The organism is Protofrankia sp. BMG5.30 (assembly GCF_001983005.1).
Classification (GTDB): Bacteria; Actinomycetota; Actinomycetes; order Frankiales; family Frankiaceae; genus Protofrankia; species Protofrankia coriariae.
Map to the genome: position 1 here is coordinate 288,358 of NZ_MOME01000005.1, position 48,675 is coordinate 337,032.

Here is a 48,675-nt window from a genome sequence, read left to right on the forward strand (position 1 = left end):
CCGCTGGCCGCTGACCAGGCCACCGGCCGGACGGCCGGCTGATCCCGCTGCCGGTGTGGCGGGATTCCGCTCACTCCGACTCCCGTCCGGCGCGGCGGCGTATCCCGGCGGCGATAGTGCCAAGAAAAATCCGCGCGACAAGGCCGATCACGACGAGATTWCCGATCATCTGGATCATGGTGATGATACGGGCGGTCTGGGTCACGGGGGCAATATCGCCGAAACCGACGGTGGTGAACACGGTGAGTGTGAAATACAGGGCGTCCGTGCGCGTCATCGCCTGGGTGAATGCGCAGGCCTGTTCGCGGCCGAGCACGAAGTAGGTTCCCGCAAAGATCAGTAGAAACAGTGGGAGGGACACGGCGAAGGCCTCCGCGGCGCGCAGCCCGGGGTAGGCGGACCGAGCGATCCGCCGGATCTGGACGCCGACGATGCCGGCGAACGCCAGCAGGGCGACGGCCAGCGCGATCCCCAGACCCGCGTGCACGCCGTCCCTGTAGGGCCGGTCGAAGGGAAGCAGATAGTACAGGAGCAGCAGGGCGACGAGGCTCAGGGCCGAGCGCGCCATGGCGCGTGCGATGAGTACGCGCTGACCGGGCGGCGGCCGGGTGGCCTCGCGCCGGTGTTTCGGCGGGGCCTCGCGCGCGTTTTTCGTGATCATGGACTGTCCTGGACGAGGGCGGCGCGGCCGGCCGCCATGGCAGGGCCTGGCAGGCAGTCGGTCACAGGCTCCTCCGCGCCCTGGGGATCACGGTCGGTGCTCAGGCCGTCGACCGGCCGCGAACCGCGGGCAGGGCTGGGTCCCCGCCGACGGTGACCCGACATCGCTCGCGGGGTTGATCGGAATCCGAGCCCCGTCGGTGGCTGGGGCCGCGGCAGGTGCGTCTGCCGCGGCCCCAGCCACCAGCCATGAGCATACGGTCACTAAAAGATCGCATCCGGTGACTGTGAGTCAATGTGAGGTGGGTACGTCAGGCGGTGAAGGTGAGGGAACAACCGCGATCGGACGTGCTGGCCTGGTCAGGAGAGCGGAACACCGCGGGGGAGGGGTCCTGGCGGGGGCGCCCCGTCAGGCCAGCCCCCCGGACGAGAGGGAGAGYACCGGCGACGACAGCCAGTATCTGCAGGACCGGGGAGCGGATGACGGACGTCCAGTGGATGCCCAGGTGGATGTCGTGATGGCCGTCGCGCCACCTGGCGGCACCGGTCAGCCAGTCCGTCAGCGTCCGCGGCAGCCATCCATCGCTGCGAGTGGTGGGCGTCCGCACCCAGGTCGAGTGATCGGCGTCCCCGCCGTTGGAGATCCCGCCGATGGGCATGAGCGGTGGGTGGATGACAGCCGCCCGCGTTGCCGGGCCCTGTCGCACCGGGCCCCGTAGGGCGGAGCTGCTGGTGCCGGCGGCACCGCCCGCGGTGACGCTCGCGTTCGCCGTCCCCTGCCCGGTCGTGGCCGCTGCTCGCCCGGTCGGGCCGGTCGTTCCGGTCGGCTTCGAGGGCGCGCGCTGGCCGCGGCTCGCCGACGATCGAGGCCGCGCCGTGGGCTGTGGCCTGGAGGTCTGCGCCACCGTCTGGGTGGAGGAAGTCCGCGGCGGTGTCACCGCGGCCGAGGCCGCGACGGACGGCGAGCCGGCCGGCGCCGTGGTGGGCGGCCTGGACGGCGAAGCCGGTGGCTTCGTCGGGGCGCTGGTGGGCGGTTGGGCTGTTCCGCTGGGGGCGGGCGCAGGCGAGGTCGCTGCCGGCTTCGTCGGTGYCGGTTTCGTCGGGACGGCGGTGGCGGGCGGCTGGGTCGCTCCGCTGGGGGCCGGCTGCGGGGTCGCCGGCACCCTCGGCGACGGCTGCGCCCCGTTCCCGGCGTCGGGAACGGGCTGACCAGGCTGGCCTGGTTGGGGGGATGGCGGTGGGGCACCCGCCGACTGTTCCGCCGACGTCCACGCCACGGTGTCCGGCGGCCGGGTGAGCGCGAGCCCGGTCGCGGTGGGCGGGGCGGACGTCCACGGCCTGCCCGCGGCCGGGGGCGTTGCGCCGTTGCCCGGGGCAGGCGCCCCGGAGGGGGTCGCCATCGCGCCGGGTGGGTTCGTGCTGCCGCTGGGGGTGACCCGCATGGCGACGGCCATGACCAGACCGGTGGTCACACCGAGCGCGATGCCGGCGACCACAGTGATCAGCGCGAGCTGCCAGCGGCGCAGGGCGGTGGTATATCCGGCGCCAGGGCTCCCGCCCCCGTAACGTCCGCTGCCGGGCCGTCCGGGCGGGGCTCCGCCCGCGCGGCCGGCGGGCCCACCCGGACGCTTCGCCACGCGCGGGGGCCGCACACGATCGGCCGCGGGAGCGGCCGCCGCCGATGGCGGCGGCGGTGGCTGGGGGGCGACCATGACCCGCCGGGTGACCTCGTCCGCCAGGTCGGCGCTGTCCGGATAGTTCCGGACGATGCCGGTGACGAGCTCGACAGCGGTGGGCCGTCTGGCCGGGTTCCGGTCGAGAGCGCGCCGCAGCAGCACCGTGAGGCCTTCCGGTATGCCGCGCAGGTCCGGCTCCTCCCGCAGCATGCGCAGGGCGGACGTGGTGGGTGTGTCCGCCGCGAACAGGTGGCGGCCGGTCGCGGCGAACGCCACACACATGGCCCAGGAGAAGATGTCGGCCGCGGGGCCAGCCCGTTCGCCGCGCAGTTGCTCCGGGGCCATCCAGGCGACCGTTCCGATGATGTGGCCGGTCTGGGTGTGCTCGGTCGTGTCGATGGCGTGGGCGACGCCGAAGTCGATGACCTTCGGCCCGTCCCAGGCGAGCAGGATGTTGGACGGTTTGAGGTCGCGGTGCACCAGTCCGGCGGCGTGGATGGCGGCGAGGGCGTCGGCGAGGCTCGCGGCGAGGTCGACGAGCATGGACCCGCTCAGCCGCCCCCGCTCGCTGACGGCCGCCGAGAGGCTCACGCCGTCGACGTACTCGGTGGCCATCCACGGGCGTTCCGCGTCGACGTCGGCGTCGCGGACCTCCGCGACGAACCTGCCACGGACGCGGCGCGCGGCCGCGACCTCCCGGCGGAACCGTTCCCGGAAGTCCGCGTCACCAATCAGCTCCGGCCGGATGACCTTCACCGCCATGGGGTGGCCATCCTCGTCGAAACCAAGGTAAACAGCGCCCATCCCGCCGGCACCCAGTCGTCCCTGGAGCCAGTATCTCCCGACTTTTCGGGGATCAGCGTCGGTCAGCGGCGCCAGCACGCCCGCTCCTCTCCTGCGACTTCCCCACCCTGGGGATCACGCTACCGAGTTGACGGGCATTGTGGCTGTGAGCGCATCAACTTTCCCGAGTGGGAACAAAACCGGTCACCGCGTTCAAACGTACGATTGATCACATCCTCTTGTCACTGCCGGACCGGCGTGTAAAGGTCGTGTACAGATAAAGGATTCGCAGGTGGTCGGGCCGGTTCCCTGATATCAGGAATCAGCTGGCCCGGTAGGGCCGGGGGCGTCGTGCCACCGACAGGTCGTGGACGGCGTGGTCATGTTTTTCCGGTGCGTTTGCCCCCGGTCGGACGCGGCTGCCGCGGAAGCCGCTCGGGGAGGTCCGGAAGGCCCAGCTTCCCGGGGTGTGCGGTAGCGTGCGGCGCGTCGGTGTCCGGGTCCGCCCGGGGCTTCCAGGGCCGTCCGGGTAAATACGTTCCGTTTCGTATCCGGAAGCCCACGGGACTGCCCATGGTGTCGTTTCCCACTGTCCGTCCCCGTGCTGCGGCGTCGTCCGGTGACGGTGTTTCCGGTCACCTGTCCCGCTGTGATGAAACCGGTTTGTGGCATATGCCGCACCCAGGCCGCCGCCGGCGTCCGCGGCTGAGTGGACAAGCAACGCCCGCTGCCCGATCCCGAACTCCATGGCGACGTCCAGCCAGCCCCGCAGGCCGCGTGGCCAGGCTGGTCGCCGGTGCCGGCCACCCCGCCACGGTGGGCCGACGGCGGCGCGTAGCGCACGGATCTCCTGGCTACACCTCGTGGCCACGCTCCGGATAGGACGGACCCGTACGTTGATGGAGAAAAGCATTCCTCCATACTGTTTGACTGAACCCGAAGACGGACGAACAAGTCGACGTAAGGGATGTCGGTCACGTGATGCTTTGGGCGTACCGGCCGTTGTCCTCCGGTGGGCCGGCCAGCCGGTCGTTCGCCGGCGCGGACCAGCCGTCCGCGCCGAGATGGCGACGYGGCGGAGGAACAGGGTGGGGTACGGCGGCGAAGCCGCTTTGCGTCACGCATAGTGGCCGTCGCGGCTTCCCGGTGGATCAAAGAGAGCGTGATTGTACCGCTTTCGCTCGGGTGGTCCGGAAGTCGGTCCGGCAGGCCCGGTGGTCCGGCTTCCCGACGGGACCAAGGTTCTGTGATCATGATTCTGTTGGCCATGGGTCCGCGGTCCGGAAGGCTCGCAAGCCGCTTCGGCGGACCCGGCATCCCAGGCTGCCGGGAGATCTCGGCCGGCTGGCGCCGGTCGTCACCAGAGTTGTCCGGGAAAGCTGGCCGAACCGGTTGCCGGACTTCGTTGCCAAGTAATTTGGAAGGCTTTGCCCATCGGAGTACTATTTTTGTATCGTATCGTCGGTATGAGATTTTCCACGCCGCCGGACAGGTCCGGGCATCTCGTCATGAAGGCCGTTTCCAGGATGACACGAACCCTGACATTTCACCGAGCCGTCCGGGCGGGCGGGTTTCGCGGTCGGCCGCCCTGCCGCCGGGGGGCGACCTGATGGGGCGGGGACGGGCGGATTCCGACCAGGCCGTGGGTCGGCCGTGGCTGCTCTATCTGACGGCCGGCACCGTTCTCGTGATCGGATACTGGCTGACACCCGTCGGTGATACGGGGCGGGCGGCACTCTACTGCCTGATCGGCGTGTCGTCGGTGGTGGCGGTCCTCATCGGTGTTGTCCGGTTCAGGCCCACRCCGCGGCTGCCCTGGCTGTTGCTGGGAGCCGGCCAGGTTGTGTACGTGATCGCCGGCATGACCTGCTGTCTGCTGTACGACGTACCCGACACCATGGATTTCCGGACCGTCTCCGACGCCTTCGTCCTGCTCCGCTACCCCTTCGTGGTTACGGGCCTGGTGCTGCTCGCCCGGTACCGCACCCCCGGGCGTGACCTGCCTGGTCTGCTGGACACCGGAACGTTCGCGGCCGCCGTGACCATGTTGGCGTGGGTCTATCTCATCGGGCCCCGCGTCCGCGGCGGCCCCGGCCGGCTGGGTGAGGCCGTCCCGTTGCTCGGGCACCCGGCCATGGATCTCGTCCTGTTCGCGGTCGGAGTCAAACTACTCCTGGGATCCGGCCGCCAACCGTTGGCTCTCTTCCTGCTCATGGGAAATCTTGTGGCAGTCATGACGGCGGACACCCTGTACGGCCTGCAACGGTTGAACGGTACCTACCAGCCGGGAAACATCCTGGACGTGATCTGGCTCGCCGGTTCTCTCGCACTGGGCGCGGCGGCGCTGCATCCGACAATGGCCCGTATTGCCGACCAGGCTCCGGCCGGCGACGTCGGCCTCGGCCGATGTCGCCTTGCCGTTCTGTTCGGTGCCGCCCTGGTCGCACCTGTCACAATGCTGGTGCAGTATGCCCGCGGGATCACCCACGACATTCCGGTGATCGCCGTGGCGTACACCCTGATGTTCCTGTTGACGATCGCCCGGATGACGGTCCTGCTCTCCGACCAGCGTCGGCTGGCAATCACCGACGCATTGACCGGCCTGTACACCCGTCGTTTTCTTGAGGCGGAACTGCCGATAGAGCTCGCCCGGGTACGCCGTACCGGCGGCCTACTGGCTCTCTTCATCATAGATGTCGACCATTTCAAGGCGATCAACGATCATTACGGTCATCCAGCGGGTGACCGGGTGCTTGCCGAGATTAGCGTCCGGCTGCGCGGGACCACCCGCCCGGGCGACGTGCTCGCCCGTTATGGCGGTGAGGAGTTCGCGTTGCTGGCCCCCAACGTCCATCTGGACGAGCTCAGCGTGGTCGCYGAACGGATGCGGACCAGAGTGGCCGCCAACCCGATCACGGTGAATGCCGACATCTCGCTTTTCGCCACCGTGTCGGTGGGCGCCTGTGCCTTTCCCGTGCATGTCTCGGACCAGGTGGAGCTGGTCGGTATGGCGGACCGGGCCCTGTACAGGGCCAAAGCGCTGGGACGGGACCGCACCGTGGTATGGGACGACGTCGCATCAGCCACAGCCGTGCCCGGGGACGGGCCCGGCAGCGCCGCCGACAGCCGAGAGGCCCGAGAAACCCGGGAGACCCGGGAGACCCGGAACGCGCATGACATCCGCACCACAACCGCGTGAGGCCGTTGGCGTCGGGACCGGGAATCCGGGAATACGAAAATACGGCGAACCTGGCGGACACGGATATACACGGGGAGACGCGGGAAAGCTCGACCGGGCCCGGCAGCCGTTGCTGCATCCGCGGTCCGCTGACCGAAGCGGACATGCGACCAGCTGACCGTACGCGGTCAGCTGACCGGCCGTTTCATGCCCGGTTACGCGGCGGCCGAGGTGGACTTACATCCAGGCGAACTTATTCGTACCAGTTCCGATGGCGGCGCCGCCGCACGACGGTGAGGACGGCCGCGCCGGTCACCGCCGTACCGGCCACACCGGCCGCCACGGCCCGGGTGGCGCCGGGATTGTCCGCGGCCCGGCTGCGCGTCGTCCGTATCACCTGGCCCGTGGATTCCCGGATTTTTCTGGTGCCCGCGGCAATCTGCGGATTCTGGCCGGCCCGGTGCACCAGTTCGTCCGCGGCCTGTCTGGCCCGATACGCGCCGGCCGAGGCCCTGTGTGCCGTTACCGACGCTTTGGGCCCGAGCTCACCCGCATATCCGGCGAGTCGGATGCGGGCGCCGGCCGTGCCGCTGACCACCCGTTCCCGGGCGTGGGTCACGGCGCTGCGGGCGTCCTCGGCGGTCCGTCCAGCGACCCGGCCCGGACTTACCCGCTCCGACAGCAGGCCGAGTTCTTCGCTGAGCCGGGACCTGGTCAGCTCGATGTCCGTTCTGATCTTGTCCGGATTCTCGCCCATGAGCGTGCTCCCGTTCTCCTCGATACTCGCGACCGTGCGACAGCGCGGCAGCTCCCGCTCGGACCGGAATCCGCTCGGGCGGGAGCCACGTGGCGGCGTGGCCGTGTCGGCGGTCGGGCATCACAAGCCCGATCTTGGAAATACCCGGGGACGGCAGAATTAATCGACAATACGGCCGTTGGCCCGCGGGCCGTGGCCCGGCCAGCGGGCCCGGTCAGTAGGCCCGGTCAGTAGGCGCGGGCGACGATGCAGACCAGGTCGGGCTCGTCCCCGCTGTCCGGGAGCGTTCCGTCCGGCCGCTGGATGCAGCGGACGGTCAACGACTCCTCGGCGAGCTTGGCCTCGCCGCCGTCACCGACGGCGGCCCACGGCAGGCGGGCGAAGCCCACCGACGCCGCCTCGACCGCCTCGGCGAGGTCCGACACGTCGCGGGTGCGGGCGTCACGGGCGGCCAGGGCCGCGTCGTACATGTTCTGCTGGACGTCGTCCAGCAGCGCGGGCACCCGGGCCAGCACGTCGTCGAGCGGTATGGTGATCTTCTCCGAGGTGTCGCGGCGGGCCAGGGTGACGCTGCCGGCGGCAAGGTCGCGCGGGCCGATCTCGACACGTACCGGGATGCCCTTGAGCTCGGCGTCGGTGACCCGCCGGCCGAACGACAGGCCGGGCCGGGCGTCGAGCTGGACGCGTACCCCGGCGRCCCGCAGCCCCTCGGTGATCTGGGAGACCCGCTCGAGGAGCGCCGCGTCGTCCCGGACGGGCAGCACGATCACCTGGACGGGTGCCAGCCGCGGGGGTATCCGCAGCCCGTTGTCGTCACCGTGCGCCATGATCAGACCGCCGATCATGCGGGTCGACGAGCCCCACGACGTCGTCCATGCCAGGTGCCGCTGGYCGTCGGCGCCCAGGAAGTCGATGTCGAAGGCGCGCGCGAAGTTCTGCCCGAGCTCGTGGCTGGTCGCCATCTGCAGCGCCTTGCCGTCGCCCATCATCGCCTCGAGGGTGAGGGTGTTGATGGCGCCGGCGAACCGCTCCTTCGCCGTCTTGCGGCCGACGAGGACGGGCAGTGCGAGCACCGAGGTCATGAACTCCCGGTAGACCTCGAGGTGGATGCGGCGGGCGTAGGCGGCGGCGTCCGCCTGGTCGACGTGTGCGGTGTGCCCCTCCTGCCAGAGGAACTCGCTGGTGCGCAGGAACAGCCGGGGGCGCAGTTCCCAGCGCACCACGTTCGCCCACTGGTTGAGCAGCAGCGGCAGGTCGCGGTAGCTCTGCGTCCACTTCGCCATGTACTCACCGATCACGGTCTCGCTGGTCGGGCGGACCACCACCGGCTCTTCCAGCTCCTTGCCGCCGCCGTGGGTGACGACCGCGAGCTCCGGGCTGAAGCCCTCGACGTGCTGGGCCTCCCGGCGCAGGTAGCTTTCCGGGATGAACAGCGGGAAGTAGGCGTTGACCGCCCCGGTCGCCTTGATCCGGGCGTCCACGTCGGCCTGCATCCGCTCCCAGATCGCGTAGCCGTACGGTCGGATGACCATGGTTCCCCGGACCGGGCCGTTGTCGGCCAGTTCAGCTTTGGCGAGCACGTCCTGATACCAGCGAGGGAAGTCCTCACCGCGGGGAGAGAGTATGGCCACCCGCCCACGATATTGCCTGGCCGTCCCGTGCGGTCCACCCGCCCGGAGGCGATGTGGCCGTCACGGTTCGCGGCCAGGTCACGGCTACCGGGACGGCCTGGCGTCACACGCGCCACGGCGCCGCGTGCGCCGTCTCTACCGCTTACCTCTGCTTACCTCTGCACGCACTTACCTCTACACGCGCTACACGGCCGGTCCGGCCAGGTCTTCGGGACTGTCGCCGTAGCACCCCGGTCTTTCCCGGAAGACCAGTGACAGGTCGACGTCACCGTGGAAACTCACCAGCGCGGCCTGCGGTGGCACCATGATCATTGCGGACGTCAGGTCGGACGCGGTCGCTCCGGTGCTGAGAACGAGTTCGTGGTCAACCAGTGGGCCGTGCCGCACCGTCACCACCTCGGCGAGCGAGGCCGGCGCAGCGGCGGGTATGCCTCGGGGTTCGGGAACAGGGTCGCCGTCGGTGTCCATGTTCGGGCCTCCTCGATGTGAAGTTAGCAATCCGGTCCGATGCGTTCGCGGCCAACTGTGTGGTCCTTTTTCCGGCCAACTCGAAACGATTTACGAATTACGCTCTTCAGTACCATTTCCTGGGATCGGCACTGTTTGCTTCGGGCTGGCTGGCTGGCTTGTTGCTGGATGCTCACGGAATCTTACCTTGCTTTATAGCAAATACCGAGGAAGGCCGGTCGGCCCGGGGCTCCGTCCGCTGGGTGGGCTATCCGCCGGATGGGCTGTGCACGCCGGGCCAGACCTGTTCGCCGGGCAGGGCGTACACGCCGGGCGCGACTGCGACGACGAGGCCGTCGTCGAGCAGCCCGTGCAGCGCACGGCCGCGCTGCACGGGCTCGTCCCACACGGTGTCCAGGACGTCCTGCGGCACCGGGACGGGTGACTCGCGCAGCACCGCGAGCAGCTTTCCGCGTACCTGCCGGTCGGTCCCGGCGTAGCTCTGCGTGCGTCGGCCCGTGTCCGCGGCGGCCGGGCTGCCCGCCCGCCGCCAGGCGCACTCCCACCGCAGCGGGCAGGCCTCGCACCGCGGGGTACGCGCGACACAGACCAGCGCACCGAGCTCCATGAACGCGGCGCTGGCCTGAGCCGCGCTCTCGGCGTCGTGGGGCAGCAGGGACTCGACCAGTTCGAGGTCCCGGCGTGACACGGCCGTCCGCTGGTCGTCGCGGCCGTTGACGGCCCGGCCGACGAGCCGCCGGACATTGACGTCGATCACAGCGTGGCGCTGACGGAAGGCGAACGCGGCGACCGCTCTGGCGGTGTAGGTCCCCACTCCCGGCAGCCGAAGCAGATGCTCCAGGTCGTCGGGAACCAGCCCGTGGTGCTCCTCGGTGATGGCCACCGCGGCCTGGTGCAGCCGCAGCGCCCGGCGCGGATAGCCCAGGCGCCCCCACATGCGGACGGCCTCGCCGGCCGGCTCCGCGGCGAGCGCCGACGGGGCGGGCCAGCGGTCCAGCCAGGCCTGCCATGCCGGCAGCACCCGGTTCACCGGCGTCTGCTGCAGCATGATCTCGCTGACGAGAACCGCCCAGGGGCTCGCCTCCGGGTGCCGCCAGGGGAGGTCACGGGCGTGGGTCGCGTACCACTCGAGGACGGCGTCGGAGAACGCCGTCGAAGCCCCGGGGCCGGGCCTGGCGGCCGTGGCGGCCACGGGTGCCACAGCGGCCGGTTCGGCCGCGTCGACCGACACCGCGTCGACCGCATCGGCTACGGCGGCCGCATCGGCCGCAGCAGTGGTCACGGATGCCGAGGTGGCCGTGGGAGAGGCGGTGGATGCCATCCCCGCCATCCTGGCATGGCCGCCGGCCGGGCAGGCCGGGGCCCACAGGTGGGCTGGGCCGCGCGGCCCACCGCCATCGGTCGGCGGTCATCGGCTGGCGGCGCGTGTGACGCGAACGGACGCCCGTCTCCGCGCTGTCCAGCGGTTCACACGGGCACGCGAGGGTGCACCATGCGGTGCTTCACATGCGGCCGCACACAGCCGTTCCGGTTACACGTAGCGTTCGAGGATGCTGGATTCGGCGAGGCGGGAGAGCCCTTCGCGGACGGCCCTCGCGCGCGCCTCGCCAACGCCCTCGACGGCCTGCAGGTCGTCCACGCCGGCGGCCAGCAGCTTCTGCAGGGTGCTGAAGTGGTCGACGAGCCTGTCCACCACCAGCCGCGGCAGCCGGGGCACCTTGGCCAGCATGCGGTAGCCGCGGGGGCTGACCTGGCTGTCGAGCACGTCCGCGCCGCCGGAGAAGCCCAGCGCGCGGGCGAGCACGGTCAGGTCCAGCAGCTCCGTCGACGACATCGCGGACAGCTGCGCCAGCACCTCGGCGGCGGTACCGACCTTGCCCCCGGACGGCAGGTAGTCACGGACGGTGAGTTCCCGCTCGGTTTCGACTCCCGCCATCAGCTCCTCGAGCTGGAGGGAGAGCAGCCGGCCGTCGGTTCCCAGCTCGACGACGTAGCCCTCGATCTCGTCGGCGATGCGGCGGACCATCTCCAAGCGCTGACTGACCGATATCGCGTCACGAACAGTAACAAGATCTTCGATTTCAAGCGCGGAGAGCGTGCCGGCGACCTCGTCCAGCCGCATCTTGTAACGCTCAAGGGTGGCCAGTGCCTGGTTGGCCCGGGACAGGATCGCGGCCGACTCGTCGAGGACGTAGCGCCGGCCCGCCACGTACAGCGCGATGATGCGCATCGACTGGCTGACCGAGATCACCGGGTAGCCGCTCTGCTTGGCGACCCGTTCGGCGGTGCGGTGCCGGGTGCCGTACTCCTCGGTGAAGATCGTCGGATCGGGCACCAGGTGGACGGCCGCGCGCACGATCCGCTGAAGATCGGACGACAGGACGATCGCGCCGTCCATCTTCGCCAGTTCCCGCAGCCGGGTGGCGGAGAACTCGACGTCCACCTCGAAACCGCCCGTGCAGAGGCCTTCGACCGCCTTGTCGTGACCAAGTACGATCAGGGCGCCGGTGTGGCCGCGCAGGATGCGTTCGAGCCCGTCCCGGAAAGGGGTACCGGGGGCGACAGTGGCCAGTGTCGCCCGGAAGGTGTCATCCCCGGGTGATCCTGCCATCTGGCTCCCTCTGTGTCGGGGCGTCCCGCCCTGGTCATGGTATCGGGCCGGCTGCTTTGCCATGCCGCTCCTGCGTTGTTGTAGCGGTGTTTTCACCGAATGTGCTTTTCATTCGCTCGCGCCGTACATGTGCCGTATCGCCTGGCCCAGGTCGGAAACCTCGATCGTCGTCATGCACTCGGGCGCCGGGCCGGCGTCCGGAGGTACCAGCGCCCGCCGGAAGCCGAGTCTGAAGGCCGCGGTCAGCCGCCGGCGGACCGCGCCCACCGAGCGGACCTCGCCGGCCAGGCCGACCTCCCCTATCGCTATCAGGTCGCCGGGGATGGGGCGGTCCTCGACACTGCTGATCGTGGCCAGCGCGATCGCCAGGTCGGCGGCCGGCTCGGCGAGCCGGACACCGCCGACGGTCGCCGCGTAGACGTCCGACTTCCCCAGCTGGATGCGGCCACGGCGTTCCACGACGGCGAGGATCATCGCGACCCGGGCCGAGTCCAGCCCGGAGACCGCCCGGCGCGGTACGGCCGCGGCCGAGCTCGCCACCAGCGCCTGCACCTCGGCCACCAGCGGCCGGCGGCCCTCGACGGCGACCGTCACGCAGGTGCCCGCCACGCCGTCCATCGGCCCGCCGTCGTGCCAGCGGGACAGAAACAGCCCGCTGGGGTCGGCGACCCCGCGGATGCCGCCGTCGCCCATCTCGAAACAGCCGACCTCGTCGGACGGGCCGAAGCGGTTCTTGCTCGCCCGGACCAGGCGCAGGGACGAGTGGCGCTCGCCCTCGAAGTGCAGGACGACGTCGACGAGATGCTCGAGCAGGCGCGGCCCGGCAACGGTGCCGTCCTTGGTCACGTGGCCGACGATGACGGTGGCCATGTCCAGCGCCTTCGCCGCCCGGATCAGGGCCGCGGTCACCTCACGGACCTGGGTGACCCCGCCGGCGGCGCCTTCCGTCGCGGCGGTGGTGATGGTCTGTATCGAGTCAACCACAAGCAGTTTGGGGCGGACCTCGTCAACGTGGGTGAGGAGGGCTTCCAGGTCGGTCTCGGCGGCGATCCACAGCTCGGGGTGCACCGCCCCGGTGCGGCCCGCCCGCAGCCGTACCTGCGCGGCCGACTCCTCACCGGTGACCACCAGCGCCCGCGCGCCGGAGGTGGCGCTACGGGCGGCGACCTCGAGCAGCAGCGTGGACTTGCCCACGCCCGGCTCCCCGGCCAGCAGGACGACCGCCCCGGGCACGAACCCACCGCCGAGCACCCGGTCGAGCTCGGTGACGCCGGTCGGACGGCTGCGGGCCGTGGTGACGTCGACATCCGACATCGGACGTGCGGGCGCCGTGACCACCGCGGCGGGTCGCGCCGCCAGGCTGCGGCTGCTGACCCGGTGGGCCGCGCGGGCGGGGGGAACCTGTGCCTCGACCGTCCCCCACGCCTGGCAGCGCGGACAGCGACCGGTCCACTTGACGGCCTCAGCACCRCATCCGCTGCATCGGAAGCCGCCCGAGGCGACGCGGGAGCCGGACGGGCCTGGTGCGCTCGGTCGGGGAACGGGAGGCCGAGAGGACATGGCCCGCACCGTATAGGCATGCTCCGACAACTACTACGGGGCGGTGGATAATCGACGTTGTCGGCTGTACGACAGCGATTATTATGATCTGTCCCAACGGATCATAATAATCGCTTTTGCCCGGACGTCGTCCGGCCCGCGGCAACGCGGCACCCCACTGCCCAGGGGCGACACCGAAGCCGGCTGCCACGACCCGCGGTAACGGCTGCCCAGGCCGTCCGGGTCAGTGCGCCCGGTCGGTGGAGGCCACGGCGCGCGGCGTGGGCGTCGCGCTGGTGGCCGCGGTGGCCTGCGCGGGCGGGGTCGTCACCGTGGGCTGCGCGGACGCCCCGGGAGCGGCCGGCTCCACCGGGACGTTCAGGGTGACGCTGCCGGCCTTGGCGAATGTGAACGTGACCGGGATCGCCTGCCCGACGAGCAGCTCGCGGTTCAGCCCCGTCAGCGTCGGAGCGCTGCCATTGGCGATGTAGATGACGCCGCCGCCGGGCTTCAGAACCGACGACGCGGGTGCCACGCCACCGTTGGCCGCGTCGGAGCTGACCTGGATGATCTGGTCTTCCTGGGTCCCCCCGTTGAAGAAGGCCGAAACCACCTGGGCGTCCCCGCCCCTGGCCGCCGGCCCGGCCACGTAGACGTTGCGCAGCGCGATGGTGCCGACGGCACCGGACACCGTGTTCGTGGTCGTGCGGGCCTGTGACGTCAGCGTGTCGCTGCCGGCCGCGCAGGCGGAGAGCGCGGCCGTGCCGATCAGCGATGTGGCGGCCACCAGCAAGGCGGTCGCGGTACGCACACCCGGGCGGTGGCTCACGAGTCGGCTGCTCCTCGGTGCGGAACCGACGATCGTCACGTCGGTGTCGGTTGACCCCGTCGCCGGGCCGGCGGACGGGACGGGCACGGTCCCAACCCCAGGACGCACATTCGCACAGAACTCGCATACGTGCAGAGTCCGACCGCGGACCACATGTTAGTGCAGGTCCTCCCGCGGCGCGGCGAACCAGCCATGGGACGCCGCCGCGCTGCGGGCCTGCTGGCCGACACCCGGGAGACGGCCATGACAAACCCATGGCAAGCCATGACAAGACACAGCAAACCGTAACAGGACGGGCGGGCCGCGACAGCCATGCCGGCAGCGCCTGTTCGGAACATCGCCGCGCGATGGACGCAGGGTCGGCCCGGGGCCGGTCGGGCCAGGCCAGGCCGGGCTGGGCCGGGCCGGGCCGGGCCGGGAGGCGCCTATCGGCCCGGCAACGCCCCCAGCCATCCCTCCAGGCGGTCACCGACGGTGAAGATACGTGGCGGGTGCACCAGGCGGCCGTCCATGGCGACGAGCAGCAGGGTCGGCTGCCGGGGGTCGGCCCGGTACAGCCGGGACAGGGAGGCGCCCGGGTCGTTGTAGCCGACGGCGAACCCCGCGGCCGCGTCCGGCTGACGGACGAGCCGCTCCAGCGAGGGGTCGTCGGTCCACGGCGCCACAAGATAGGTCGGTATCGGCCGGCCCTCCCGGGCCTGGCTCACGATCTCGTGGATGGCCCGCGGGCACTCGCAGGCCACCGGCAGGAGCACGATCAGCGCTGGTCGCAGATCAGTGGCGGGACGGGAGGTACGGGCGGTACTGAGCGGGACGCCCGGCAGCAGCCCGCCGACCGCGCCTGGCGGGGCGGTCGTGGACGCGAGCGGGACCGCGCCCTGCGGCGCGAGCGGCCGCGGATGCGCGAGGACGAGCGGCACCATCGCGCCCAGCGCCGCGAGGACGATGACGATCAGTGCGACGGCAGCCCCGGAGGTGTGGCGAGGGCGCCCGCCCGGTGCCCTCGGACGGTCACGTCGGTCGAGCCGCTCGAGCAGGTCGGGCCGGTGACGCCTGCCGGGCCGGCGGCGCCGGCCGCGCAGGCTCCGCAGGCCCGGGACCAGCCGGTCGACGCGCTCCCGCCGCCGTTGCGCCCGCAGTTCGGCCTGGTAGGCGGCCACCTCGTCGTCGAGTTCGCTCAGGTCGTCAGGGATCCTGACGTCGACCGGGGGAAGCTCTTCCCAGCGTTGATGCGGAAGGTGGGCGTGCTGGTCGTCCTCGTGGCCGGGGCCGTTTCCGTCGTCCCCGGAGGCGGGAGGCGGCGGCGGTGTGACGTGCACCCCTCCATCGTGGCCGATGGACGGTCCATGTGCCGGGTGGTATAGGAAGCTGGTGCCGTGTCAGCAGGGCGGACGCCAGCGGGGCGCGCATCGTCCGGGGGCGGCATCGTCCGGTACGGCGCGGCCCGGGGCGTCGTACACGGTCGCGTGACGACACCCCGGGTGGATTCCACCAGCGGGCGCGGTCCGAGCGGCGCGGCGGTGCGGCTGCCCTTCCTCGATCATGACGCCGATCACGGCGTCACGGGGTAGYGGGAAGCACAGCAACAACATCCGGGTGAGCTGTCCATGCTGGTGGCCATTGCCTGTTTCGCCTGGTCCGGAGCGTCGCCGAGGCGCGCTGGACGCGTCACCGGGACGTCCGGACGGGCCGTCGTCGACCTGTTCCACAAGCACGCGTCTGACCTGCGTCGATGCACGCGTGTTACCCTGGTGAAGGCGGAAGGGGCACTTGACACATGGCGTTCCAAGTCGGCGAGACCGTTGTTTACCCACATCACGGTGCTGCTCTCATAGACGCGATTGAAACACGCGTCATCAAGGGCGAGGAAAAGCTCTATCTCGTGCTCAAGGTTGCGCAGGGTGACCTCACTGTGCGCGTCCCCGCAGACAACGTCGGGATGGTCGGTGTCCGTGATGTGGTCGGCCAGGACGGTCTTGAGCGGGTGTTCGAGGTCCTGCGGGCCCCGCACACCGAGGAGCCAACCAACTGGTCGCGGCGTTACAAGGCGAATCTCGAGAAGCTCGCCTCGGGTGACGTGAACAAGGTCGCCGAGGTCGTTCGTGATCTCTGGCGTCGTGATCGCGAAAGGGGGCTGTCCGCTGGTGAGAAGCGCATGCTGAGCAAGGCGCGTCAGATTCTGGTCAGTGAGCTGGCGTTGGCCGAGGGCACCAACGAGGACAAAGCCGAGGCGATGCTCGACGAGGTACTGGCGGGTTAGTCGCGGCGGCGGATACTCGGATAACCAACGCGTCTGAATCTATTTGACGCTTTTTATGCATATGTCTGACCGTGTGGCCGCGGTCGTGCCGGCAGCCGGCCGCGGCGAGCGTCTTGGTGGATCCGTACCCAAGGCACTTCGTTCGTTGGCCGGCCGTTCGCTTGTCCAGCATGCGGTCGAGTCACTGACCTCCGCAGCCCTGGTCGATCAGGTGGTCGTCGCCGCTCCGGCCGCGGAGTTGGACGCTTTCGCGGCGCTGCTGGGGCCTGGCGTACAGGTGATCGCAGGTGGCGCCGAGCGGATCGATTCCGTGCGGGCCGCCCTCGCGGTGCTCGACGAGACGGTCGGGGTCGTCCTGGTGCACGACGCGGCCCGTCCGCTGACGCCCCCGGCGCTTGTCGACACGGTCGCGTCAGCGGTCCTGGCCGGAGCGCCCGCGGTCATCCCGGTGCTCGCGGTCAACGACACCATCAAGCAGATCGACGACACCGGCCGGGTCGTACGGACGGTGCCGCGCGACGTCCTGCGTGCCGTGCAGACCCCGCAGGGGTTCCGCCGGGACGTGCTGGACGACGCCTACCGGCTCAGCGCGACGCTGCCCCCCGAAGTGGCGATCACCGATGACGCAGGCCTGGTCGAGGYGCTCGGCGTGGTCGTGATGACCGTTCCCGGGGCCCAGGAGGCGTTCAAGGTGACCCGGCCTGCCGACCTGGTCCTCGCCGAGGCGCTGCTCGCACACCGCTAGGGCCTGTCTGGTGGATGTTGGTCGTCTGGGCGCGGCCCGCGCGATCAGACATCCGCCGGACACGCCCTGACGCGGCGACCATCTACCCGCGCCGGATCCCGGCAACACCGGATCCCGGCAACACGGTGGTCGTCGCGGTTCCGATGCCGCTGGAATGCCGACGCCGCTGGAACGGCATCCGGGTCGCGGAGCGCTCCGGCCCGCTTCCGGCCGTCTCCTTCTCCTTGAGTGATGTGTAAGTGATGACGTGTGAGTGAGGTGAGGGATCTGTCCGRACTTCCTCGGGTCGGGCTCGGTGTCGACGTCCACCCGTTCGCGGAGGGCCGCCCCTGCTGGGTGGCGGGCATTCTCTGGCCCGGTGAGACCGGGCTCGACGGTCATTCGGACGGCGACGTCGCCGCGCACGCGTCCTGCGACGCGCTGCTGACCGCGTCCGGGTTGGGGGATCTTGGCTCGGTCTTCGGTACCGGCCGGCCGGAATGGGCCGGTGCGGCCGGGGTGGCCCTGCTGGGTGAGACGGCGAGGCTGCTGGCCGAGGCGGGCTGGACCATCGGCAACGTCGCCGTGCAGATCGTGGGCAACCGGCCGCGCCTGGCCGGCCGGCGGGTGGAGGCACAGGAGGTCCTGACGGCGGCGGTGGGCGCGCCGGTGAGCGTGTCCGCCACCACCACCGACGGCCTCGGGCTGACCGGCCGTGGCGAGGGGCTCGCGGCGATCGCCACCGCGCTCGTGGTCCGCGCCTGAGCGAGGGCGCGTCCAGGAGCGTCGTGGGCCCGACCTGGCCGTCCGGTTGTTATGCCTGATTGGCATGACAACCGGACGGCCGTCGACCGGATGACAGGGTGGGAAAGCGACAGGAGCGGCAGAGGAGCCTGATGTCGTCATATCTGCCTGAGAAGGTCAAAAAGCTCGCGGATTCCCCGATCTACGTGACGCTTGCGACGATCCGGCCTGACGGGTCTCCGCGAATGACTGTGTTGTGGATTGCTCGTGATGGCGATGAGCTTCTGTTGTCCACAATTCGGGGTCGTGCCAAGGAGCGGGATATCGCCCGGGATCCGCGGGTGGGAATCATGTTCCTCGACCAGCGGGATCCCTACGGATATGTCGAGGTCCGGGGGCGGGCCACGCTGTCGGAAGAGGGAGGCCGCGAGCTGATCGACGCCCTCGCGCTGAAGTACACCGGTGACGAGAGGTATCGCTGGGACRCACCCGAAGCGACACGGATTGYCATCCGCGTCACCGCTGAGCGGGTGTTCACCACCGGTTGACGGCGGTGGTCCGGTGCGTGGCGGCCCGCTGTGGCCTGATGTGCGGCCTGATATATGGCCTGATGCATCGTCAGGTGCGGCGAAACCCCGGGGATCCGCCGTTGTGACTTTTGATCTTCCGTTGTGACGTGCTGTGCACCATGCTGTGCGTTATACCGTGCGTCATACCGTGCACGGCTCGTTCCGCATACCATGCCCGGGCCGCACGTCATCCGACTTCGACCCTCTACCGGAGTCGGATTTCATACATGTTGCGGGCTGTTCATGGAACGGAGTCGTGTCTGACACGGGTGGCGGGGGATCCCGCGTGGGGCTGCGCCGTACTCTTGACAGATGGGACTCCACATCTACGACACGCGCACCCGGCGCCTGCGGCCGTTCGAGCCGCTGCGCCCCGGTCACGTGAGCGTGTATGTCTGTGGGCCCACCGTCCAGTCCCCGCCGCACGTCGGACACATCCGTACCGCCGTCGCCTTCGACCTGCTCCGCCGCTGGCTCGTCGCGTCCGGGCTCGAGGTGACCTTCGTACAGAACGTCACCGACATCGACGACAAGATCATAATTAACGCCAGCCGGGCAGGCGAAAGCGTGTGGGAGCTGGCCACCCGCCAGACCCGGGCCTTCGACGACGCCTACCGTGCGGTCGGCGTCCTGCCACCCACCATCCAGCCGCGGGCCACCGGGCACATCCCGGAGATGCTGGCACTCATCGGCAGACTGGTGGACACCGGCTATGCCTACCCCGGCGGCGGCTCGGTGTGGTTCCGGGTCTCCCGCTTCGCCGGCTACGGCGAGCTGTCCCACCAGCGCCCGGAAGCGGTCCAGGCGTCACCGGAGTGCGACGAGGGCAAGGTCGATCCCCGTGACTTCGCGCTCTGGAAGGGCGCGAAGCCCGGCGAGCCGTTCTGGGAGTCGCCGTGGGGGCGCGGCCGGCCGGGCTGGCACATCGAGTGCTCGGCAATGGCCGGCAAGTACCTCGGGGAGGTCTTCGACATCCACGGGGGCGGCCTCGACCTCGTCTTCCCGCACCACGAGAACGAGCGTGCGCAGTCGGCCAGCGCGGCCCACTCCCACGGGGGCGCCGGCGGGGGCGCGCCGCAGATGGCCCGCTACTGGATGCACGTCGGTCTGCTGACCACCGGCGGCACCAAGATGTCGAAGTCGTTGGGCAACTCGTTCCTGGTCAGCGACGCGTTCGAGCAGGTCAGGCCACAGGTGCTGCGCTACCATCTGCTGTCGGCGCACTACCGTTCGTCGCTGGAGTACACCCCGGAAGGGCTGGCCGAGTCGGCGGCGGCTCATGACCGGATCGAGACGTTCGTCCGTAACGCGCTCGACATCCTGGGCGGGCCGGACGAGGCCGCGGCGCTGGCGGCCGAATGCGCCACGAACCCACGTCGGGATCCCGCCGGGCAGGGCCAGGTGAAGGGCGGCACACTCCAGGGCGCCCGTTCGTCCGGGCGGGCCGGGGCGGTGGTTATCGCCGCCGGCGCGGCCGCGCACGCTTCCGCGGGCGACGACCCGGCCGAGGTGGACAGCCCGGCACAGGCGTGGGCGGCCTTCGCGGCCGCTCTGGACGACGACCTCGCGATCTCCCGGGCGCTGGCTGTCCTCTTCGGCGCGGTCGGCTGCGGGAACCAGGTGCTGTCCAAAGCGCGGCGTCGGGAGCTTGCCGGCTGGGTCGACGTCGTGCGCAGGATGCTGGTCGTTCTCGGGCTCGACCCGGTCAGCCAGTGGCCAGCGGCCGGCTCCGAGTTGCGGCCGGCACTCAACGGCGTCATGGAGATCGTTCTTGATCTGCGGTCGGCCGCGCGTGCCCGACGGGACTACACCGAGGCGGACGAGATCCGGTCCCGGCTGGCCGCCGGCGGCATCATCGTCGAGGACACACCCGAGGGGCAGCGCTGGCACCTGGCGTAGGAGCGCCGGCCAGCCAGCCGTGGTCAACGGACAGCCAGGTAACGCCAACAAGATAGCCAGCCGGCCCCAGGTAGCCAGGTAGCCAGGTGGCGCGGGCAGTGTTCGCGCGTCCGCGCACGAGCCTGATCCAGGTGAGCCTGATCCAGGTGAGTCTGTCGTTCGGTACGCCTTCCGGCCTGACGGGCGTCCCGAACGACGGACTCACGCAGATCTTCTTGGCTGGCCGGCGTCTGGCGACGTCGGCCAGTGGCCGTGCCGCTGACCGCTGTTACCGCTGACGGCTGTTACCGGGAACAGCCGTCAGCGGGAGCGGATCGTGACCCTGGTCCAGGCTCCGAGGTACACCCGGTCGCCGTGACGCAGYGGTACCGGCTGACCCGGTGGGATCGGGTTCGGCTCGTCATTGATCCTGGTGCCGTTCGTCGATCCCGGGTCGAGCACCGCGTAGCTGCCGTCCGGCAGGAGCTCGAGCATGGCGTGCGCGCGTGAGATGCCCGGGTCCTCGGGGGCACCGGCCAAGTCGATCTCCGGATGGATCCCACGGGACTCACTGCGCCGCCCGATCAGCAGCCGGGAGCCGTTGAGCGCGAACACCCGCCGAGGGTAGATCGTCGGGAACGGGACCCGATGGTCGTCACCGCTGTCGTAGTACTCCCGCTCGGCCTCGACGACCACGTCCCAGCTGGCCTGGACCGGCAGCGGCCCACTGGGGCCGGAACGCGGCTCCGCCGGAACAGGCGCGGGACGCTCCAGCAGGACGAGGTCGAAGCCGCACACCTCGCAGAAGCGGGCACCCACCTCGTTCGGGTTGTGGCAGTTCGGGCACGCGGCATAGCCCTCGACCGGCTCCCGAACATCCCGCGCCGGACGCTCGAAGCCAGCCTGGTTCGGCGGGGGCCGGTGGTAGTCGGTGGCCGGTGCTCCCGTCGAGGGGCGGGCGGCGGCCCCGCGGTCGAGGCCGTACGGGTCGTCGACACCGCCCGTGCCGGGCGCGGGGGGCGCGGGGGACCGGTACGGGTCAGCCCGCTCGTAACCCCACAGGTCGGCCCGGTACGGCTCGTCGGAAGGGTCGCCGCGGGGGTCCCGGTAGGGATCGGGCGGGTAGCCGTCCGCGCCGTAGCCGCCCTGGGCGTAGGGGTCGGGCGGGTAGCCGCTGGAGGAATATCTCTCCTGGCCGTACGGGTCGCGGCCGTACCCGCTGCTGGCACCGTAGCCACCGGCTAGATGGCCGGCGGAGTCGTAGCCGTCCTGGGCATAGCCGTCCCGTCCGAACGGGTCGCCCGGCAGCGACGGGTTCGGACCCGACTGCCCCGGGCCGGCCGGCAGCGGCCCGGAGCCTTCCGCCGGCCGCCGGCCGTAGKACGGCTCCCCGTGGCCCCCGGCGGYATGGTCCGGCTGGTGCGGTCGCCCGTGACCTGACGACCCGGTCGTCCCGTCAGCGGGATGAATGACATAGGGCTCCTGGTTGGCTACAATCCGCATACCACATTGATCGCAGTAGTCGGGAGCCAGAGACAGGTGCCCGTCTGGGCAGCGTGCACTCACCTGATCACCTGTTCACCCTGACGGTCCTGGTCGACCGTGTGTCAAGGACCATTTCGTCAATGGTGTCGACGTTCCGTTTCAGCCGAACAGTACCTGCGCTTGCKTCCTCAATGTCGACCACGTGTTGAAGTAGGCGGTATGTACCCTCGTTGCCGGACTGACGCGCCAGCTGTGCGCTTCGACCAAGTTTGATGGTAGCGGTCGCCTCGTCGCCGTCGCGTCGGGCCTGCAGTCCCTCCTGGATGGCCTGGGCAAGCTCGACCTGGCCGGTGTAGTGGGCGACCTCGGGTGCGATCCGGGTGGACAGGTCGATGTCGTTGGTCCAGACCGCGCGGACGCGCTCACGGCACCGCACCTGGCCGGACACGACCACGCCGACCTGGGCGGCCAGCATCTCCATATCGTCTGTGCGTGGTGGAACGGTGACGCAGAGGTGATAGTCGCGAGATTCACTGCCCCATGCGCCGGTCGGATAGTCGACAGTCAGTTCGTCGACTCGCGTGGCAATTCCGGTGAGATCTGTCACAAACGGTGCGACCTGTCGCAGAAAACGTACAGCAGCGTTACGTGGCGTCCACACCCGTAGGCTGACCCGGTCCACTGCCCGGTTCGTCGCGGTATTGATCATGGATTGGAAGTCGGCGGCCAGGTCCTGCGGGCGCCGGACCGCGTCGACCGTGCCGAGCAGGGCCGTCGCGACGCGGCGGAGCTCGTCGACACGCCAGTCCGCCCCCACACCCCGGCAGTCGCACTGGAAACGCCCGACGCACGCGGCGACGGCCTCGTCGAACTCGGCCGCGCGCTCGCCGTTGCGTCCGTCGGTCAGCAGGATCGCGTGGTGGATGGCATCCGGCCTGGTGGCCATCAGCTCCCGGGCGCGGGTGAGCCAGCGGCCGATCGCGGTGCCTCCGTCGGCGTCGACGCGTCCGATCCGCTCCTTGGCCGCGGCCCGCGTCCGCTCGTCGGCCCGGACGAGCTCGCGGCCGGCCGGATAGACGGCCTCGGCGATCCCCGACCCCCGCACGATCGCGAACCACGTGCCGTCGGGCAGGGCGTCGACCGCGGCCTCCGCAGCCCGCCGCATTTCGACGATCTTCGTCCGCGGGTTGCCCATGGAGCCGGAGCAGTCCAGCAAGATGACCTCGGCGAGCTCCACCGGGCCGCGCTGGCCCGGCAGGCCCGCCGGGCCGTACGCTCCCCGGACGGTGACCACCGCGTGCACCTCACCGTGGCCATGGGCCAGGTACTCGTTCTGGAAGACCTCCACGGTGAACGGCGTGGTCATCGCTGCTCCCTTCCGGAGGTGTACCGGTCGGCGGGCCCGTCGGTGGGGTCCGGCCCGACCTGCGCGATCACGACCGTGATGTTGTCGTGGCCGCCGCGGTCGATCGCGTGCCTGGTCAGATGACGGGCGATCATGAGCGGTGAGGCGTTCGGCGGGAGCTGGCCGACGACCGCGGCCATGTCCTCGGCACGGGAGAGGTAGTTCCACAGCCCGTCGGTGCAGACCAGCACCGTGGCCGAAGCGGGCAGCGGGAAGGCGCGGACGTGCGGGGTGACGTCCTCGGCGTCGCCCCCGAGCCAGCGGGTGAGGGTGTGGGCCCGCCGGTCGGTCTCGACCGCGGAGGCGGGGATCAGCCCAGCGCGGGCGGCTTCGGCCGCCCAGGTGTCGTCCTCGGTCAGCCGCTGGAAGCAGCGCGTTGTGAGCAGATACACTCTGCTGTCGCCGATCCAGCCGACGGTCACGTGCCTGGTGCCGTCCCGCTCACGGGTGATGATCGCCGCGGCCAGCGTGCAGGACGGTGAACTGCGCCCGATGGCGGGCATCCGGGCCACCGCGTCCTGCGCGGCGGCCACGGCGGCGCGCACCGCCTGTTCGGCCCGCCTCGGGGGCAGTTCCTTGCTGAGCGGGCCGGGTGGGAGCGAGCCGGGTGGGAGCGGGCCAGGTGGGCAGGTCGGGAGGTCGGCGTCCGGCCAGTCGGTGCCGTGGCCGCCGCGGCGGTCATCGCGGTCACGGTAACGATCATGACGGTCGGGCGGGTCGCGATCCTCGCCGAAGTCCGCGCCGAAGCCGGGGTAGCCGAACCCGTCGGGGCCGGCCGGTCTGCCGCGGTCATGGTCGGTGCGGTGCTCGGCGTCGTCCCGCTCCCCGCCGGGGCGGGGGCGGGTGATGGGCCGGGCGAGGATCGCCGCCGCGGTCGCCGCCGCCACCTGGGCCGCCGCGCGGGCGGCCAGTCCGGATCCGGGCGTGCTCGACACGCCGTCACAGACCACCGCGATCAGCGTGGAGCCGACCATGAAGACGCCCATCGCGTCCTCGTTGGTGGTGTGCCGTACCCCTCGGTCGCAGACGCCGGCGATCGGGCCGAGGTCGATCTCACGATGGTCGGCGTCATCGGTCCCTACCGGTGGTGTGGCCCGCAGCGGCGTTCCACACGCTTCGCAGAAGCGGTCGTCCGGACGTACCGGAGCCGCGCACGCAGGGCAGCGACCCCCGTTCTGGTCGATTCCGTACCGTCCCTTCCCCGCGGCGGGGTCGTGGCCTACCCGCCCGGTCTCCGTGCCTTCGGCTGTGGCCTGTCCACGGCCGATCACGTGCGTATCACCTGGTCGGACCAGCGTCCACGGGCGGACGCGGTCTGCCGCCGCCCTGGCGGCACACCGGGGCCAGGCTGTCGGGGCCGGGTCGGCATGCCGGCAGTATCAACCAAGGTGTCGCGGCGACACCGCGGCCAGGAGCCTTCCCTGCTGGACGCGCGCTCGACCCGTTGTGCGCCGAGGCCGGCCCGCGGCCCCCGCCCGGCCGTGAGCGAGCCGGACCGTCCGCTCCCAGCCTTGCTCCTGACCCGGAATCCGCACCCGATCCCGGCCCCGCTCTCGGCTCCGGCCCTGGTTTCGGCTCCGGGTTCGGCCCTGGGTTCGACGAGGTGCGGCGATCGACCGCCGCACCGAAGGCGTGCACCAGCGCGGCGGCCCGGTCGAGATCGGTCGGTGCCGTGTACAGCACCGACCGGGCCTGTCGGTACAGGCCGGCGAGTTCCGGTTCCGCGGCGACACCGCGTCCGACCGCCTTGGCCTGCCAGCCGGCCAGCAGCCCGCGCAGGTCGTCACGGGTACGCAGCATGGCCGCGTTGGCTTCGGCGACCCGGCGGGCGGAGATCGCGGTGGCGTCCGCGAGCTCCCGCCAGCGATCGAGGCCTCGGCTCGCCTCCTTCCAGCGGCCCGCCGCCGCCGTCGCGGTCAGCCGGTCGAGCCAGGTCCGCAGGCCGTGACGCTCGTCGTCGAGCACGTTGTCGGGCAGGCGGGTCAGGGACGCTCTCGACCGCAGGACGCGGCCGCGGGCCCGCTCGGCGTCCGCCGCAGCCTGTTCGATGAGAGCGATGATGCCGGTCAGCAGCTCGTGGGCCTCCCGCAGCGCCTGGGGCAGGGCGTCGTGCCGTCTGGCCAGTTCGTCCAGCCCGCTACCGGCCGCCGCGACCGCCGCCGCCAGCTGCGCGGACAGGCTCTCGGGCAGCGAGAGCGGATCGGTGGCGGCCCGCTCGGCGAACTCGGCCAGCAGCCGGCGGGCGATGGCCAGGCCCGCGTCGTCGTCCAGGCGCAGCCGGGCGGCGGTCGCGGCGGCGGTGGTGATCCGCTGTTCGGCCGTGTGGACGACGGCCAGGTGGGTGTTCCAGGCGGCTGTGATCTCGTCGATGCAGGTGCGTACGGTCCGTAGCGCCGCGTCGGTACGGCTGGCCAGCTTCGCCGGGCGGACGCCCAGCTGTGGCACCGGGCCGTGCAGCAGCAGGTCCAGCTCGTCGATGGCGCGGGCGTCCAGCCGGGCCCTGTCCCCGCGCAGGGCGCGTGCCCGTCCGGCGAGATCGGTGAGGACGCTGTACCACTGCCAGGCATCGGTCAACGCGCTCAACGCGGTTGTCGCCCGCTGGCGGGTGCCGCCGGTGAGCCGGTCCGGAACGAGCAGGGCCCGCTCGGGCGCGTTCTCCAGGGCCATCAGGGCGGCAGCCTGGGACGCGGCCGCCTTCGACAGCGCGGTCAGGGTCCGGTCGATCCGCTCCTGGGTCGTGTTCACCATGGTCACCGGCCTCGATGCCGCGGTAGCGCCGGATCGGGTGCCGGGCCGGTGACCGTCCCGGTGATCGTCCTGGTGGCCCCACCGGTGACCGGGTGTGGGTCCGGCCAGCGGGGCAGGGCCGCGAGCATCCGGCCGGTGTCGGTCGCCTCGAGCGCTCCGTCGGGCCGGCGGGGCGTCATCGGCACCCGTCGCCGTGTCGCCGACCGTCCGTCCAGGTGCGTCCGGCGCCGCCAGCAGCGGTTACTGTCCGTGCCGCTGGCGGGGTGCGGAGCCGACCGACGCCGGCGGGCGTCCGTAGGTGGGGCCGTGCCTGGCGTGCCGTCATCGCGGTCACCTGCGTTACTCGTGATGATGTGGCTGCCCGTGGTGGTACGGGCCCGGTGACGGGGGTGCCAACTCCGGCGGATCCAGTGAACAACGCCGCGGATGTGTTGGCCGTCACGCTCTGACGATAGTGCTGCTGTCGCGGGGTTTGAGATAGGGGTTGTRCCGATCCGGTGTCACCTTGCTGACAGACAAGCCGTCCGGACGCTGCCCCGGCGGGCCGCGTGTCCTGGCACCGTCCTCGTATTGCGGCGGCCGGCCGATCGTGCTCACTGTCTGTTACATATTGGACGCCTGTCAGGCGGCGTGGRCCAGGGTCGCGGGCGCCCGGTCAYGAGGGAGCGGGTCGGCCGACGACACGGGCTGTGGMGATGCGGGCCGTGGGTCGCGGGCGGGGATCGGGCCGTGGGGCGGCGAGACGGTCCGTGYGGATGGGCCAGCGCGCGGGAGCGGGGGTGGGATAACGGAGGGCGGTATGACAGGGCGGGACGAGGGCTCGGGATGAGGGGTGGCGCCGTGAAGGCCGCGCTGTTCGTGACCTGTTTCAACGACACGGCCTTTCCCGGGACGGGGAAGGCCACCGTCGAGCTGCTGAGGCGGCTCGGGGTCGAGGTGGACTTCCCCCCGGCGCAGACCTGCTGCGGGCAGATGCACGTCAACACCGGTTACCGGGACGAGGCCGTGCCGTTGGTGCGTGGCTTCGTCGAGGCGTTCGAGGGATACGACGCGGTGGTCACCCCGTCGGCGTCGTGTGCCGGCACGATCCGTCACCTGCATGCCAGGCTGGCCGCCGAGCGGGGTGACGCGGCGCTGCGGGACGCGGTGGCCCGCACGGCACCACGGGTGTACGAGCTGGCGGAGTTCCTCGTCGACGTGCTCGGGGTCGTCGACGTCGGCGCGTACTTCCCGCACCGGGTGGCCTACCATCCGACCTGCCACTCGCTGCGGGTGCTCGGGCTTGGTGATCGGCCCCAACAGCTGCTGCGCGCGGTGCGTGGGCTCACCCTCGCCGACCTGCCGGCGGCCGAGGAGTGCTGCGGGTTCGGCGGCACATTCTCGATCAAGAACGCCGACGTGTCGGTGGCGATGGGTGCGGACAAGGCACGCCATGTCCGCCAGACCGGGGCGGAGGTGCTGGTGGCCGCGGACAACTCCTGTCTCGCGCACATCGGCGGGCTGCTGTCCAGGTGGCGCTCGGGAGTGCGCGTCCTGCACCTGGCCGAGGTGCTTGCCGGGACCGGCGACGCACCTGTCGCACCCGCCGAACCAACCCCGGCCGCCGCGTCCGCGTCCGCGCGGGCCGGGCGTGCCGGGCGGCCCGCGGTCTGGCAGCGGGGACGGGCCCGGGCGGGGGGACGGCCGGCATGACAGCGATCTTCCTGGGGACGCCGGCGTTCCCGCGGGCGGCGCGGCAGGCGCTGGCCGACACCCAGCTGCGCCGCAACCTCGCRCACGCCACCACGACGATCCGGGACAAGCGGGCCCGGGCCGTCGGCGAGCTCGACGACTGGGAGGCGCTGCGCCTGGCCGGGGCCGCGATCAAGGAGCGCACGTTACGGCATCTGGACGGCTATCTGGAGCAGTTCGAACGGGCGGTCACCGCGGCCGGCGGCCAGGTGCACTGGGCCGGTGACGCGGCCGAGGCCAACCGGATCGTGATCGACCTGGTCCGTGCCGCCGGCGTCGGGAGTGGCGTCGGCGGGCGCGCCACCGGTGCTGACGAGGTCGTCAAGGTGAAGTCGATGGTCACCGCCGAGATCGGCCTCAACGACGCGCTGACCGCGGCCGGCATCACCGCGGTGGAGACCGACCTGGCCGAGCTGATCATTCAGTTGGCCGGTGACCGGCCCAGCCACATCCTGGCCCCGGCGATCCACCTCAACCGGGCGGAGATCCGGGAGATCTTCCTGCGGGAGATGGCGGACGCGCCGGCCGGCCTGACCGACCAGCCGTGGGCGCTGGCCGCGGCGGCTCGCGCGCACCTGCGGCGCAGGTTCCTCACGGCGAAGGTGGGGATCTCCGGGGCGAACTTCGCGGTCGCCGACAGCGGCACCCTGGTGGTGGTCGAGTCGGAGGGCAACGGCCGGATGTGCCTGACCCTGCCGGAAACCGTGATCAGCGTCGTCGGTATCGAGAAGGTGGTGCCGACCTGGTCCGACCTGGAGGTGTTCCTCCAGCTGCTGCCCCGRTCGTCGACCGGGGAGCGGATGAACCCATACACCACGATGTGGACCGGGGTCACCAGGGGTGAYGGCCCGCGCGCCGTCCACGTGGTGCTGCTCGACAACGGGCGCAGCCGCGCGCTGGCCGACCCGGTCGGTCGGCAGGCGCTGCGCTGCATCCGCTGCTCGGCCTGCCTGAACTCCTGCCCGGTGTATGAACGGACCGGCGGCCACGCCTACGGATCGGTCTATCCGGGCCCGATCGGCGCCATCCTCACCCCGCTGCTGAACGGGGTGGACGCCGGGCCGGTGGAGAAGGCGCTGCCGTATGCGTCGTCGCTGTGCGGCCGCTGCTTCGAGGTCTGCCCGGTGCGTATCGACATTCCCGAGGTGCTGGTGCATCTGCGCGGCCAGGTCGTCGACGCCGCGCGCGCCCGTCCGCGGCCGACGGCAGAGGCGGTCGGGATGCGCGCGGCGGCCTGGGCGCTGGCCCGGCCCGACCGGCTGGCCGCCGTCCAGCGCGGCGTCGGCGCGGTGCGGCGGCTGCTCGGCGGCCGACAGACCGTCGGTCCGGTGCCGCTGCCCGGCCCGGTGGCGGCGTGGAGCCGGGCGCGCGACATCCCGCTGCCGCCCCCGGAGTCCTTCCGTGCCTGGTGGGCGCGTACCCGCGGCGGGAACGCGGCCGCGACCGGCGATGTGCCTGTGACGGATGGTGACCCCGCGGTGGGGAAGGCTCCCGTGCTGGAAGGCGGCCGTGATGAGCGCGCGTGAACAGATGTTGCGCCGGATCCGGGAGGCGCTCGCCGACGTGCCCGCGGCCGAGCGGCCCGCGGACGTCCCGGTTCCCCGCGACTATGCCCGCCCGCGCGCGGCCAGCGCGCCTGGCACCGCCAACGTGGCTGACGCTGCCAACGTGGCTGACGCTGCCAACGCTGCCAACGCTGCCAACGCGGCTGACACGGCCGGCACGGYCGGCGCGCGGCGGCGGTCGGCGGCGACCGTGGAGCTGTTCCACGAGCGGGTCGCCGACTACCGGGCCGTTGTGGACCGGGTGCGTCCGGACGGCCTGACCGCCGCGATCGTGAAAGCGCTCACCGGCGCGCGCCGGGTCGCGGTTCCCGCCGGGCTGCCCGCGGACTGGCTCGCCGCGGCGGAACGGGCGGTGGCGCGGGCAGGCGGGCAGGTGGTCCGGGACACCAGCGAGGCGCCGCTGTCCGTGCCCGACCTGGACGCCGTCGACGCGGTGCTCACCGGCGCCGCGGTGGGGGTGGCCGATACCGGCACGATCGTGCTTGACGGTGGCCCGGTCTGCGGGCGCCGCGCGCTCACGCTGGTCCCCGACGTGCACGTCTGCGTCATACCGGCCGGGGACGTCGTGGACGGCGTACCCGCCGCGGTCGCCCGCGTGCGCCCGGACCGGCCGCTGACCTGGATCTCCGGCCCGTCCGCGACCAGCGACATCGAGCTGGAGCGCGTCGAGGGCGTGCACGGGCCGCGCACCCTGCACGTGATCGTCATCGACGATGATCCGGGCTCCTGAAGCGTTCCCAGCACGAAGCGTCTCCAGCACGTCTCAGGAGCCCGGCCACGATCCGGTCGGATGATGCTCTCAGCCGACGGGCAGGGTCACCGCAGCCGTGCGCAGCACGCCGGCGGTCTGGAACTGCACGAACAGCCGCCAGTTGCCAGGCCGCGGCAGGCTCGCCTCGAACGTCAGAGCCGGGCCACCGTCCTTCCCGCCCGCGGTCGTGCCCGTCGGATGCAGGTGGGCGAAGGCAAGGTCGCCCTCGTGGAAGGCGGTCAGGTGCGCGTAGGTGTCCAGGTAGAGCTGTAGGTCGGTGACGGGCCTGCCTCCCGCGGACACGGTGATCGTCAGGGTGCCTGCCGCCCCGGCCGTCAGCCCGCCGGCCAGGGTCAGGGTCAGGGTGTAACCGTCAACCGTGGTCGTGGTCGACGCGGGCGGCAGCGGTGTGTCGGCGGAGCCGTCGGCGACGGTGACCGGCTGGCTGAGGACCGTCGGGACGTCCGCACCCGAGGCGTCCGTGGTGATGAACGAGGCGTACACCCGGTACGCGCCCGGCCGGACGGGCTGGAGCGGTGCCGTCCAGGTACCGTCACTTTCCACGTTCGGGTGCACGTGCTGGAAGCCGGTGAGGTCCGACCGGATCAGGTACAGGTGCATCGGCCTGGTCTGGTCCAGCTTGAACGCGGTGACAGGGGCGCCGTCCCCGTTGGCCGTCCCGGTGCCGTGGGTCTCCGGCGGCGACACGCGAGAAGCATGATCGTGATGTCCCGGGCCCGCCAGGATCCGGAACCGGAACGAGGTCGGCTGGTCGGCCGGCAGCGTCGACGCGACCGGGACGAACCGCAGCCCGGATGCCTCGGCGGCCAGACCGTCCCCGGCCGGCAGGCCTCCCATACCCGGCATCCCGGCATGGCCGGGCATCCCTCCGGACGCCGGCATCCCTCCGGACGCCGGCATCCCACCGTGCCCAGGCATCGCAGAATGGCCCGGCATCGCGGGAGACTCCATCGGGTGCGCCGTCCCCGGCCCGGTCGTGGCGGAGCCCCCGCAGCCGGCCGCCGCCAGCCCGACCACGACTGTGACCCCGACCAGCATGCGCGCACAACGCGGGCGGACGGTGGATGGATACGGAACGCGGGCACGCGAACGCAACAATGTCAGCATTGAGATCAGAAATCTTTCCGGACGGCGCGCGGTACGCGCGCGGATGAACAGCAACGTCAGACCAGCCGGAGCCTTGCTCCGGTCAGCGGCGTCGCGTCACGTCCGGGATATGCACAGCCTGGTCAGCAGGCCTGAGCCGGTCGGTGGCGGGGCACGGCGCCGGCGGCCACCGCTGTCGGCACCGACGCCCCGTTCCCCGATGGGCCACGTCCCCGCGATCACAGCGATGCCGAGCAGGAGCGCCAGCAGACCGAGCAGGCCGCCCGGCCCCGTCCGGGGCGGCAGCGACACGCACAGGGCGCCGTGCCCACCGGCACTGTTGGTGATCATGAATGGTGGCGGCGACGTGGACGTCCCGTGGCCGGCCGCCAGGGCGTGTACCGGCAGGGACGACGACGCGGATGCCTCATGATCGATTATTGGGGTCGCCGCGGACGGGTGCCGTACCGGCGGAGCCTCGTGGCCGGTGCCCAGGCCGTGGGGCGTCGTCGTCGACCCCGCTGGGTGGGTACCGCCGGGGCATCCCAGCCCCACCGCCATACCGTGCATGACGAACAGCCCAGCCAGCGCGGTACACGCCAGCATCAGGCGGTACACCGCCGACATACGACGGGGCGGTACCAGGCGGGCCGCCGCCCGCGTCGGTACCGCCCCACCGGCCATCGCAGTCTCTCTCCCGCTGGAACCAACGACTGCCCACCATGGTAGACAGCCGGGTATGGGGTAGACAGCCTGCGGTTGACGCGGCGTCCACAGCCTGCTCCTGCCAGTGGGGCATCTGGGAGCGGCCCTGACGGGTGGGTTCCGGCGGGGCTGAGGCCGCCGTCCGACAGCGGCCCGGTCCGCTCGGAAGCGTTTCCGCTGGCGGGCGCGTTCGTCAGGACGGCAGTAGCACGATCTTGCCGCCAAGGTGGCCGGTCTGGCTGGCGTCGAGGGCGGCGGCCGCCTCGGTCAGCGGATACGTACGCCAGATCGGCAGCCGCAGACGGCCATCCCCGATCAGGGTGAGGATGTCCTGAATCGCCCTTATGGTGTCCTGCCCGCCACCGCCGACGTGGAAGCGGACCCCGTGGTCGGCGGCGTCGAACGCGGCGATGGTGAGCACCCGTTCGGGCCCGCCGGCCAGCTCGATCGAGACGGGCAGCTCACCGCGGCCCGACGCGTCGAGCACGGCGTCCACGCCCTGGGGAACGGCCGCGCGGACCCGGTCGGCCAGGCCGTCACCATAGGTGACCGGGATGGCGCCGATCGAACGCAGCAGCTCGTGGTTGGACTCGCTGGCGGTACCGATCACCCGCACGCCACGGGCGACGGCCAGCTGCACGGCGAAGACGCCGACGCCACCCGCGGCAGCGTGGATCAGCAGCGTCTCGCCCGCGGTGACACCGAGCAGATCGAGTACCTTCCACGCGGTGCCGCCGGCACCGGCAAGGCTGCCGGCGACCTCCCACGGCACCTCGGCCGGCCTGGTTACCAGCTCCGCCGGGTCGGCAAGCGCGAACTGGGCGTAGGAGGGGGTCGAGGAGGAGCCGAGCACCTCGTCGCCGACCGCGAAGGCGGTCACGCCGTCGCCGACCTGGTCGACGACACCGGCGACGTCGCTGCCCAGGCCCGCCGGCAGGTCCAGCCTGATCAGCTCCTGCAGGGCGCCCTGGAGGATCTTCCAGTCGACAGGGTTCACACTCACCGCCCGCACCGCGATCCGCACCTGGTCCGGACCGGCGACCGGGGCCGGGGCGTCGACGATGCGCAGCACGTCGCTGGTGCCGTACTCGGAGAACTGCGCTGCAATGGGCATCTGCTCGGCTCACAATCTGCTGACGGTCACAACGAGTGGTCATTCGCCCGGCCGGGGATGGTCCTACCGTCCAGACAGCGGACCGATTCGTCCTGACTTGTAACGCTGTTGATCGTAATTTGTAACATTTCCGTGCCGCGGCTTCCGTGTCCGGGCCTGGTCGTGCCCGGTACCGCTCGACCGGGCGGTCCTGGGCCGGCCGCACGGACGGAGCCGCCAACGTCCATCTGACGGTCACCCGACTGGCTGGTAATCACCCGACAATCGGCCCTCACTCACTCGGGGCTCACTCTTTAATCACCCGGTGTGACTATCGGCTGTGGCTGTCGACGGAGTCAAAATGAATATCGAGGGTGACGGCGGGGAAGGTCTGAACCGGTCGTGATCGACAGGCGTTTTCGAGGGTGGTGTCGCGTGTCACAAACGACTTCATGGCAATGAATCGAGGGCAACGATGTGCTAAGAGCCGAAAAGACTGTGCGATCATGTTTGTTTCGTGTCGGTGTCCGGCTCCTCGGGTGCTCCTGGCATGCCCGGGGTGGGCGAGAAGACGCTGCGGACGTGACCTGTTCGCGGGGAGGGATAGGCCTTGACAGCGTGTGGATCGGGCGACTGTCGGCGGATGGACGTCGGTCGTGGGGATCGTCCGGGCGGTTGTACTGTCCCGTCTCGCTATTATGATCATGGTCGGCGGAGGAGAACTTCATGATCGCATCGGAGGCCCGGCTGATCGAGCAGGTGGTCAGCGCGACCTGCTATCCCCTGACGGAGCCGGGTGGCGCCGACTGGGAGCACGTGGTTTCTCGTACCCGGCAGGAGTTACACGCCCACGGCTGCAGCATACTGCACAACTTCATCCAGCCCGCCCGGCGTGAAGAAATACGACTGGAATGTGCCGCGGTCGCTCCCCGGGCATATTATGACGTCGAGACCGTCAATGCCTACAACATAGCCACCGACGTGGATCTGCCGGCGGACCATCCTGGTCGGCTGCCGATGCGGCGTGGTAACGCCTTCGTAGCGCGTGATCGTATCCCCGACGATTTTGTCATTCATCGRCTCTACGCCAGTGAACTGTTCYAGAATTTCATTGCCAGTTGTTTCGAGCTGCCCCGGGTCCACGAGCTCGCGGATCCCCTGGCTGGGCTGTGTCTCAACGTCGTCACCCCGGGCATGGAACATCCATGGCACTTCGACACGAACGAGTTCGCGGTGAGCCTGCTCACGCAGGAGCCAGAGGACGGCGGGGCGTTCGAGTACTGCCCGGGTATCAGGTCCACGACGACGGAGAACTTTGCCGACGTACGGGCTGTGCTGGCCGGCCGCGGTGGGCACCTGATCCGTCGGGTGTCCCTGCGCCCCGGGGATCTGCAGCTGTTCAGGGGCCGTTATTCGATGCACCGGGTGAGCGCCGTGCGAGGTGGCACCGCGCGCCACTCGGCGATTTTCTCATACAGCGAACGCCCTGGGGTGGTCGGCAGCGTGGAGCGGACGAGGCAGCTTTTCGGCCGGGTGCTGCCCGAGCATCTGGCGGCCGCTGGACACGCCGTGCGGGTCGACCAACTGTTGGATTAGGCCGTTTCCGGCGGACGCCGGTCGGAGCGGGTGACGTCCCGCTCCGACCGGGAATCCGCCGCCGGAAACGGCCTGGGGGGGCGATCGGCGGCCCGGGCCCGGCGCCGGTCAGTTGCCTGTTCCGTGATCCAAGGAGGAACCCAACCCGTGCGTTTTGATGCCACTGGAAAAGTTTCACTCGATCACATCTACACGCAGCCCGACCCGTACGCCTATTTCGACACGTTGCGCAAGCTCGACTACGACATCCCGCAGCTGGCGAAACCGTATTTCGTCAAAATCATCGAGGCGTATCGGGAGTTACAGGGAAAGTCAGGTGTAAACGTCCTGGACATCGGTTGTTCCTACGGTATCAACGCGGCTCTGCTGAAATGTGACGCGAGTATGGCGGAACTGTACGGACGGTACTGCGACCGGGACGTCGACACACCGGACCGTGACACGCTGCTGGCCCGTGACCAGGAGCTGGTCCGGTCGCGGGCCGACCCGCGCCGGATCCGGTTCGTGGGCCTGGACACCTCGCGGCCCGCCCTCTCGTACGCACTCGCGGCCGGTTTCATCGACGACGCGGTGCACGCCGATCTGGAGGAGAACGACCCCACCTGGCGACAGCGCCGGCAGCTGGCCGACACGGACCTGGTCATTTCGACCGGTTGCATCGGCTACGTCACCCACCGGACCCTCGCGCGGGTGGTCCACGCGAACGACGAGCGCCGGCCGTGGATGGCGCATTTCGTCCTGCGGATGTTCCCGTTCGAGCCCGTCGAGGAGAGCCTGGCCGGACTGGGATACGAGACCTTCCATCTCGAGCACATGTTCCGGCAACGGCGGTTCGCCTCCTCCCAGGAACAGGCGCTCGTGCTGGACACTCTCTACAGCGTCGGCGTGGACCCGAGCGGTCTGGAAACCGACGGCTGGCTCTACGCGCAGCTCTACGTCTCCCGGCCGCGCGGCACGAAGGATTGCGTGGTCATCGACCTCGCAAGCAGCAACGGATCATCAACCGGCAAGAAATCGTCCAAATCCCCACAATCACCGAGGTCGAGGATCACATTGACTGTCAACCAGGAACTGAGCGTGGCCCAGGAACTGTCAGCCACCGCCCCCGCCTCCGCCGCTCCTGCCAGTCAGGAGCCGCCCACCCCCACCCCTGCCGAGCAGGAACTGTCCACCCGTACCTTTGGCAATGAGGACCAGCTGCCACGGGTGCCGCTGCCCACGCTGGAGGAGAGCTCCGAGAGATTCCTCGAGTGGGCGGCACCGCTGCTGACCGCGGACGAACTGGCCCGGACCGAGGCGGCGGTGGCCGCGTTCCGGGGGCCGGGCGGCCCCGGTCAGCGGCTCCACCAGGCACTGGTGGAGTATGACGCCACCGAGGGCGTGCACAGCTGGCTCGACACGTTCTGGCCGTCCCGGTATCTGGGCCGCCGCGACCGCATCGCGCTCAACGCGAACTTCTTCTTCCTGTTCAAGAAATCGCCGCTGGGACAGATCGAACGGGCCGCCGGCCTTGTCGCCGCGGCCGTCAACTACAAGCTGCAGCTCGACGACGAACGCATCCCGCCGGCCGTCCAGCGGGAACGGCCGCTGTCGATGGAGCAGAACAAGTTCCTGTTCTCCACGACACGGATACCCGGGGCCGTACAGGACACCGTCCGCGTACCGTACAGCGAGCAGTGGCCGGGCCCGTCCCAGGCGCGTCACATCGCGGTGTTCTTCCGCGGGAACATCTTCCATCTGGACGTGCTGGGCCCCGACGGCCGGCCGTACACCTTAGACGATCTCGCGGCGGGCCTGGAGGCGATCAGGAAGGCCGGTGCGACCCCGGCCGCGCCGGACACCGCCGTCGGACATCTGACCACCAAGGCCCGGGCGGAGTGGGCGGCCAGCCGGCAGACGCTGACTGCCCACCACCCCGGCAACGCCGCCGCGCTCGACGAGCTGGAAACCGCGCTGTTCCTCCTGGACCTGGAGGACATCACGCCCACGGACACCCAGGAGGCGTGCGACCAGCTGTTGTACGGCAACAGCGGTAACCGGTGGTTCGACAAGGCCGTCTCCCTGATCGTCTTCGAGGACGGCACCGCGGGTATCAACATCGAGCACTGCGGTCTGGACGGAACCACGATTCTCAGCTTCGTCGACACGCTGCTGGGTTCCTCACCCGAGGAGCACTCGGCGCAGTCGGGGGYCGTCCCCCAGGGCCTGCCGGACATCAGACCCATCGAGTTCGTGCTGGACAGCGACCTGCGGGCCGACATACAGGCCGCCGGCGAGGCGTTCGCGGCGTATGGCGCCGCCACCGCCACGACCATCCTGTCGTTCGACGACTTCGGCGGAAACCGGGCCAAGCAGCTGCGGGTGTCACCGGACGCGTTCGTGCAGCTGGCGTACCAGCTCGCGCACAAGCGGGCCAAAGGGCTGACCGGCGCCACCTACGAGTCGATCGCCACTCGGCAGTACCGGCGCGGGCGCACCGAGGCGATGCGCGTCGTCACACCCGAGGTGCTGCGCTTTGTGGCCACGCTGGACGATCCGACGGCGGACGCGGCGACCCGCCGGGCGGCGTTCCGGGCCGCCGCCGAGAAGCACGTGGCACGGGCGAAGCAGTRCCAGTCGGGGCAGGCACCCGAACAGCACCTGTGGGAGCTGCAGCTCATCCAGAAACGGCGCGGTGAGGAACTGGGGGTGACCGAACCGCTCGACCTGTACGACAGCCCGGGCTGGGTGAAGCTGCGGGACGACTACCTGAGCACCAGCTCCGCGCCCTCGGTCAACATCGAGTACTTCGGTTTCGGCTCGACCAGCAGCCAGTGCATCGGCATCGCCTACGTGCTGCTGCCCGACCGCTTCAACCTCTACCTGAGCACACCGCGCGCGGTGGCCGACGGGCTGTACACCTTCGTCGACCGACTCCGTGAAGCGGTCTACGAACTCCAGGACCTCCTCGCCACCGAGACCCCGGAGAACTGACCAGTCCCTTCGTCCCCGAACATTCGCAACTGTTTCTCCTGTTTCTCCGCCGAGGTGGCGGCTGGACGGGGTGGGTGAGCCGTCACCCGTTCCGTCTGCCGCCTCCTCCGTTGACGACGAAGCCGCCGCCACCGGCGCCACCGCCGGTGAGGCCGCCGCGGCCGCTGGTGAGGCCGCCGCCGGCCGGTCCGAGGCCGGCGCCGCCGAGGCCGCGCGGGGTGGTGTTGCCGGTGGGCAGGGGGGCGTTCAGGTCCGCGAGGACGACCTGGTCGCCTTCGGACAGGCCGGACGTCACCTGGGTGAAGGCCGTGCCGACCGCGCCCACCCGCACCGGCACGCTGGTCACCCTGCCGTCGCGCAGGACGGACACGACGTACCGGTTGCCGATCCGCAGCACCGCCGATGTCGGCACGGCGAGTGCGTCCGTCGCGCTGGCGGTGACGATGGCCACGGCCGCGCCCGAGCCGGCGAACAGCTTCCCGCCGCCGTCGTCGTTCAGGCCGATGGTCACCGGATAGGCCACCCCGGACGACGATCCCGACGACCCGGCCGAGGCCGTCCCGCCGGACGCGGTGGACGCCGCCGGGAGCAGGCCGACCGCCACCACGGTGCCGGTCAGCGGGGAGCTGGTCCCGTCGGGGGTGATCCTGGCCCTGGCACCGATCTTCACGGCAGCCAGGTCGCTGTCGCTGACGGTCGTCGTCACCTGCATGGCGTCCGGGTTCAGCACGACGATCGTGGCCGTGCTCGACCCGGCGCTGACGGACTGGCCGGGGGCGATGTTGACGGCGGCCACCAGACCGCTGATCGGGCTGATCAGCCGTGCCTGCTCCAGGCTCTGCTGGGCGACCAGGAGCACGGCGTCGGCCGCGTCGACCGCGGCCTGGTCGGCGGCGATCTGAGCGGCGGACGCCGGCGCGCGTGAGCCGCCCGTTCCCGCGCCGCCCGTCCCTGAGCCGCCCCCGCCCGCGGCACCACCCGCACCCGTGCCACCCGCCGCGGACCGGCCTGTCGCGCCGCCCCCGGCCGTACCGCCAGGCGCGCCGCCCCCGGCTGCCGTGCCGCCGAGCGTGTTCTGGTCGCCGTGGGTAGTTGTCCCCTCGCTCTGGCCCGTGCCGCTGGTCGCTGCCCCGGCTCCGGTCGGTCCGGACGACGGTCGGTCCGCACCCGCACCCGCACCCGCACCCGCTTCGGTGCCCGGTGCTGTTCCTGAGCTTGCTCCTGTTCCTGGGGCTGCTCCTGTGCCTGGGCTCGCGCCTGCGTCCGGTTGCGGCCCGGGGGACTGCTGCCCGCCCTGGGCCTGGGCCAGCAGCTGCGCGACCGCGGCGTCGAGGGCCGCTATGTCCGCCGCGACCGCGCGCAGCCGCTCGTTGAGCGCCTCCTGTTCGGCGAGGACCTGCTGGAGCAGCGCCGCACAGTCCGTACCGTCGGGCGCCGCGCTGCTGGTCGCCGGCGTCGTGGCCGCCGCGGCGGCCGGTGACGACAGGGATGCCGGGGCCACGGTGCCCGAGCCCGAGATCCCGCCGCCGGGCGTGGCGCCGGATGCTGCCGAGCCCGAGGCGGCACCCCCGCTCTGGTGGTCTCCGCCCTGGTGCAGGCCGTCCAGGAACGACTGGCATACCGACTGCTCGTGGACGAGATCGGCCTTGATCTGGGACAGGATCGTGTCGGCGGCGTGCTGGTCGGCCAGCAACCGCTGTTGGTACTGCCTGACGAGATCCTCGGCCGAGTCCGCCGCCCCGGTCGTCCCCGTGCCGCCGGCGGCTCCGGCCGGTGCTGTGCCGCCCGCATCCCCTGTTGCCGTCACCTGGCCCACATCCTGGACGCCGGCTCGGCCCGAGGTGACGAACAGCGCCGCACTGACCCCACCGGTCCCAGCCGATGCCGATGCGGGCGCGGCGGTGGACGCACCGGTGGACGCCGAGGCCGTGCCGGCCGTGCTCTGGCTGGCCTGGTCGGCGGCGAGCCTCGCCTGCGCCGAAGCGAGGGCGGACCGGGCGCTGTCGACCGCCGCGGCCAGGGCGGACGTGTCGAGCTCGGCCAGCACATCACCCGTTGTCACGTGCTGGCCCACCGTCACGGCAACCCTGGTCACCCGTCCGCTGACGGGGAAACTCACCGCTGCCTGGCTGATGGCTGTCACGGTGCCGGTGGAGTTCAGTGTCGCCTCGACACTGCGATGGGTGACCGCGGCGGTCCGGTAGGACGGCCCGCCCGAGGCGGCCGTGGCCGCGAGAACTCCGCCGCCGGCCCCGCCGGCGACGACGATGACAGCGATCACCGTCGCCCGGCGGCGCAGCCGCTGCCGCCGGCCGCGTGAGTTCCGGTCAGCCACGGGTGCTCTCCCCGGTGCGGGTGGGCTCCCGGACAAAGACCGACGCGGGCACGATCGGTTCTGGCCCGATCGGTTCTGGCAGGTTCGGTTGGTCTGGCAGGCTCGGTTCGGGCACGGTGGGCTCGTTTTTCTGATCGTGGCCCCGGAGGCGGGACAGGGCCGGGCGGCGGCGGGTCGTCATTCGCTGCGCAGCGCGTCGATGGGGGCCAACCTGGCCGCCCTGCTGGCCGGGTAGACGCCGAATCCGACGCCGATCCCCATCGCGACGACGATCGCGCCGACGGTCGCGGGGAGCGAGACGTCGATCCGTTGGGAGATCAGGTGGGGGAGCAGTGCGTCCCCCAGCAGCCCGAGGGCGGCGCCGGCGAGCCCGCCGGCCAGGCCGAGGATGGACGCCTCCACCAGGAACTGGCGTCTGATCACCCGGGGCGGCGCGCCCAGCGCTTTGCGCAGGCCGATCTCTCGGATGYGTTCGGTGACGGAAACCAGCATGATGTTCATCACGCCGATGCCGCCGACCAGCAGTGAGATCGCGGCGATCCCGCCGAGCAGCACGGTGAGTGTCCGGTCCACCGAGGTGGCGGCGGCCAGGATGGACTGTTGGCTGGCGATGGTGAAGTCGGCGGCGGCGGGCGTGCTGACGTGGTGCAGCGCCAGCAGCGTGTTGGTGGCCTCCTGGTGAGCGGCCGACAACGTCTGCGACGACGACGCCTCCAGGTAGATGTTCTGTACGGAGCTGCGGGYCGCCCCGCCGAACACCCGGTTCGCCGCGGTGCTGATCGGCAGGATCGCCTGGTCGTCCTCGTTGGCCGTGGCGGACGAGCCGGCTGCCGCGAGCGTCCCGACCACCTGCATGGGGACTCCGGAGACCGCCACGGTCGCGCCGACCGGGTCACGGCCGCCGAACAGCTGCTCGGCGGTGCTGGCGGCGAGCACGACGACCGCGGCCTGGGCGGTGACATCCTGGCTGGTCAGGAAGCGGCCAGACGCGATCTTGCGAGCCCGGACCGACAGCCAGTCGGGCGTCGTCCCGACGACCGTGGTGGTCCAGTTCGACGTGCCGGCCGTCAGCGACAGGCTGCGCTGGCTGGCCGGCGCGACCGCGGCGATGTCCGGAGCGACGTCCTTCGAGGCCAGGGCATCGGCGTCGTGCAYGGTCAGGGTCGAGGCCGAGCCGAAGCCGCCGCGGACGCCGTCGCTGCTGGTGGCGCTRCCCGGGGTGACCACGAGCAGGTTGCTGCCCAGGGAGTTGATCTGGTCGCGGACCTGGTTCTGGGCGCCCTGGCCGAGCCCCACCGTGAGGATGACCGCGGCGATGCCGATGAGAATCCCGAGGACGGTCAGAGCCGAACGGGACCGGTGCGTACGTACCGCCTCGATGCCGATGCGCAGTGTCTCCAGCCAGCTCATGGGCGGATCACCCAGGTGAGCCGGGCCGGGTCGCCATGGGCTGCCTTCTCGTGCCTGTGCCCGGGCCCGAGCACAGGCACGGGAGCGGGGCCCGGGCCGGCGACGGCTCCGAATCCGACGTCCCCGGGCCCGTCGGCGTCATCACTCGGATGATCAGAGCTGGTGTCGTACTGGATGCCGCCGTCCCGGATGCGCACCACCCGGCCGGCGGTGGCGGCGACCTCGGGTTCGTGGGTGATGAGCACGATCGTGCGGCCGGACGCGTGCAACTCGCCGAGCAGGTCGAGCACGTCCTGGGTGGACGCGCTGTCGAGGTTGCCGGTCGGTTCGTCGGCGAGGATGAGCGCGGGGTCGGTGACCAGCGCCCGGGCGACGGCGACCCGCTGCTGCTGGCCGCCGGAGAGCTCGTTCGGGCGGTGGGCGATCCGGTCCCCCAGGCCCACCTTCTCCAGCGCCTCGATCGCCCGGACGCGACGCTGCGCCCGTCCTGTCCCGGCGTAGCACAACGGCAGCTCCACGTTGCGCCACGCGGACAGGGTGGGAAGCAGATTGAACTGCTGGAAGACGAAGCCGATCCGCCGGTTGCGGATCTCGGCGAGAGCGTCCTCGGACATCCGGGCGACATCCTCGCCAGCAAGGCGATAGTGGCCCGCGGTGGGTATGTCGAGGCAGCCGAGGATGTTCATCAGGGTCGACTTCCCCGACCCGGACGGGCCCATGATCGCTATGTACTCTCCCTCGGAGATACGCAGGTCGACGCCGCGCAGCGCGTCGACCTCGATGGCGCCGGTCCGGTAGGTCTTGCGAACACCGTCGAGTTCGATGACGGGTGGCGAGCCGGCCGGCGGCTCGGCGAGGAGTGATCCGCTCTCGGCCACGGCTCAGCCCGCCCCGCCGCCGCGGACGCCTCCGCCGAACCCGGCACCGGCACCGCCGAACCCGGCACCGCCGAACCCGGGACCGCCACCGGCACCGCCGCCGAAGCCGCCGGAACGGCCGTTCGGGACTTCCCCGCCACCACCGGAGCGTCCGGCGGAGGCCGTCTCGGGCAGCAGCACCATGTCGCCGGCCGCCAGCCCCTCGGTGATCTGCGTGACGCCACCGGAACTCGCGCCGACCGTCACCGTCCGGGGCACCTGCCGGCCCTCGACCAGCTGGTACACCTGCGCCTGGGCGCCGCTGTAGTGCAGGGCCGCGGTCGGCACGGTCAGGACGCCGGTGAGCTGCTGGACGATGATCTGAACCTGGGCGCTGGCCCCGAGGTGCAGCCCAGCCGGGGTCCCGGTGACATCGATGGTGACCGGGTACATCGCGACTCCCGAAGCAGTCCCTGAGGTCGCCCCCGAGCTCTGGGCCGGCAGCAGACCGACGGTGGCGACCGTTCCGGACAGCGTCGTGGTGGCACCGTTCGGGGTGATGACCGCCTGGTCGCCCTTCTTGACCTCGCCGATCTGGGTGTCGTCGACGTTTGCCGCGATCGTGTAGCCGTCCGAGCCGACCACCACCACCTGCGCGGACGAGGCCGACGCCGCGCTGGTCGAGGCGGAGCTAGTCGAGCTCCCACCGCCGCCTCCGCTCCCGCCGCCCGTCCCGCCGGAGGCGGCCGTCCCGCTGCCGGAGACCTGCTGGCCGACCGTCAGGTTGACGGTCGCGACCGTGCCGGCGATCGGTGAGGTCAGCGTCGCCTGGGACAGTGATTGCTGTGCCGCGGCCAGCGCGTTGCGTGCGGCGGTAACGGCCTGGTTGTCGGCGTTCACCTGCGCGTCGGACGCCCCGGCGCCGCGGTCCGCGGACAGTTTGGACTCGCTGGTGGCCACGGTGGCCTCGGCCTGCGCGACCGAGGCCGCCAGCGCCGCCGAGTCGATCGTGGCCAGCGCCTGTCCGGCCGTGACCTGCTGGCCGACGGTGACCGAAACACCGGTGACCCGGCCGGAGACACCGAAGGCCAGGTTGGCCTGGTGGGCGGCCTGAATGACCCCGGTGGCCGAAACTGTCTGCCGGATCGTCCCGGGGCCCGCCGCCACCAGCCGCGGACCGCTGCCGTCGGCGGACGAGGAAACCGCCAGGCCGATCGTTATGGAACCCGCCACGATCACAACGGCAGCCACCGCCGCAAGGGCAAGTGTCCTGCGTCCGATCCGTAGGCGCGTACGCCGCACCTGCATCCACTCCTCCGAAAGCCCCGGTGGACGGGGCGGGCCCGCTTGCGTGTCCGGCCGGCCGAAGAGCACACGATCACAGGTTTTTCGCGTGCCCGGACGACCTGCCGGAGACATCGGAACAAACACGGCCGGTGCTGATCGCGAGTGGTTCCCGACCGGGATCAACGCGCCTCAGCCTCGCGGAGAAGCCTTGGTATTTGCTGAGGGAATCCGGTGGAATTCCTGATCGTGGCTTTATCTGGCCATGATGTTCTGACCGGCGTCCGCTCGTTGTTGAATTGTTTGGCCGGTGCGTCCGTCAATGGAGGTTTTCGGTTACGGTGCGCGGTGCCGCGGCGAGCTCGCGGATCGTGGCCCGGGCCCGCTCGCGCTCCTGGCGCCGGCCCCGTCTCGGTGGCCTGCCGCGCCGGACGCCGGCCGGACGGTAGGCCGAGCCGGCGGCGGCCGGGATGCGAGACGGCGTTCCCACAGCGTTCCCACAGCGTTCCCCGCTGTGTTCCCCACCGATCTGGTTGACAACCATTCGGGTGTTGCCTAGCGTCGACCGCATGAGCCGGCATACCTATCTGGTCTGCCGCGCGCACGTTGACCTCCGTCGCGTGGCGAGCGCGCTCTGTCCGTCCGCCTGATGCCGCTGCTGGATTCTCAGCGTGTCCAGGCCGTCCGGATGCATGCCGGTCCTTCTTCGTCCCGGACTTCTCCGTTTCCCTGCCGGCAGGCGGCATCGAGAGGGTCGTCGGCCCTGACCAGGGTTTCGACTCCATCAGACTGATCATCTGCGAGACGGGCAACGTGGGTCCGCGCGGCTGCCCACTACGTGGGCCGTGACGACATCCGCACATCCGCGGCCCCGTCGAGTCCGCATGCAGCACCGCAGCGCGAGGAGGTCAGCCGTGCCGGCACGCAACCAGTTCCCGGCGTTGTCCATGACCGCGGGCCGCCCGGACCCGACAGGCACCGCCGCGGTGGTGCTGCGCGCCGTATTGGATCACGGGCCGGTGGCGCGCACCCTCATCGGCCGCGCGACCGGGCTGAGCCCGGCCGTGGTGTCGCGGCAGACCGCCGATCTGATCTCCCTCGGGCTGCTGCGCGAGCTGCCGGCGCTGTCCACCCCACCGCGTGCCGGTCGGCCGTTCGTCCCCCTGGATATCGATACCCAGCGTCACCTCGCCTGCGGGGTGCACATTGCCGTCCCCATCATCACCTTCGGTCTGGTGGACCTACGTGGCCAGGTGGTGGCCCAGGAGAGCGTGCCGCACCAGGGTGACGCGCGCGAGGTGCTGCGGCAGATCAGCCAGTATCTTCCCGGCTTCGTGGCGCGGCATGCCCGGGGCACCAGGCCGCTCGGGCTGGGGGTGGTCACCGGCGGCTGGGTGGACCCGCAGCGCGGCGTCATCGTCGAGCACGGTCTGCTCGGGTGGCGTGACGTGCCGGTCCGTCAGGTGCTCGCCGAGACGACCGGCCTGTCGGTCCATGTGGACGGCCATGCCCGCGCGCTGGCGCAGGCGGAGATCATGTTCGGGGATCCACGGGCGCGACGCAGCCTGGTCCACCTGTTCGTCGGGAACGTCGTCGACGCGGCGATCGCCACCGGCGGCGAGGTGCACTGGGGCCCGCACGCCGGAGCCGGGGACGTCGCCCACCTGCCGTTGGCGGACAGTTCGGTGCGCTGCCCCTGCGGGCGGTCCGGCTGTGTGCAGGCCGCCATCTCGGAACGGGTCCTGGTGGAGCGGGCGGCCCGGGAAGGGATGATCGAAAAGCCCGACCTGGGGCTCCTGCTGGACGCGGGCCGCCGCGGTGACCCCCGCGTACTGGCGCTCTTCCGCGACCGGCTGCGTGTCATCGGCCGGGTGGTGGCCCTGCTGCTGGACATGATCGATCCGGAGGTACTGGTACTCACCGAGGCTGCCGCGATCTTCTTGCCGGACCTGCTGCCCGACCTGTACGAGCAGATCGCGGCGCACTCGCGGGTGTGCGACAGCCCCGAGCGCATCGTGCTGCCCACCCGCTTCGGAGCGCACAGTCTTGCCGTCGCCGCGAGCGCGACCGTGCTGGACGCCGTCCACCGCAGCCCACGCAGCCTGCGCCCGGCCCCGGTCTCCGCCCCGGCTCGGACCCGAGCCCGGGCCGGGGTCGGGGCCGGGCGGCTGTCCGACTGAGTTATTTTCACTCGAGTGGTAAACATTGACCCGGCCGGCCCGCGGTATGAGTATCGAAACATGAGGCACATCGGGTACGCCATGTCCGGGCGTAGGCGTCAGGGTCGTGGTGCCGCGGCATTGTTCCGAATGATTCAGGGCTGGTAGCCGACTGCCGCTGTCGTTTTCCGCGGCACTCGTTTTTGCCTGTCACTCGTATTCCACCTGTATTCCGGTGGTCGGCTCCGCCTGTTCACGCAGGCCCGCACACGGCGGTGCCGGACCGGTTCTGTTCCGGGGCTGGCCGCGGCCACGACCGCGGCCGGCTGTTCTTTCCGTCAACCAGTCTGGAGCACGCAGCGATGACAAGTACCGTCCAGCGGCTGGGTATCGACGTCCGGCCGCTTTCTGGGCACACCGGAGCCGAGATTCACGGCGTCGACCTGAGCCAGCAGCTCGACGACGCCACGATCGCCGAGATCCGTTCCGCCCTGCTGCGCTGGAAGGTCGTCTTCTTCCGCGACCAGTCCATCGGCCACGCCGAGCAGATCGCCTTCGGCGTCAGGTTCGGTAAGATCACTCCTGCCCATCCGCACGAGGACGCCCCGCCCGAGGGCTTCCCGCAGATCCTGCCGATCGACAGCCGCCGTTACGAGAAGAAGTTCGGCAAGCGGAAGATCACCTATGACAACGGCTGGCACACTGATGTCACGGCCCTGGTGAACCCACCGGCCGGGTCGATTCTGCGCGCCGACATCGTCCCCCCGTACGGTGGTGACACCGCCTGGACCAATCTGGTCGCGGCCTATCAGGGCCTCCCGGAGGAGCTGCGTACGTTCGCCGACAGGCTACGGGCCAAGCACAGCTTCAGCCCTCGCCTGCTGGCCGGGACCCCCTATGGGGCGAAGATCGCGTCGAATCCGCTGGTGGCGATCCACCCGGTGGTCCGGGTGCACCCGGAAACGGGCGAGCGGGCGCTTTTCGTCAGCCCGAGCTTCACCTCCGGGGAAAACGAGATCATCGGATTCTCCCCGCGGCAGAGCCACCGGATTCTCGACCTCTTCTACGAGCAGATCGCCCGGCCCGAGTACACGGTGCGGTTCCGCTGGAGCCCGGGCGACGTCGCCTTCTGGGACAACCGGGCGACCGCGCATCTGGGCCCGTCCGACCTGGGCCACCTCGACTTCGACCGCGTGCTGTACCGGATCACCCTGGAAGGGGACATCCCGGTCGGGGTCGACGGGCGGCAGTCGGAACTCGTGGCCGGGCAGCCCTTCCTCGCCGGCTGACCGACGCACGAGGCGGGCTGTGGCCTGCGACCGCCGTCCGGTCGCCGGCCACGACCCGCCTCCGGTCGTCAGGCCACGGGTCGGGCGTGGGCCTGGCCGCTACCCGGTGGCCAGGTCCTCCGCGGGCACGGACGGCCTGGCCCGCCGGCCGGACAGCCGCGCCTCCAGGTAGGTCGCCAGCCTGGTCACCAGATAGTTGATGAGGATGAAGATGCCGCCGATGACCAGATAGGTCTGGATCGGGTTGTGCAGGGTCTGGATGGCGATCAGGGCCCGGCGCAGCAGCTCCTCGTAGGAGATGAAGGCCCCGAGCGAGGTGTCCTTGAGGATCACCACGAGCTGGCTGATCAGGGCCGGCAGCATCGAGCGGAACGCCTGCGGCAGCAGGACGATCCGCAGCGTCTGGCCGCGGGTGAGGCCCAGGGCGGCGGCCGCGTCGCGCTGCCCCTTCGGCACCGCGAGGATGCCCGCCCGGACGATCTCGGAGATGACCACCGAGTTGTAGGCGGTCAGACCGATCACGATGTACCACAGCGGCGGCAGCTTCAGCCCGTGGACCGGGAGAACCTGCGCCGCAAAGAAGATCGCGATCACCACGGGCACGCCGCGCAGCAGCTCGACCATCCCGACCACGGCCCACCGGTACCACCGGGCCGCGGAGATCCTGGTCGTCGCGATGAGCACCCCGAGCAGCAGGGAGAGGGACATCGCCAGGGCGGCGGCGGTCAGGGTGTGCACCAGACCGCCGCCGAGCAGACGCCACAGGTCCGCGAAGTCCTCGTCCCCGGGGTTGAACAGCGGACTCCACCGGCTGCCGTCGAACTGGCCGTTCGCCGCCAGCCGGCGGACGGCCAGCACCGCCAGGCCGACCAGCACGACACCGGCGACAACGCTGGCGACAGCGATCCGCCGGCGTCCCCGCGGGCCCGGGGCGTCGTAGAGAACCGAGCGGCTCACCGCGCCACCCGCAGCCGTTTCTCCGCCGCCAGCACGAGCAGGCCGGCGGGGATGACGATGACGAGATAGCCGATCACGACCCCGGCGTAGACCGGCAACGCGGGTTCCCCCCGCGCGCCGTTCAGCGTGCTCGCGACGCTGTAGAGCTCGCCGCCGACGCCGAACGCGCCGACGATCGCGGAGTTCTTCACCATCGCGATCCCGACGTTGCCCAGCGGAGGGATGACCGCCCGGATCGCCTGCGGCAGGATGACCAGCCGCAACGACTGGCCGAAGGTGAGGCCGATCGAGCGGGCGGCCTCCGCCTGGCCTGTTTCCACCGCGCCGATTCCGCTGCGTACCGCCTCACAGACGAACGCGGCGGTGTAGACGGTCAGCCCGGTGACCCCGAAGGCGAAGTACGAGCCGTTGATCCCCACCTCCGGCAGGCCGAAGGCGAAGGCGAACAGGACGATCGTCAGCGGGCAGTTGCGGACCAGCGTGACGTAGGCGGTGCCCACGGCGCGCAGGGGCGGCACCGGCGACACCCGGAATCCCGCGAGAACGACCCCGAGCAGCAACGCCGCCACGGCGACCAGACCACAGATCGTCAGTGTTCCCAGCAGGCCGTCGGCGTACAGGCCGAGGTTGTCGGTGATGACATCCATGGCGGCTCCGGGGTGGCGTTGGCTCGGGGTTACGGGCTCACAGCACTAACGGAACTAACAGCAGGTTACAAAGGTGACGAAGGCACCGGGCCAGGAAGATCCTGCTCAGGAGCAGGTGGCGAGCGTGGGCAGGGCCGGCGCGGCCCCGGCGACCTTGCCCGCCGTGGACTCCCAGGCCTTCGCGTAGCGGCCGTCCGCCGCCGCGGCGGTCAGCTGCTCGTCGATGAACTGGCAGAAGGCGGTGTCACCCTTTTTGATGCCGATGCCGTAG

38 protein-coding genes are annotated in these 48,675 nt (G+C 70.9%); 14 read left to right on the forward strand and 24 right to left on the reverse strand.

Translation table 11 applies throughout. The features are described 5' to 3' along the window. Positions 1–70: 70 nt before the first annotated feature. Entirely contained in the window at positions 71–661 is a 591-nt protein-coding gene (locus BL254_RS02945) for a potassium channel family protein (protein WP_047222079.1), read from the reverse strand. 310 nt (positions 662–971) lie between these two features. After that, positions 972–3,218 carry a serine/threonine-protein kinase gene (locus BL254_RS02950; protein WP_217699218.1) on the reverse strand — a complete coding sequence of 749 codons (2,247 nt, stop codon included), beginning with the start codon at positions 3,216–3,218 and terminating at the stop codon, positions 972–974. A gap of 1,543 nt (positions 3,219–4,761) precedes the next feature. Here BL254_RS02950 and BL254_RS02955 point away from each other — a divergent pair. After that, entirely contained in the window at positions 4,762–6,318 is a 1,557-nt protein-coding gene (locus tag BL254_RS02955) for a diguanylate cyclase (RefSeq protein WP_162233173.1), read from the forward strand. A 232-nt stretch (positions 6,319–6,550) separates the two neighbouring features. Here BL254_RS02955 and BL254_RS02960 read toward each other — a convergent pair whose 3' ends face one another. The 8 genes from BL254_RS02960 to BL254_RS02995 form a co-directional block, all read right to left on the reverse strand. Beyond that, complete coding sequence (locus BL254_RS02960; RefSeq protein ID WP_047222077.1) at positions 6,551–7,054, reverse strand: DUF3618 domain-containing protein; 504 nt, start codon at positions 7,052–7,054, stop codon at positions 6,551–6,553. A gap of 227 nt (positions 7,055–7,281) precedes the next feature. After that, complete coding sequence (proS, locus tag BL254_RS02965; RefSeq protein ID WP_076842437.1) at positions 7,282–8,685, reverse strand: proline--tRNA ligase; 1,404 nt, start codon at positions 8,683–8,685, stop codon at positions 7,282–7,284. Positions 8,686–8,868: 183 nt separating this feature from the next. After that, the gene (locus tag BL254_RS02970) at positions 8,869–9,153 is read right to left on the reverse strand and encodes a hypothetical protein (protein WP_013875410.1); all 285 of its coding nucleotides are present in this window, start codon (positions 9,151–9,153) and stop codon (positions 8,869–8,871) included. A gap of 247 nt (positions 9,154–9,400) precedes the next feature. Then, positions 9,401–10,474 carry an A/G-specific adenine glycosylase gene (locus tag BL254_RS02975; RefSeq protein WP_083730794.1) on the reverse strand — a complete coding sequence of 358 codons (1,074 nt, stop codon included), beginning with the start codon at positions 10,472–10,474 and terminating at the stop codon, positions 9,401–9,403. A gap of 210 nt (positions 10,475–10,684) precedes the next feature. Beyond that, positions 10,685–11,764: a DNA integrity scanning diadenylate cyclase DisA gene (gene disA / locus BL254_RS02980; RefSeq protein WP_047222075.1), complete on the reverse strand. Its 1,080-nt coding sequence runs from the start codon at positions 11,762–11,764 to the stop codon at positions 10,685–10,687. A 108-nt stretch (positions 11,765–11,872) separates the two neighbouring features. Further along, positions 11,873–13,324 carry a DNA repair protein RadA gene (radA, locus tag BL254_RS02985; protein WP_047222074.1) on the reverse strand — a complete coding sequence of 484 codons (1,452 nt, stop codon included), beginning with the start codon at positions 13,322–13,324 and terminating at the stop codon, positions 11,873–11,875. 223 nt (positions 13,325–13,547) lie between these two features. Then, positions 13,548–14,132, reverse strand: coding sequence for a hypothetical protein (locus tag BL254_RS26760; protein ID WP_157180404.1), 585 nt, complete (start codon positions 14,130–14,132; stop codon positions 13,548–13,550). 425 nt (positions 14,133–14,557) lie between these two features. Further along, positions 14,558–15,451, reverse strand: a complete 894-nt coding sequence (locus BL254_RS02995; protein WP_047222072.1) for a hypothetical protein — start codon at positions 15,449–15,451, stop codon at positions 14,558–14,560. A gap of 458 nt (positions 15,452–15,909) precedes the next feature. Here BL254_RS02995 and BL254_RS03000 point away from each other — a divergent pair, with 458 nt between their 5' ends. The 6 genes from BL254_RS03000 to BL254_RS03030 all read left to right on the forward strand — a co-directional run bounded on the left by BL254_RS03000 (position 15,910) and on the right by BL254_RS03030 (position 20,606). Further along, the gene (locus tag BL254_RS03000; RefSeq protein WP_006545253.1) at positions 15,910–16,392 is read left to right on the forward strand and encodes a CarD family transcriptional regulator; all 483 of its coding nucleotides are present in this window, start codon (positions 15,910–15,912) and stop codon (positions 16,390–16,392) included. Positions 16,393–16,453: 61 nt separating this feature from the next. Then, positions 16,454–17,137, forward strand: a complete 684-nt coding sequence (gene ispD / locus BL254_RS03005; RefSeq protein ID WP_076842438.1) for a 2-C-methyl-D-erythritol 4-phosphate cytidylyltransferase — start codon at positions 16,454–16,456, stop codon at positions 17,135–17,137. Positions 17,138–17,386: 249 nt separating this feature from the next. Next, entirely contained in the window at positions 17,387–17,881 is a 495-nt protein-coding gene (gene ispF / locus BL254_RS03015) for a 2-C-methyl-D-erythritol 2,4-cyclodiphosphate synthase (protein WP_175648273.1), read from the forward strand. 131 nt (positions 17,882–18,012) lie between these two features. After that, positions 18,013–18,408: a PPOX class F420-dependent oxidoreductase gene (locus tag BL254_RS03020; protein ID WP_076842439.1), complete on the forward strand. Its 396-nt coding sequence runs from the start codon at positions 18,013–18,015 to the stop codon at positions 18,406–18,408. 333 nt (positions 18,409–18,741) lie between these two features. Next, positions 18,742–20,328: a cysteine--tRNA ligase gene (gene cysS / locus BL254_RS03025; RefSeq protein ID WP_076842440.1), complete on the forward strand. Its 1,587-nt coding sequence runs from the start codon at positions 18,742–18,744 to the stop codon at positions 20,326–20,328. 98 nt (positions 20,329–20,426) lie between these two features. Continuing rightward, the gene (locus BL254_RS03030) at positions 20,427–20,606 is read left to right on the forward strand and encodes a hypothetical protein (protein ID WP_047222069.1); all 180 of its coding nucleotides are present in this window, start codon (positions 20,427–20,429) and stop codon (positions 20,604–20,606) included. A 22-nt stretch (positions 20,607–20,628) separates the two neighbouring features. Here BL254_RS03030 and BL254_RS03035 read toward each other — a convergent pair whose 3' ends face one another. The 5 genes from BL254_RS03035 to BL254_RS26765 form a co-directional block, all read right to left on the reverse strand. Further along, positions 20,629–21,810 (reverse strand): FHA domain-containing protein, encoded by a 1,182-nt coding sequence (locus tag BL254_RS03035; protein ID WP_254857748.1) that lies wholly within the window; start codon positions 21,808–21,810, stop codon positions 20,629–20,631. A gap of 67 nt (positions 21,811–21,877) precedes the next feature. After that, the gene (locus BL254_RS03040; RefSeq protein ID WP_076842442.1) at positions 21,878–23,158 is read right to left on the reverse strand and encodes a VWA domain-containing protein; all 1,281 of its coding nucleotides are present in this window, start codon (positions 23,156–23,158) and stop codon (positions 21,878–21,880) included. Continuing rightward, positions 23,155–24,468, reverse strand: coding sequence for a PP2C family serine/threonine-protein phosphatase (locus BL254_RS03045; protein WP_076842443.1), 1,314 nt, complete (start codon positions 24,466–24,468; stop codon positions 23,155–23,157). Before BL254_RS03045 ends, BL254_RS03040 begins: the two co-directional genes overlap by 4 nt. 7 nt (positions 24,469–24,475) lie before the next feature. Next, on the reverse strand, positions 24,476–25,951 hold the full coding sequence (locus BL254_RS03050; RefSeq protein ID WP_139342157.1) for a hypothetical protein: 1,476 nt from the start codon (positions 25,949–25,951) through the stop codon (positions 24,476–24,478). Continuing rightward, a complete protein-coding gene (locus tag BL254_RS26765) occupies positions 25,948–26,124 on the reverse strand; it encodes a hypothetical protein (protein ID WP_157180402.1) in 177 nt (58 codons plus the stop codon). Before BL254_RS26765 ends, BL254_RS03050 begins: the two co-directional genes overlap by 4 nt. Before the next feature lie 646 nt (positions 26,125–26,770). Here BL254_RS26765 and BL254_RS03055 point away from each other — a divergent pair. Genes BL254_RS03055 through BL254_RS03065 form a run of 3 tightly spaced genes read left to right on the forward strand, consistent with a single transcriptional unit; the run spans position 26,771 to position 29,971 of the window. Beyond that, on the forward strand, positions 26,771–27,637 hold the full coding sequence (locus BL254_RS03055) for a (Fe-S)-binding protein (protein ID WP_052914360.1): 867 nt from the start codon (positions 26,771–26,773) through the stop codon (positions 27,635–27,637). After that, positions 27,634–29,202: a lactate utilization protein B gene (locus tag BL254_RS03060; protein ID WP_076842445.1), complete on the forward strand. Its 1,569-nt coding sequence runs from the start codon at positions 27,634–27,636 to the stop codon at positions 29,200–29,202. Before BL254_RS03055 ends, BL254_RS03060 begins: the two co-directional genes overlap by 4 nt. After that, positions 29,189–29,971, forward strand: coding sequence for a lactate utilization protein C (locus BL254_RS03065; protein WP_076842446.1), 783 nt, complete (start codon positions 29,189–29,191; stop codon positions 29,969–29,971). The genes BL254_RS03060 and BL254_RS03065 overlap by 14 nt, the downstream gene beginning before the upstream one ends. Before the next feature lie 69 nt (positions 29,972–30,040). Here the strand turns inward: BL254_RS03065 and BL254_RS03070 are convergent, their stop codons facing one another. From BL254_RS03070 to BL254_RS03080, 3 genes are all read right to left on the reverse strand, one after another. Continuing rightward, the gene (locus tag BL254_RS03070) at positions 30,041–30,850 is read right to left on the reverse strand and encodes a hypothetical protein (protein ID WP_235433346.1); all 810 of its coding nucleotides are present in this window, start codon (positions 30,848–30,850) and stop codon (positions 30,041–30,043) included. A 366-nt stretch (positions 30,851–31,216) separates the two neighbouring features. Continuing rightward, positions 31,217–31,705 carry a hypothetical protein gene (locus BL254_RS03075; RefSeq protein ID WP_139342158.1) on the reverse strand — a complete coding sequence of 163 codons (489 nt, stop codon included), beginning with the start codon at positions 31,703–31,705 and terminating at the stop codon, positions 31,217–31,219. A gap of 292 nt (positions 31,706–31,997) precedes the next feature. After that, positions 31,998–32,918 carry an NADP-dependent oxidoreductase gene (locus BL254_RS03080; protein WP_047222062.1) on the reverse strand — a complete coding sequence of 307 codons (921 nt, stop codon included), beginning with the start codon at positions 32,916–32,918 and terminating at the stop codon, positions 31,998–32,000. A gap of 705 nt (positions 32,919–33,623) precedes the next feature. Here BL254_RS03080 and BL254_RS03085 point away from each other — a divergent pair. Continuing rightward, positions 33,624–34,493: an arpA protein gene (locus BL254_RS03085; RefSeq protein WP_076842448.1), complete on the forward strand. Its 870-nt coding sequence runs from the start codon at positions 33,624–33,626 to the stop codon at positions 34,491–34,493. Positions 34,494–35,657: 1,164 nt separating this feature from the next. Further along, complete coding sequence (locus tag BL254_RS03090) at positions 35,658–37,466, forward strand: choline/carnitine O-acyltransferase (protein ID WP_076842473.1); 1,809 nt, start codon at positions 35,658–35,660, stop codon at positions 37,464–37,466. Between the two features lie 82 nt (positions 37,467–37,548). Here BL254_RS03090 and BL254_RS03095 read toward each other — a convergent pair whose 3' ends face one another. The 4 genes from BL254_RS03095 to BL254_RS26775 all read right to left on the reverse strand — a co-directional run bounded on the left by BL254_RS03095 (position 37,549) and on the right by BL254_RS26775 (position 43,370). Then, a complete protein-coding gene (locus tag BL254_RS03095; RefSeq protein WP_047222060.1) occupies positions 37,549–39,801 on the reverse strand; it encodes an efflux RND transporter periplasmic adaptor subunit in 2,253 nt (750 codons plus the stop codon). Positions 39,802–39,978: 177 nt separating this feature from the next. After that, positions 39,979–41,211 carry an ABC transporter permease gene (locus BL254_RS03105; RefSeq protein WP_076842449.1) on the reverse strand — a complete coding sequence of 411 codons (1,233 nt, stop codon included), beginning with the start codon at positions 41,209–41,211 and terminating at the stop codon, positions 39,979–39,981. Further along, positions 41,208–42,089: an ABC transporter ATP-binding protein gene (locus tag BL254_RS03110; RefSeq protein WP_047222057.1), complete on the reverse strand. Its 882-nt coding sequence runs from the start codon at positions 42,087–42,089 to the stop codon at positions 41,208–41,210. The genes BL254_RS03105 and BL254_RS03110 overlap by 4 nt, the downstream gene beginning before the upstream one ends. A 3-nt stretch (positions 42,090–42,092) precedes the next feature. Further along, positions 42,093–43,370 carry an efflux RND transporter periplasmic adaptor subunit gene (locus BL254_RS26775; RefSeq protein WP_162233172.1) on the reverse strand — a complete coding sequence of 426 codons (1,278 nt, stop codon included), beginning with the start codon at positions 43,368–43,370 and terminating at the stop codon, positions 42,093–42,095. Positions 43,371–44,299: 929 nt separating this feature from the next. On the opposite strand from BL254_RS26775, the gene BL254_RS03125 reads away from it, so the two are divergent. Next, positions 44,300–45,532, forward strand: coding sequence for an ROK family protein (locus tag BL254_RS03125; protein ID WP_047222167.1), 1,233 nt, complete (start codon positions 44,300–44,302; stop codon positions 45,530–45,532). Positions 45,533–45,873: 341 nt separating this feature from the next. Continuing rightward, complete coding sequence (locus BL254_RS03130; protein WP_047222166.1) at positions 45,874–46,800, forward strand: TauD/TfdA family dioxygenase; 927 nt, start codon at positions 45,874–45,876, stop codon at positions 46,798–46,800. A 99-nt stretch (positions 46,801–46,899) separates the two neighbouring features. On the opposite strand, the gene BL254_RS03135 is transcribed toward BL254_RS03130, so the two are convergent. Both BL254_RS03135 and BL254_RS03140 read right to left on the reverse strand, forming a co-directional pair. Beyond that, complete coding sequence (locus tag BL254_RS03135; RefSeq protein WP_047222054.1) at positions 46,900–47,757, reverse strand: amino acid ABC transporter permease; 858 nt, start codon at positions 47,755–47,757, stop codon at positions 46,900–46,902. Continuing rightward, positions 47,754–48,404, reverse strand: a complete 651-nt coding sequence (locus BL254_RS03140) for an amino acid ABC transporter permease (RefSeq protein WP_047222053.1) — start codon at positions 48,402–48,404, stop codon at positions 47,754–47,756. Before BL254_RS03140 ends, BL254_RS03135 begins: the two co-directional genes overlap by 4 nt. Positions 48,405–48,675 lie beyond the last annotated feature (271 nt).

Excerpts from the sequence above, each read along its gene's own strand:
- BL254_RS02960 (WP_047222077.1), bottom strand. The coding sequence starts at position 7,054 with ATGGGCGAGAATCCGGACAAGATCAGAACGGACATCGAGCTGACCAGG.
- BL254_RS02970 (WP_013875410.1), bottom strand. The coding sequence starts at position 9,153 with ATGGACACCGACGGCGACCCTGTTCCCGAACCCCGAGGCATACCCGCC.
- BL254_RS02975 (WP_083730794.1), bottom strand. The coding sequence starts at position 10,474 with ATGGCATCCACCGCCTCTCCCACGGCCACCTCGGCATCCGTGACCACT.
- disA (WP_047222075.1), bottom strand. The coding sequence starts at position 11,764 with ATGGCAGGATCACCCGGGGATGACACCTTCCGGGCGACACTGGCCACT.
- BL254_RS03000 (WP_006545253.1), top strand. The coding sequence starts at position 15,910 with ATGGCGTTCCAAGTCGGCGAGACCGTTGTTTACCCACATCACGGTGCT.
- cysS (WP_076842440.1), top strand. The coding sequence starts at position 18,742 with ATGGGACTCCACATCTACGACACGCGCACCCGGCGCCTGCGGCCGTTC.
- BL254_RS26765 (WP_157180402.1), bottom strand. The coding sequence starts at position 26,124 with ATGACGCCCCGCCGGCCCGACGGAGCGCTCGAGGCGACCGACACCGGC.
- BL254_RS03055 (WP_052914360.1), top strand. The coding sequence starts at position 26,771 with ATGAGGGGTGGCGCCGTGAAGGCCGCGCTGTTCGTGACCTGTTTCAAC.
- BL254_RS03070 (WP_235433346.1), bottom strand. The coding sequence starts at position 30,850 with ATGGGAGGCCTGCCGGCCGGGGACGGTCTGGCCGCCGAGGCATCCGGG.
- BL254_RS03075 (WP_139342158.1), bottom strand. The coding sequence starts at position 31,705 with ATGCTGGCGTGTACCGCGCTGGCTGGGCTGTTCGTCATGCACGGTATG.
- BL254_RS03080 (WP_047222062.1), bottom strand. The coding sequence starts at position 32,918 with ATGCCCATTGCAGCGCAGTTCTCCGAGTACGGCACCAGCGACGTGCTG.
- BL254_RS03125 (WP_047222167.1), top strand. The coding sequence starts at position 44,300 with ATGACCGCGGGCCGCCCGGACCCGACAGGCACCGCCGCGGTGGTGCTG.
- BL254_RS03130 (WP_047222166.1), top strand. The coding sequence starts at position 45,874 with ATGACAAGTACCGTCCAGCGGCTGGGTATCGACGTCCGGCCGCTTTCT.
- BL254_RS03140 (WP_047222053.1), bottom strand. The coding sequence starts at position 48,404 with ATGGATGTCATCACCGACAACCTCGGCCTGTACGCCGACGGCCTGCTG.